Below are 57,671 nucleotides of genomic sequence, written 5' to 3' on the forward strand. Positions count from 1 at the left end.
GCACTGATGCGCCCCTGCTCACCTGTCCGTTTGTCCCGGAGACGGTCTGTGCGGCCGGCCCGAAGCGGGTGCGGGGACGGGGGCAGTCGGGGCAGGACCGTAGGCTCGATGCATACGGGCCCGATGTGGCCCGCCCGACGCCGAGCAGGCGTTGATCCGTTCCCGATCTGCCCAGGACGTCCGTGACCTCCCCCTTCCGCTTGGTGCGCAGCCCCCTTGAACAGCCCGCCCCGCCAGTGCTGGACGAGTACCAGCGGGCGGTGGCCGAGCACGCGGGCGGCCCGCTGCTGGTGCTCGCGGGGCCGGGAACGGGCAAGACCACCACCCTGGTCGAGTCGGTGGTCCGGCGGATCGAACAGGGCACCGATCCCGACAGGATCCTGGTGCTCACCTTCAGCCGCAAGGCCGCGATGGAACTGCGCGACCGGATGACCGCTCGGCTCGGCGCCGGCGGAGCCGTGCCGCAGGCGCCCGGGGTGCCGACGGCGCAGGCGTCTGCGTTCCGGTCGCCGCAGGCGCCTGTGTTCCGGTCGCCGCAGGCGACCACTTTCCACTCCTTCTGCTACGCCCTGCTCCGCGCCCACCAGGACCCGGAGGCGTACGCCGAACCGCTGCGGCTGCTCTCGGGCCCCGAGCAGGACGTGATGGTCCGCGAACTGCTCGCCGGTCACGCCGAGGACGCCAGGCTCGGCGTCGGCGGGATCAGCTGGCCGCTCGACCTGCGTGCCTGCCTCACCACCCGCGGCTTTGCCGACGAGGTCCGCGCCGTGCTCGCCCGAAGTCGTGAACTCGGCCTCGGTGAGGAAGAGTTGGCCCGTTTTGCGGAGGGTGTCCAACGCCCCGACTGGGCCGCGGCCGCACACTTCCTCGCCGACTACCTCGATGTCCTCGACCTGCGCGGAGTCCTCGACTACGCCGAGCTGGTGCACCGCGCCGTCCTGCTCGCCGAGCGTGAGGAGGTGCAGGCCGCGCTGCGCGAGCAGTACGAGGTCGTCTTCGTGGACGAGTACCAGGACACCGACCCCTCCCAGGTCCGGCTGCTGAAGCAACTGGCGGGCGACGGACGCGACCTGATCGCGGTCGGCGACCCGGACCAGTCGATCTACGCCTTCCGCGGCGCCGACATCAACGGGATCCTCGACTTCCCGCAGTCCTTCAGGCAGGCCGACGGCCGGCCCGCCGAGGTCAAGGTCCTGCGGGTCTCCCGGCGCTCAAGCGCGGTACTGCTCGCCGCCGGCCGGGAGCTGGCCCGGCGGATGCCCATGGGCCGCCTGCCCGCCGACAAACTCGCCCAGCACCGGTCACTGCTTCCCTCTCGCGAGGGCGGCCGGGTAGAGGTGTACACCTACCCGACCCCCGGCACCGAGCTCGACAGCATCGCCGACCTGCTCCGCCGCGCCCACCTGGAGGACGGCGTCCCGTGGGGCGAGATGGCTGTCCTCGTCCGTGCCGGGGCGCGCTCGATCCCCGGCGTACGGCGGGCGCTCGCCGCCGCCGGGGTGCCGCTGGAGATCGACGGGGACGACCTGCCGCTGCGGGACGAGCCCGCGGTGGCGCCGCTGCTGCTCGCGCTGCGCGTCTGCGCCGGTCCGGCGGAGGAGTGCACCGCCGAGACCGCCCGCACCCTGCTCACCGGACCGCTCGGCGGACTCGACGGCTCCGATCTGCGCCGCCTCGGGCGCGCCCTGCGTGAGGAGGAGCGCCAGGTCCTGCGGGCGGCCGCCGGGCCGGTGGAGAACGGGACGGGGAACGGACGCGACGCAGACGTAGACGGGGACGCAGACGGGGAAGGGGACGGGGAAGGGGACGGGGACGGAGATGCGGCCGGGGAGGCTGTGGCGAGGGACGGCGCCCCTGCGGTCGCCGGGCCGGGTGCCGGCCTCGGGCGGGCGGCCGTACGGTCCGCCGAGGAGCTGATCAGGGAGGCGCTGGCCGAGCCGGAGCGGCTGGTCGCGATGGAGCCCGCCTATGCGCGGCGCGCCCGCGACCTGGGGATGCTGCTGCGCAAGGTGCGCGAGCTGCTGGCCGGGGGCGGCGGCGCCGAGGAGGCGCTGTGGGAGCTGTGGGACGGCAGCCGCCGCTGGCGCGAGCGGCTGGAGCGGGCAGCGCTGCGCGGCGGCGCGGCCGGCCGCAACGCCGACCGGGACCTGGACGCGCTCTGCGCGCTGTTCGAGACCGCCGCCCGGGCCGAGGAGCAGATCACCGGCCACCGGGGGGCGCTGGACTTCCTGGCCGAGCTGGAGGCCCAGGACATCGCCGCCGACACCCTCACCGTCCGGACCGTCCGCCCGGATGCCGTCCGGCTGATGACCGCGCACCGCTCCAAGGGCCTGGAGTGGCGCCTGGTTGTGGTCGCCGGGGTCCAGGACGGCCTCTGGCCCGACCTGCGCCGCCGAGGCTCACTGCTGGAGGCCGACCGGATCGGTCGGGACGGCCTCGCCGAACCGCTCTCCCCGGCCGCCCTGCTCGGTGAGGAACGCCGGCTCTTCTACGTCGCCGTGACCCGGGCGAAGGAACGGCTGATCGTCACCGCCGTCAAGGCACCCACCGAGGACGGCGACGAACCCTCCCGCTTCCTGCGCGAGCTGTACCGGGAGGAGACCGACCCCAGGACCGGGCGGGTGCGCAGCCGTACCCCGCAGGTCACCGTCGAGGACGTCACCCAGCGGCCGCGCCGACCGCTGTCGGTGCCCGCGCTGGTCGCCGAGCTGCGCGCGGTCACCGTCGACCCCGGGCAGGCCCCAGAGCTGCGCCGGGCCGCCGCCGAACGGCTGGCCGTGCTGGCCGCGGCCGCCGACGAGGAGGGGGCGCCACTGGTCCCCGCCGCCCACCCGGACCGCTGGTGGGGGCTGCTGGACCGGACCGAGTCCGCCGAGCCGCTGCGCGCCCCGGCGGAGCCCGTCCGGCTCTCCGGCAGCGGGCTCGAACAGCTGGAGAGCTGTGCGCTGCAGTGGTTCCTGGACAAGGACGTCAAGGCCGCCGGGACCACCACCGCCGCCCAGGGCTTCGGCAATGTGGTGCACGCACTGGCCGACGAGGTCGGCTCCGGCCGCACCCAGGCCGACCTGGCGGTACTGATGGAGCGTCTGGACACGGTCTGGGACGCGCTGGCCTTCGACGCGCCGTGGAAGTCCCAGCAGGAGAAGGAGCAGGCCAGGGCTGCACTGGAGCGCTTCCTGCACTGGCACGTGCTGGAACGCGACCGGGTCACCGTGGCCACCGAGCACGGCTTCGACCTCACCCTGCCGGTCGGCGGGATCAGCGTCCGGATCCGGGGCTCGATGGACCGGGTCGAGCGGGACGAGGTCGGCCGCGCATACGTGGTCGACTTCAAGACCGGCAAGCAGATCCCCACCGACAAGTCGCTGCCCGAGCACAAGCAGCTGGCCGTCTACCAGCTCGCCGTGCTGGGCGGCGCGCTCGACGGCCTGCCCGGCTTCGAGGACGGCGCCACCTCGGGCGGGGCCGAGCTGGTCCACCTGCGCGAGCCCGCCAAGGGCGATCCGCAGGCCCCGAAGGTCCAGCAGCAGGGCCCGCCGGACGGCGAGCCGTGGATCGAGAACCTGCTCGCCGACGCCGCCGGACGCGTCCTCGCCGAGCGCTTCGTCCCCACCACCGGCGACAACTGCGCCCGCTGCTCGTTCCGCAGCAGCTGCTCGGCCCAGCGGGACGGCCGCCAACTGATCGACTAGCCCTCCGGGGCAAGGACCAACCAGACAGAGCCCCGCGCCCCTGAAGACTTGCCCTTGCTCGTGAGGGGTTTGTCGGCGGTACCGGTTAGGTTGGTCGGCGTGCGTGCCGTGCTCAGTGACCCCGAACAGCTCAAGGAGCTGCTCGGCATCCCCTTCAACCGGGAGCAGATGCAGGCGATCGGCGCGCCGCTGGAGCCTGCCGTGATCGTGGCCGGGGCCGGGTCGGGCAAGACCACGGTGATGGCCGCCCGGGTGGTGTGGCTGGTCGGTTCCGGGGCGGTCCGCCCGGAGGAGGTGCTCGGGCTCACCTTCACCAACAAGGCGGCCGGAGAACTGGCCGAGCGGGTGCGCTCCGCACTGCTGCGAGCCCAGGTCCTGGACGCCGACGAGGACGCACTCGGCGAGCCGGAGATCTCCACCTACCACGCCTTCGCCGGTGGGCTGCTCAAGGAGCACGGCCTGCGGATCGGCATCGAACCGGACGTCCGCCTGCTCGCCGACGCCACCCGCTTTCAGCTGGCCGCCAAGGTGCTGCGCTCCGAGCGCGGGCCCTTTCCCGCCCTGACCGGTGCCTTCTCCGGCCTGGTCGCGGACTTGATCGCCCTCGACGGCGAACTGGCCGAGCACCTGGTCGAGCCCGCCGAACTGCGCGCCTTCGACCAGGGCCTGCTGGACTCGCTGGCCACCGTCAGGCTCAGCAACGACGATCTTCGGGCCGTCCCCGTGACGGCCCGTGCCCGGCTCGAACTGCTCCGGCTGGTCGAGGAGTACCGGCGCCGCAAGCGGGCCGCCGGGCTGATGGACTTCGGCGACCAGATAGCCGCCTCCGCCCGGCTCGCCCAGCAGCGACCGGAGGTCGGCGAGCTGCTGCGCTCCCAGTTCAAGGTGGTGCTGCTCGACGAGTACCAGGACACCTCGGTCGCCCAGCGCCTGATGCTGGCCGGCCTCTTCGGCCAGGCCGAGGGCAGAGTCGGTGCGGGCGGGCATCCCGTCACCGCGGTCGGCGACCCGTGCCAGGCGATCTACGGCTGGCGCGGGGCTTCCGTCGCGAACCTGGACGACTTTCCGATGCACTTCCCTCGTCGCGACGGCACCCCGGCCACCCGCTACGCGCTCAGCGAGAACCGCCGCAGTGGCGGTCGGCTGCTCGCCTTCGCCAACCACCTGGCCGCCCCGCTGCGGGCCATGCACCGGGGCGTCGAGGCGCTGCGCCCGGCGCCGGGCGAGGAGCAGTCGGGCTTCGTGCGCTGCGCCCTGCTCCCCACCCACGCCGAGGAGATCGACTGGCTGGCCGGGTCGATCGCCCACCTGGTCGCCACGGGCACCGCGCCCGGGCGGATCGCCGTGCTGTGCCGGGGCGGCGCGGCCTTCGCGGACATCCATGCCGCGCTGGTGGCCCGGGAGGTTCCGGTCGAGGTGGTGGGCCTCGGCGGGCTGCTCCAGCTGCCAGAGGTGGCCGATCTGGTCGCGGTCTGCGAGGTGCTTCAGGATCCGACGGCCAATGCGTCGCTGGTGCGGCTGCTGATCGGCCCGCGCTGGCGGATCGGCCCACGTGACCTCGCCCTGCTCGGCCGCCGGGCCGCCGAGCTCGTCCGCACCGCCCGCCCCGAGGGCCAGGACGCGCTGAGTGCCGCCGTGGCCGAGACCGACCCGACCGAGGTGGTCTCGCTCGCCGACGCGCTGGAGACCTTCCTGGAGAGCGAGCAGCCCGACCAGCTGCCGTTCTCCGCCGAGGCCCGGGTGCGCTTCGCCCGGCTCGCCCAGGAGATCCGCGAGCTGCGCCGGACGCTCGCCGAACCGCTGATGGACGTCCTGCACCGGGTGCTGGCGGTGACCGGCCTGGAGGTCGAACTGGCTGCCTCCCCGCATGCCCTGGCGGCCCGCCGCCGGGAGACGCTGCACGGCTTCCTGGACGTGGCCGCGGGCTTCGCCGACCTGGACGGCGACCCGGGGCTCTCCGCCTTCCTGGCCTTCCTGCGTGCCGCCCAGGAGTACGAGCGCGGCCTGGACAGCAGCCTGCCCGGCGGCGAGGACACCGTGAAGGTGCTCACGGCGCACAAGTCCAAGGGTCTTGAGTGGGACGTGGTGGCCGTCCCCGGGCTGGTGAAGGACGCCTTCCCGAGCAACAAGGGGCGCGAGCGCTGGACGAGTACGAAGAAGGTGCTCCCGCACGCCCTGCGCGGCGACGCCGCCATCCTGCCCGAGGTCGGGAAATGGGCGCCCAAGGAGATCGGGATCTTCAAGAAGGCGATGGCCGAGCACTCCGCCACCGAGGAACTGCGCCTCGGCTACGTCGCGTTCACCCGCCCGCGCTCGCTGCTGCTGGCCTCGGGCCACTGGTGGGGGCCCAGCCAGAAGCGGCGGCGCGGCCCGTCCGCCTTCCTGAAGGAGCTGCGCGCGCACTGCGAGCAGCCGGGCTGCGGCGAGGTCGAGCAGTGGGCCGAGCCGCCGCTGCCGGATGCCGGGAACCCGGCGCTGTCCGCCTCCGTGGAGACCCCGTGGCCGCTGCCGCTGGACCCGGCCGCACAGGCTGCCCGCCGCCGGGTCGCCGAGGTGGTCCAGCGCCGTCTGGCAGGTGAACCGGCCCCGCAGGACGAGGAGTTGGGTGCGGAGGCGGAGCGCCAGGTGGCCTCCTGGGACCGTGACCTGACCGCGCTGCTGGGGGAGTTGGAGCGGTCCAGGCGTTCGGTGCGCGAGGTCCCGCTGCCGGCCTCGATGTCCGCGTCCCAGCTGATGCGGCTGGCCGCCGACCCGGACGGCTTCGCCCGTGAACTGGCCCGCCCGATGCCCCGTCCGCCGCAGCCTGCCGCTCGCCGGGGTACCCGCTTCCATGCCTGGGTGCAGTCCAGGATCGAGCCGCTGATGCTGATCGAGCCCGGAGACCTGCCCGGGGCGGACGAGGACGGGATCGAGGACGAGCGCGACCTGGAGCGGCTCAAGCAGGCGTTCCTGCGCAGCCCGTACGCGGCCCGGACGCCGTACCGGGTCGAGGCACCCTTCCAACTGGTGCTCGCGGGGCGGGTGGTGCGCGGCCGGATCGACGCGGTGTACCGGGAGCGTGACGGTGGCTCAGGGTCACCGGGCGTGCCACGTTACGAGGTCGTGGACTGGAAGACCCATCGGGACGAGACGGCCGACCCGCTGCAACTCGCCATCTACCGGGTGGCCTGGGCGGAACAGGCGGGTGTCGATCTGGAGCAGGTCACGGCTTCGTTCCTGTACGTCCGCAGCGGCCGGGTCGTAAAACCGTCAGGACTTCCTGACCGAAAAGAGTTGACCAGGCTCCTGATCGGGAATAGTGAAGAATGAGTCACGCAGGGCATCCAAGTCGTCACAGGACCGTGCGAAACCTGTGCGCTGTGCACTTTTCGCGCCTATTGTGGGGTCGGTAACCGGTCACCCCCTGTTCTCCGGCCGCCGACGAGGACGAAGTTCCTGACCCTCTGTCATCACCGCAGGTGTCCCCCGGCACCGGCCACCTTCTGCTGGAGAGACCGAAGTTGAGCGCGACCGGATGGATCAGAGAGCGGCTTGCGGGGCCGGTCCCGGGAGCCGTTCCAGGTACCGTCACCGGCACCTGGCCGAAGACCGCCCTGGCGCTGCCGTTCATCGGCATGCTGCTGGTGGTCTCCCTCGACTACTTCAGCAACAGCACGGTGACGGTCGAACCGGCCCTCACCGCCGTGCCCGCGCTGGCCGCCGTGGTCAGCAGGCGCACCTGGTACCCGCTGCTGATCGGCCTCTTCACCGAGGTCGCGGCCTTCCTGATGGCGATCTACAACGACGTGCTCGGCGAGTCCGTGCACAGCGCCACCGTCTTCGCCATCGCCCTGGTCGCCTGTATCGGCTCGGTCAGTGCGACGCTGCGGCTGCGGCAGGAGAAAGCCCTCGCCGACGCCCAGTTGGTGGCCGAGATCGCCAGACGTGTGCTGCTGCGCTCCGTCCCCGACCGGGTCGGCAGCGTCCGGGCCGCCGTCCACTACGCGGCCGCCGCCGCGCACGCCAGGATCGGCGGGGACCTGTACGAGGTGGTCAACACCCGGCACGGGGTGCGGGCCGTGGTCGGTGACGTCCGGGGGAAGGGGCTCAACGCGGTGGAGACGGCGGCTGCCGTCCTCGGCGCGTTCCGTGAGGCCGCCCACCAGGAGCCCGAGCTGGCCAAGGTCGCGGGCTGGCTGGCCGTCAGCCTGGACCGGGCCCTGCACGAGAACGACCACCCCGGGGTGGAGGAGGAGTTCGTCACCCTCGTCCTGATCGGGGTCGGGCCGGACGGCATCGCGGAGATCGTCAACTGCGGGCACCCGGCGCCGCTGCTGCTGCGGGCCGGCGAGCCGGTGCGGCCGCTGGAGCTGAAGGAGACCGTGCCGCCGCTCGGCGTGCTCGATCCGGCGGATGTCCGGCCGCCGGTGCACCGGGTGCGGGTGCATCCGGGCGACCGGGTGCTGCTCTTCACCGACGGTGTGATCGAGGCCCGCGACCACTGGGGCGTCTTCTACCCCCTCGCCGAACGCCTCCCGCAGGTCGCCGTCGGCAGCCCGGTCGAAGTCCTGGACCGGATCCACGAGGACGTCGTCCGCCACGTCGGCCGCAAGCTCGGCGACGACGCGGCCATGCTCCTCCTCCAGTACGAGCCCACCGGCCACCACCTCCCGCACCAGCCCGGTCAGCAGACTGTCACCCCGGTCTGACACTTCGGGGCAAGCGGGTGGCTCCTCAGGGGGCGGGGCTCCACTTGATCAACTACGTGCGCGAACAACCCCCTGTGGCGGGAGCCTTGGCACCCGATCGGCCATGCACCACCCGGAGCCCCGCGCCCCTGACGGCTCACCCTTGCTCTAAAGGCTCACCTCGACGATCAGGGGGCGGTGGTCGGAGACCGTGGCGCGTGGGGCCGAGGCCGGGCCGACGGCGGTGCGGGGGACGCCGATCGCCAGCACGTGGTCGAACTGGACGGCCGGGTTGTGCGAGGGGTAGGTCGGGGTCCTCGCCAGGTCGTACCAGCCCTGGAGGCGCGGGCGCGGCTCCCGTACCCGCCGTCGCCGCAGTCCGGGCTGGGCCGCGCGAATGCGCCGGGCCGCCTGGAGGTCCCGCCGCCGCAGTCGCTCGGACCGGCGCTCGCGTGCGCTCTCGCGGTCGAGCGCGGTGGCGCTGCCGAGCACGGTGCGGGGCATCGCGCCGATCAGGTTGAAGTCGCCGAGGACCAGGTACGGCTTCGGCAGGTCGGCGATCCAGCGGCGGATCGCGGCGAGTTGGGCCATGTTCCAGCCGGGCACGAAGGACAGGTGGGTGGCCACCACGGTGAACGGCCCGCGCTCGCCCTCCAGGACCGCGGCCAGCGCGGCCCGCGGCTCGTCCGGAACGGGCGTCAGCCCGCGCCGCCCGGCCACCCGCAGCGGCAGCCCGAACGGCGCGGGCGCGAACCTGCGCGCGCGCCAGTGCTGCACCGGTAGCCGGGTGAGCAGGGCGGTGCCGTACGAGGGCAGGTCGGTGGCCGTTTCGAGCGCGGTGGGCCCGTAGACCTGGAGGCCCGGGACGGCGGGGTTGGGCAGCCAGCCTGCCACCGGGGCGGGCCGGCCGTGCAGCGCGGCGGCGAAGCGCCAGTCGGCCGCGCCCATCGCCTTGGCGGCCGCGGCGGTCTGGTCCACCAGGCCGGAGCGCTCCTGGTAGCGGTCGACCTCCTGGAGCGCGAGCACGTCCGCGCCCAGTCCGGCGATCGCCTCGCCCAGGGGATCGGCGGCCTCGGGCGGGTAGGGCAGCGGGCTGCCGTCGGCGGCCAGGGGCTGACCGTGCAACAGATTGAAGGTGGCGATGCGCAGCTGGCTCACACCGTACGACGGTACCGGCTGTGCTTGAGTGGGAGGGGCATACCGGGTATACATACCGAGTATGTCCATCCGTCACGGCCTGCTCGCCCTGCTCGACCAGGGCCCGCGCTACGGCTACCAGCTCCGCATCGAGTTCGAGGCCCGTACGGGCGCCACCTGGCCGCTGAATGTCGGTCAGGTCTACACCACCCTGGGCCGTCTGGAACGGGACGGCCTGGTGGCGCCGCACGGCGAGGACGAGGAGGGGCACCTGTTCTATGCCGTCACTGATGCCGGACGCGCGGAACTGCGCAGTTGGTTCGAGACGCCGGTGCCCAGGAACAGTCCGCCGCGCGACGAACTGGCGATCAAGCTGGCGATGGCGGTGACCGTCCCCGGGGTGGATGTCGCCGCAGTGGTCCAGTCCCAGCGCCGCCACAGCATGAAGGCGCTCCAGGACTACACCCGGCTCAAGGGCCAGGCGCTCAATGGCGACACGGGCCGCCAGGACGACCTGGCCTGGCTGCTGGTCCTGGAGCAGCTGATCTTCCAGACCGAGGCCGAGATCCGCTGGCTGGACCACTGCGAGACCCGCCTGGCCACGTACCGCCCGGGATCGCCGAGCTCCGAGCCGGCGCCGAGCGCCGAGCGCAGATCGGCCGGGCCGAAGCGGCGCAGCCAGCTCTAAGGCCGACCGGCAACAAGGAGCGCCGCGACGCCGCGGGCCCTATTGCCGGTCGGTCTAAATCAACAGAACAAGCCATTGCAGGGGGAAAGTTGAGTACAACTCAGTCGGCCGGCGTGCAGCCGGACGCCGGAGAGCGGACGCCGGTGCTGCACCTGGCGGACATCACTCGAGTGCATGGCCAGGGCGCTGCCGAGGTGCAGGCCCTTCGGGGGATCGACCTGCGGGTGTACCCGGGCGAACTGGTCGCCGTGATGGGCCCGTCGGGCTCGGGGAAGTCCACCCTGCTGACTCTGGCCGGGGGTCTTGACACCCCGAGCAGCGGCGAGGTGCTGGTCGAGGGCGTCGTCCTGGGCGGGCTCTCCCGCAAGCGCCTTGCCCAGGTCCGGCGCCGCTCGATCGGCTATGTCTTCCAGGACTACAACCTGATACCGGCGTTGACCGCGGCCGAGAACATCGCGCTGCCGCGTGAACTGGACGGTGTCTCCAGCCGTTCGGCTCGCCGGGAGGCGCTGGTGGCGCTGGAGGAGCTGGGCATCGCCGAACTGGCGGACCGATTTCCCGACGACATGTCGGGCGGGCAGCAGCAGCGCGTCGCCATCGCCCGTGCCCTGATCGGCGACCGCCGCCTGGTCCTCGCCGACGAGCCGACCGGAGCGCTGGACTCCACCACCGGGGAGGCGGTCCTCGCCGTACTGCGGGCCCGCTGCGATGCGGGTGCGGCCGGGGTGATGGTCACCCACGAGGCCAGGCACGCCGCCTGGGCGGATCGCGTGATCTTCCTGCGCGACGGCCGGATGGTCGACGAGACCGTCAGCCAGGACGCCGCCAGCCTGCTCGTCACCTCCGCCACCAACAGTGCGAAGGGGACGGAGTGAAGCTCAGCGCCTGGCGGGTGGCCCTGCGCATCGCCCGCCGCGACGCCCTGCGTGCCAAGGGTCGTAGTGCTCTGGTCATCGCCATGATCGCGCTGCCGGTCCTCGGTGTGACCGGTGCCGACGTGATCTACCGCAGTTCCGAACTGACCCCGCAGGAGAAGGCCGTCCGGCTGATGGGCTCCTCGGACGCCCTGGTCTCGGTGTACGGGCGGGGGGTGACCGTGCTCCAGCCGCCGTCGGCCGACGGCGGCGCCTACGTCGACTCGCCGCGCCAGGGCACCAAGCCCACACCCGAGCAGCGCCGGAGCCTGGAGACCGACCCGGAAGCGCTGATCGGGGAACTGCTTCCCAAGGGTTCCGTGCTGACTCCGGTGCTCCGGGGCACCGGCGCGCTGGCGACCAGCCGGGACGGCCAACTGCGCGCCGATACCGCCGAAGCCGATCTCACCGACCCGATCTGGCGCGGCAAGCTCGACGTGGTCGGGGGCCGCGCCCCGAGCGCACCCCAGGAGGTGGCCGCCACCAAGGCGTTCCTCGACCAGTCCGGCCTCAAGCTGGGCGACACCACCGCCGTGCGCGGCCTGGAAGCCAAGCCCTACACCATCACCGCCGTCGCCGAGTACCCGGGAGAACTGGGCATCATCCAGTTGATCGGCCGCCCCGGCGCGCTGATCGAGCCGATGGACAAGGCCCTCGGCCAGCCCTCGCCCGCGGAGCGCGGCGGCCCGTTGGGCGGCGGGAGTTGGCTGGTCAGGCTGCCGGCCGGGGCCGTGCTCGACTGGCCGGCGGTGCTGGGGATGAACAAGTACGGCTTCATGGCCGCCTCGCGCAGCGTGGCGCTCTCTCCGCCACCGCGCTCCGAGGTGCCGTACTACGCCAGGCAGGATCAGTACGGCAGCGACAGGGCCCTGAGCAAGACCACCCTCATCGTCGCCGGAACGGCGGCCGGGATGGCACTGCTGGAGATCGTGCTGCTCGCGGGCCCGGCCTTCGCCGTGGGGGCCAGGCGCTCCCGGCGGCAGCTCGGGCTGCTCGCGGCGGGGGGTGGCGACCGTTCGCACGTACGGGCCGTCGTCCTCGGCGGTGGCGTCGTACTCGGCCTGGCCGGTGCGGTCGTCGGAGTGGTGCTCGCCGTCCTGGTGACCGCTGCCACCCGCCCATGGGTGGAGGAAGCGGCCTCCAGTCGCTTCGGCCACTTCGCGCTACAGCCGCTCGACCTGCTCGGGGTCGCCGCGCTCGGCCTGGTCACTGGCCTGCTGGCGGCCGTTGTCCCGGCCGTCCAGGCGTCCCGGCAGGACGTGGTGGAGGCGCTGACCGGCCGTGGCTCGATCCGGCGCGCCAGCCGCAGGCTTGCCCTGGTCGGTCTGCTGATGGTGGCCGGCGGCGGGGCGCTCGCCCTGTTCGGAGCGGCCGGCGGTCAGGGCGTACTGGCGGTGCTCGGCGGCTCGATGATCGCCGAACTCGGGGTGGTGGTCTGCACCCCGATGCTGGTCGGCATGTTCGGGCGGCTCGGCCGCCGGCTGCCGCTCAGCCCCCGGCTCGCGCTGCGCGACGCCGTACGCCACCGGGGCCGTACCGCACCCGCGGTGGCCGCAGTGATGGCGGCGGTGGCCGGTTCGGTCGCCGTCGGGATCTACCAGGCCAGCCACGATCAGCAGCAGCGGAACAACTACGAGGCCGCCCTGCCGAGCGGGGCGGTGGTGCTCAGCCTCGACGAGCAGACGGCCGCGGGGGCCACGGTGGCGCAGTCCGCCGTCGAGAAGTCGGTCTCCGGACTCGGCAGCCGGGGAGACGTCTACCGGACCGGGTACGGCGCGGCGTGCGCAACGAACGGCGGCGCCTGCGGCTACGCCATGGTGATCCTCCCCAAGGAGCGCCAGTGCCCGGCCACCGACCCCGACAACACCCGGCTCAGCGAGGCCGAGTACAACCGGATCTACGAGTCGGACCCGCGCTGCCAGGAGCACCACTACCCGCGCTTCGGGCCGTTCGGTGCCCTGCCCGCCGGTGACGCCTCGGTGCTGCGCAACCTTCTCGGGGTCCAGGACCAGCAGGCCGCGCAGGCACTCACCCAGGGCAAGGCGGTGGTCTTCGACCCCGCCTACCTCAAGGACGGCCGGATCACCATCCTGCTGACCGAGCCGAGCACGGGCAAGGGCGCGTACCTGCCCCAGATCGGCGCGGACGGGACCATCGCCGCCCCGCCGAAGCCCGTCAGCCGGAAGATCACCGTGGAGGCCGTGGCGGCCACCTCACCGACGCCCAACGCCACCGCCCTGCTCACCCCGCAGACCGCCCAGCAGCTCGGGATGACCGTCGCACCGACCGGCTCGGTCTGGATTCCGGACGCCGCCCCGAGCAGTTCCGCCGAGCAGCGGGCGACCGCCGCCCTCGGCAAGGTCGCGAAATCCGCCCACCTCCAGGTGGAGCGCGGCTACCAGTCCAGGCTGGGTGCGATCGGCCTCGCGCTGACCGGTTTCGCCGCGCTGGTCGCGCTCGGCGCGGCCGGGATCGCCACCGGACTGGCCGCCGCCGACTCCCAGCGCGACCTGGCGACCCTGGCGGCGGTCGGCGCCAACGGCGGTATCCGCCGACGGCTCTCCGGCTTCCAGTGCGGGGTGATCGCGGCGATGGGTGCCGCGATGGGCGCGGTCGCCGGAGCCGTGCCGGCGATCGCGCTCCGCCTGGTCGCCGGGCGGAGCAGCACGGACGGGACGGTGATCGCCATCCCCTGGCTCAACATCGGGCTCACGCTGCTCGTCCTGCCCGCCCTGGCGACCCTGCTGGCGATGCTCTTCAGCCGCTCCCGGCTGGGCGTGCTCCGCCGGACCGCCTGATCACGGCCTCCGCTCCCTCCCGCCTCTCGCGGTGTCCCCGACGGGGACCGGCGAAGCGCGGGGAGGGAGCGGAGGTCACGGCGTTCTCGCGCCGATCAGTGTCGGCTGCCCGGTGGCGGGCAGCCCAGGAGGTGACGGAGGTTACTGACTTGGTGCTCGGACGTCGTGGGCACGCACCCGCATGGGCGAACTAAAGTCGTCCGTATGACGAAAACCCCGGACAGCGTCGTCCGCTCCTACATCGACCAGCACCAGGCCGCGTTCCTCCAGGATCTCGCCGACTGGCTGAGCATCCCGTCCGTCTCCGCCGACCCGGACCGTGCCTCGGACGTCCGCCGCTCGGCCGAGTGGCTGGCCGCGAAGCTGACCGAGACCGGGTTCCCGGTGGCGGAGGTCTGGGAGACCGACGGCCTGCCCGCCGTCTTCGCCGAGTGGCCCTCCGGGGATTCGTCAGCCCCCACCGTGCTGGTGTACGGGCACCACGATGTGCAGCCCGCCGCCAAGGAGGACGGCTGGGCGACCGAGCCCTTCGAGCCGACCGTGGTCGGCAAGCAGCTGTTCGCCCGGGGCGCGGCGGACGACAAGGGGCAGGTCTTCTTCCACACCCTGGGCGTACGGGCGCACCTGGCGGCCACCGGCCGTACCGCGCCCGCCGTCAACCTCAAGCTGCTGATCGAGGGCGAGGAGGAGTCCGGCTCGCCGAACTTCGCCGAGCTGGTCCGCCGCGAGGCAGCACGGCTCGCCGCCGACGTGGTGATCATCTCCGACACCGGTATGTGGGCCGAGGACACCCCGACCGTCTGCACCGGTATGCGCGGTCTGGCCGACGCCCAGATCGACCTGTACGGCCCGGACACCGACATCCACTCCGGCTCCTTCGGCGGCGCCGTCCCCAACCCGGCCGACGTCGCGGCGTCGCTCGCCGCGGCCCTGCACGACGCCGACCGCAAGGTGGCCGTCCCCGGTTTCTACGACGGCATCGTCGAGCTGACCGAGCGGGAGCGCGAGCTCTTCGCCGAGCTGCCCTTCAACGAGGCGCAGTGGCTGAAGGTCGCCAAGTCGTACGGCACCCAGGGCGAGGCCGGGTACAGCACCCTGGAGCGGACCTGGGCCCGGCCGACCGCCGAGGTCAACGGCATCTGGGGCGGTTACACGGGCCCCGGCGGCAAGACCATCGTCCCGGCTCAGGCGCACCTCAAGCTCTCCTTCCGGCTGGTGGCCGGTCAGGAGATCGAGAAGGTCCAGGAGGCCGTCCGCGAGTGGGTGGCCGCACAGGTGCCCGCGGGCATCCGCTACGAGCTGGTCTTCCCCGGCGCCACCCGGCCGTGCCTGACGCCGCTGGACCACCCGGCGCTGCAGTCCACCGTCCGGGCGATGGGGCGGGCGTTCGAGAAGAAGATCCTCTTCACCCGTGAGGGTGGTTCGGGGCCGGCCGCCGACCTCCAGGACGTGCTGGGCGCACCGGTGCTCTTCCTGGGCATCTCGGTGCCCTCGGACGGCTGGCACTCGGTCAACGAGAAGGTCGAGCTGGACCTGCTGGCCAAGGGTGTGGAGACCGCCGCGTACCTCTGGGGCGACCTGGCCGAGAACTGGCTCCAGGCGTGAGCCTGGGGCCCGCCGAGGCCACCCGCCCGCCAATGACAACCAGAACGGGGATGGACCGAGTTGAGCACCGTGCCTGATACCAAGCCTCTCGCCCTGGCTCGCGCCGGGGTGGACCGCGCCGCCCAGCACCGCTTCGACGAGCCGTGGCTGGCGGCGGCCTGGAGCCACCCGAGCACCAAGGTGCTGCCGATCTCGGGCGGCGAGGCCTTCGTGGTCGACACCGAGCTGGGCACCGAGCTGGTGCTGCTGCCCTCCTTCGAGGCGCCGCAGACCGGCGACCGGTACTTCCTCGGTACCGACGAGGACGGGACTTCGTACTTCGCCCTGGCCGGTGAGAGCCTGCCGGGGCGGCTGGACGGCGACGCCCGCCCGGCCGGACTGCGCGAGGTCGGCGGGCTCCTCTCGGACCGCGACTCCGGGCTGCTGGTGCACGCGGTCGCGCTGGAGCACTGGCACCGGCTGCACAGCTTCTGCTCGCGCTGCGGCCATGCGACCGAGAAGGCCGGGGCCGGACACGTGCGGCGCTGCACCTCCTGCGCCGCGGAGCACTACCCGCGGACCGACCCGGCGGTGATCATGCTGATCACCGACGAGCAGGACCGCTGTCTGCTGGGCCGTCAGGCGATCTGGCCGGAGGGCCGCTGGTCCACGCTGGCCGGCTTCGTCGAGCCGGGCGAGTCGCTGGAGCAGGCGGTGGCGCGGGAGGTCCTCGAGGAGGCAGGGGTCCGGGTCGCCGAGGTCGAGTACGTGGCCAGCCAGCCGTGGCCCTTCCCGGCCAGCCTGATGCTGGGCTTCATGGGGAAGGCCGCGCCGGGGGGCACCGCGATCACCGTGGACGGCGAGGAACTGGCCGAGGCGCGCTGGTTCTCCCGCGATGAACTGCGGGCCGGAATGGCTGCGGGGGAGATCCTGCAGCCGTCCGGAATTTCGATTGCCCGCCACCTGGTCGAACTCTGGTACGGGGAGCCGCTGCCGGCGGCGTCCCGCTGGTAGTTCGTCCGGCAGCACATCCGGTGGTTCGCCGGGCGGATCGCCTCGCGGCCCATTGATCGGGTGCGAATAGGGGGCGTGCGGCTATCCGCTGCACGCCCCTTTGGCTTTTATTGTCGGATTAATTTGATCCGGTCCCTGATCGAATGCCTGATCGGGTCCGATGGATTCCGACCGGGCGGGTCAGGGCAGCCCGAGCCAGCAGCTGATGGTCTTCCCGCTCAGCCGGGTAGTGACCGTCCACTGCTCGCAGAGCGTGGTGACGATGGTCAGGCCCCGGCCGGTGGAGTCCTCCTCCCCGGCCTCGCGGACCTGGGGCAGCTCGCGGCCGAAGTCCGCCACGGAGATCTGCAGGGCGGTGTCGGTGAGCGCCAGGGTGATCGAGATCGCGCCCCTGCCGTACCGCACCGCGTTGGTGACCAGCTCGGAGACCACCAGCTGAGCGGTGTCGGCGAGCGCGCCGGCACCCCAGGCGGCCAGCGCGGTGCCGGTCAGCAGACGGGCCCGGCCGACATTGCGCGGCTGGGGCGGGAAGGTGGCCGTGACCGACCATGCGCCGCGATCGGCGGCTTCGAGCGCGCGCCCCGGCCGCTGCTGCGCACCGTCCGGGCCGGTGCGTTGCCGTTCGGCCTCACGTGCGTTGTACAGGTGCGCGGAACTGGTTACGGGCATGGATCCGCCCCCGGTGTGCTGGTTGGAATACGGCGCCGGATTTGGCGACGATGTCGCCGAACGACCGCAATCGTTCTGGTTGGGATCAGTCTCGGAATCCCCAATCCCGGCCAATATTGGCCGGTTTCGCTGAAATGGCGCAAGCCCTATCGCTACATTCACTCGGGTGACAATCCCACGGGGCAGTGCCCAATCACCCAAGTACCAGCGCCTGGCCGCCGATCTGCGCCGCCGCATTGCGGCCGGGGAGTGGCAGAGCGATGTCCCGCTCCCGGTCGAGGGAGAGCTTGAGCAGCAGTACGGCGTGGCCCGCAACACCGTCCGTCTGGCGGTCGACGTGCTGGTCAACGAGGGCAGGCTGGTGCGCCTCCAGGGCAAGGGGACCTTCCTCAAGGACCACCCGGTGCTGGACCACCGGGTCTACGGCCCCGCGCTCGCCCCCGGCCTGCCGGACTGCCTGACCGCACCTTCCGAGGTCTACCCGGAAGAGGCACAGTCGGCGGGGCGCCGGTTGACGGTGGACTTCGAGATGCTGATCGTCCGGGCCAGGGTGGACATCGCCGAGCGGCTCGGGATGCGGCCCGGCGAGGCGGTGGTGGTCCGCCGTCAGCTGCGGCTGATGGACCGTGAGCCGTACTCGATCGAGGAGAGCCACTACCGGGCCGGGCTGGCCGCCGGTACGCCGCTGATGGAGCCCGACCCGGTGCCGGGCGGGGACGAGTCGGTGCTGGCCGCGCTCGGTCGCACCGAGGTCGGTGCGGTGGACCACCTGGTCTCGCGGATGCCGGGGCCCGAGGAGTCGGCCTGGTTCCAGGGCGGGCCCGGTGTGCCGCTGCTGGTGCAGAGCAGGGTGACGTACGACCGGCGAGGGCCGGTCCGGGTCGTCGAGACCCGCTACTCGGCGGACCGCTGCCGCCTGGTGTACGCGCTCGGCGAGCTGGAGGCCCGCCCGGTGCCCGAGCCGCACGAGGACGGCCCCGGACCCGAAGGGGCCGGGGCCGTCGCCGAGATGATCCCGGGTCAGCCCGCCAGGGCGGCCTGCACCTGACGCAGGCTCGGGTTGGTCATCACGACCTGCTCGCCGCCGCCGACCGGCTGGACCAGCACGGTCGGCACGGTCTGGTTGCCGTTGTTCACCGACTCGACGAAGGACGCCGAGGACGGGTCCTCCTCGATGTTGATCTCGGTGTAGCCGATGCCCTCGCGGTCCAGCTGGCTCTTCAGACGGTTGCAGTATCCGCACCAGGTCGTGCTGTACATCGTGACGCTGCCGGACATGGGCGATGGGCTCCTTCGGAGAGGGGGCGTGCGGTCTGTGACGAGAACGTACGGAGTGCTTCCGTCATTCCTCGTGCGCCCGGCGTGCGATTCAGCACGCGCGCCGGTTTGGCGGGGCGATGCCCCGCCTCCGGGGTGATTATCTGCTCAGCCCACTGAGCCTGTGGACAACCCGGACCTGATCACCGGCCGACCCTGCGAGGATGGACGGCATGCAGCAAGAGCTCCTGGGCACCTCTGGCCCGTACGACACCCTCGCCCTCGCCGGTGGGGCGGCGCCCGGCGCCGACGCCGTGCTGGCCGGTCTCGACCCCGAGCAGCGAGCGGTGGCGACGGCCCTGCAAGGCCCCGTCTGCGTCCTCGCGGGTGCGGGCACGGGCAAGACGAGGGCCATCACCCACCGGATCGCCTACGGCGTGCGCAGCGGCGTCTACCAGCCGCAGCAGGTGCTCGCCGTCACCTTCACCGCCCGGGCGGCGGGCGAGATGCGCGGACGGCTGCGCCAGCTCGGCGCCGAGGGCGTGCAGGCCCGCACCTTCCACTCCGCCGCACTGCGCCAGCTCCAGTACTTCTGGCCGCGCGCGATCGGCGGCGAGGTGCCCAGGCTGCTGGAGCGCAAGGTCCAGCTGGTCGCCGAGGCGGCCGGCCGCAGCGGCCTGCGGGTCCAGCGCACCGAGCTGCGCGACCTCACCAGCGAGATCGAGTGGGCCAAGGTCACCCAGATCGTGCCGGACGACTACCCGGCCGCCGTGGTCAAGACCGGCCGGGAGGCCCCGCGCGACCCGGCCGAGATCGCCAAGGTCTACGCCACCTACGAGCAGACCAAGCGCGACCGCGGCGTGATCGACTTCGAGGACGTGCTGCTGCTCACCGCCGCGATCCTGGAGGACCGCCCGGAGATCGCCGAGCGGGTCCGCGCCCAGTACCGCCACCTCACCGTGGACGAGTACCAGGACGTCTCCCCGCTCCAGCAGCGCCTGCTCGACCAGTGGACGGCCGGCGGCGCCAGCCTCTGCGTCGTCGGCGACGCCAGCCAGACGATCTACTCCTTCACCGGCGCCACCCCCGACCACCTGCTGAACTTCCGCAACCGGCACCCCGAGGCCACGGTGGTCAAGCTGGTCCGCGACTACCGCTCCACCCCCCAGGTGGTGCACCTGGCCAACGGCCTGCTCGGCCAGGCCAGGGGCCACGCCGCCCAGCACCGCCTGGAGCTGGTCTCCCAGCGCGAGGCCGGTCCCGACCCGCTCTACGTCGAGTACCCGGACGAGCCGACCGAGGCCGAGTCCACCGCCCACGCGATCGAGAAGCTGCTGGCCCAGGGCGTGCGGGCGAGCGAGATCGCCGTGCTGTTCCGCACCAACGGCCAGTCCGAGGTCTACGAGCAGGCGCTGGCCGACCTCGGCATCTCGTACCAGCTCAAGGGCGCCGAGCGGTTCTTCGAGCGGCCCGAGGTGCGGGACTCGGTGATGCTGCTGCGCGGCGCCGCCCGCGCCGCCTCGGACCCGCTCACCGCCGAGGCCCCCGACCTCGCCGGGCAGGTCCGTGCCGTACTGGCCACCCGGGGCTTCACCCCGGTGCCCCCGGCGGGCTCCGGCACCGTCCGGGAGCGCTGGGAGTCGCTGGCCGCCCTCGTCCGCCTCGCCGAGGAGTTCGAGACGGCCCGCCGGTCCACGGGCGAGGCCGCCGACCTCGCGGCCTACGTCGCCGAGCTGGACGCCCGCGCCGCCGCCCAGCACGCCCCCGCGGTCGAGGGCGTCACGCTGGCCTCGCTGCACGCCGCCAAGGGTCTGGAGTGGGACGCCGTCTTCCTGGTCGGCCTCTCCGAGGGCACGCTCCCGATCATCTACGCCAAGACCGACGAGCAGATCGAGGAGGAGCGCCGCCTGCTCTACGTCGGGGTCACCCGGGCCAGGGTGCACCTGACGCTGTCCTGGGCACTCTCCCGCTCCCCGGGCGGCCGCGCCAGCCGTAAGCCCACCCGCTTCCTGGACGGCCTGCGCCCGGGCTCCAGCACCTCGGGCGCGCGTTCGCGCGGGGGGAGGGGCGGGGTCGAGTTCGGCGCCGAGCGCTCGGCCGCCCGCAAGGTGCGCGGCCCGGTCAAGTGCCGGGTCTGCGACCGCACACTGACCGAGGCGGTGGAGCGCAAGCTGCGCCGCTGCGAGGACTGCCCCTCCTCGATGGACGAGGCGCTGTACGAGCGGCTGCGCGAGTGGCGGGCCGGCCAGGCCAGGAAGCAGGGCGCTCCGGCCTATGTCGTCTTCACCGACGCCACCCTGATGGCGATCGCCGAGGACGTCCCCGCCGGCACCCGTGAGCTGGCCCTGATCTCGGGAGTCGGTGCCATGAAACTGGACAAGTACGGTGCCGCCGTGCTGTCGTTGTGTGCTGGGGAGGTACCCGAGGACGAGTCCGAGGGCGACCAGCAGGGGGATGACTCGGGGGAGTCGGAGGAGTCGGCCTGAGCCGCTCGGAAGACCACTTCGGAACTCGCCGGAAAAATAGTTTGCGCGCCGTGCTGGGAGCGCAATAGCCTGCCGGAGCGGTCAAGGGGACGAGACCGCGAGCTGGACGGGGTCACTCCTGGAACAGCTTTCCCCTGCGCACCATCAGCTGTACCTGAGCTTGACCTGACAGACATCCGAACATCGGGGCCCGGGGGACTGGGCACCGCGAGACGCCGAGAGGAGGCGAATGACATGGGAACCACGATGATCACCAAACTGACTGGCCAGACCGTCATCGCCATGCCCTGGGGCGCCCCCTCGCAGTTCGGCGCCGCCGGCACCTCGATCTCTGCCGCACAGCTGTGCGACGTGGTCGTGCTTGCCGAGGGTGGTCTGGGTCTCGACGCCACCGGTGTCTCCGTCGTTGCCGATGCCATCACTGTCAATGGCTCCACTGTCAGTGGTCGTGGCAACACTGATGCCACCTCCGTCGAGTCGGGTCTGTCCCGCAGCGGGGCGAAGTTCGAGGGCCGCAGCGAGCTGCGCATCGAGCGACCGCTCCAGGCACCGAAGGCAGTCGTAGCCGCCGTCAAGCATGGCGACTATGCGGGGTCCATCGGTGCCGGAGCAGCCCAGAAGCAGAACGAGCAGCTGATCAGCCAGGCCGAGGCCGCCTTTACCGGCGCCACGGCCACCCGGATGCGGGCCTTCCGCGGGCCTGGACCCTGGAGAGAACGAACCTGAGGCACCCTCAGGTCGGCACTCCAGGGCCGCGGAAACCCGTACACCGGGATCCGCGGCCCTTCTGTTTGTCCGGTACGTCAGACCACCCTGGCCCCTCGGGGCCTCCGATCCGGCCCCACCAGTAGGCCGGGATCGGAACCACAGAGAGAAGACGAGGAACACCCACAGTGTCCACGGTCATCACACCGCCATTCCCGTCCGTACCGACAGACAACACCAAGGCCGACCAGGCCGACCCTCCGGAGGTTTCCCTCATGCAGCTCACCGCGCTCGACGACGCCGAGGCGCTCGGACAGCCCATCCCCTGCCGTGCCTTCGACCCCGAGGTCTTCTTCGCGGAGACGCCGGCGGACGTCGAGTACGCCAAGTCGCTCTGCGGCACCTGCCCGGTGAAGGAGGCGTGCCTGGCCGGTGCGCTGGAGCGGCGTGAGCCGTGGGGCGTCTGGGGCGGCGAGCTCTTCGTCCAGGGTGTGGTGGTCGCCCGCAAGCGGCCCCGTGGCCGTCCGCGCAAGAACGAGGTCGTGGCATGAACCCCGCGAAGTCCGCGGCAGCCGTTCGCCGGGGAGAGCAGCCCCCGCTGGACAGCGCTCTGCGGCACTCCATCCGCGTCGCCGCCGCCAAGGCGGATGCAGCCCTCTCCCGTCCCTTCCCGAACACGTACCACGAGCAGGACCACCACATGACCCCCGCCGCCATCGATCCGACCGTCCGCGCCGAGCAGACCACCGAACTTCAGATCCAGAACAGGACACTCGAAATGCATCTTCTCCAGGAATCCCTGGCCCGGGCCCATATGCAAGAGCGCTTGCAAGAGGCCGAACACCAACGTCTGGTCCTCCGCGTCGCGCGGGCGGCGAAGCTGAAGCGCCGTGCCGAGCGCGCTTCGCTGCGTGCCCGTAAGGCGCTCGCGGTTGCCGTGATGTAAGTACCTTCCACGGCACGCGGATTCAGGCCGGTACCCCCGTGACGGCGATGGCCGCTCCCCTGCGACAGGGGAGCGGCCATCGCCGCGTTGCGGGTCTTGATGCCGGGTCAGCTCTCTTGCGGAGCCTTCTCCATGGCCTCGCCCGGGGCCTCCTCGGGGGCTTCCACCTCGGCGAAGCCCGGGAGCCACTCCAGCATTTCGGCCCGGAACGGCGCCTTCGCCCCGAGCTGGCAGAGCACTCCGATGGTGCTGAGGGTGACCCGGTGGATCAGCAGGTACGCCGGCGGCAGGTTGAGCTGCTTGCCGAGGTTGTAGGCGGGGGAGCGCGGATCGGCGATCCTGGCCGCCTGGGAACGCATCCAGCTGCGGGTGAAGTGGAAGGTGTCCACGGTGGCCGGCTCGATGATCGGCCTCAGGTAGTCCAGGACGGCGTCCGGATCCAGCTCGATCGAGGGCTTGACGAAGCCCTCCTCGCGGAGCATGTCCAGGACTCCGGCGGCATCCCCGGCGAGGGCCATCCGCAGTGAGTCCCCGATCGGGTAGGGCAGGCCCTCGGGCAGGCGGTCCACGGTGCCGAAGTCGAGCACGCCCAGGCGCCAGCCGGACGCCGCATGGCCGTCCTTGATCAGACGGAAGTTCCCCGGGTGAGGGTCGGCGTGCAGCAGTCCGGTACGGGACGGGCCGGCGAACAGGAAGCGGGCCAGCAGCTGGCCGGCCCGGTCGCGCTCGCGCTGGGTGCCGTTCGCGATCACCTCGGCCAGCGGGATGCCGTCCAGCCACTCGGTGATCAGCACCTGGTCGGCCTGGGACACCACCCGGGGCACCGTGATGTCCGGGTCGTCGGCGAACTCCTCGGCGTGCCGATCCTGGGCCTGTGCCTCCAACTCGTAGTCGAGTTCCTCGGAGACCCGTTCTCTCAGTTCGGAGATCAGCGGCTTGATGTCGAGACCGGGGATCAGCGGGCCGAGCAGCCAGGCGACCCGGCTGAGTTGGGCGAGGTCGGAGAGCAGCGCGTCGCCCGCCCCCGGGTACTGGACCTTGACCGCGACCTCGCGCCCGTCGTGCCAGACCGCCTTGTGCACCTGGCCGATGGAGGCGGCGGCCGCCGGGCGGTCGTCGAAGCTCAGGAACTTCGAGCGCCAGTCCTTGCCGAGCCGCTCCGCCAGGGCGGCGTGGACGGAGGCGGCGGGCATCGGAGGCGCGGCGTCCTGAAGCTTCGTCAGGGCGGCGCGGTAGGGCCCGGCGACCTCTTCGGGCAGTGCGGCCTCGAAGACGGACAGCACCTGCCCGAACTTCATGGCTCCGCCCTTCAGCTCCCCCAGGACCTTGAAGAGCTGGTCGGCGGTGGCCTGTTGGAGTTCGGCCGTGACCACCTCCGCCGAACGTCCGCCGATCCTTCTTCCCAGGCCCAGCGTGGCGCGTCCGGCTATGCCCAGAGGAAGGGCGGCGAGCCGAGCCGTACGGGTCACTGCCTTGCGCGGAAGATCGCTCACCCAGGGCCTCCCAGTCAGTTGTCCCCGTCGGCCCCAACAGACCGGAGGATGGTGGTCACTACGCCATTGTGCCCGCTCGCCAGGGCCGCTCGGCCGGACGGTCCGGCCTGATCGCATCCCTTGGACGAAACTGCTGATCACGTGCTGATCGCGCGACTCGTCCTCGCCGGGCGGTGGCGGTGGGCGGCGGTGGGTGTCGTCCCTGGGGCGTGCGCCGACCACCTGGGGGCGCGCGTCATGCCATGCGCATCGACTCCCGGACGGCGGGCCTGGGTTGGGGCACCGACTGCCAGAGGCAGCCGCAGTCGGGGTGGTTGGGCAGCCGCAGGCGCCGGGCCATGCCGTCGGCGGCCGAGATCTCGCACCAGCCGTCCACGCTGGGCGGATGGCCTCCGTCCAGGTACAGCTGGACGTGCAGGGCGGCCAGCCCGGCCACGGCGGTGGCGAGCGCGCTGTCGCAGGCGGGCGCGCGGGGGCGGCCCGGGCCCTCGTCGGCGAGTTGGGCGAGCAGCCTCGGCCAGGCCTCGTCCTCGTCCCGCCGGGTCAGCGTGGCACAGCTGCCGCAGGCCGAGGCGCCCGGGACGACCAGCGGCCCGACGATGCCCAGGTGCTCCAGCACGCCGACGTACAGGTGCGGGATGCCGGCGCGCATCAGCCGGTGGGACTCGGCGGCCGCGCCGGTGAAGGCGCCGCTGCCGTCCCGTGGGGCCAGGACGACCAGCATGGGCGGAGCCTCGCTGGCCGGCGCTCGTGAGGCGCGGCGGTGCCGCTCGGCGACGGCGGCGCCGGCTGCCCGGTGCACCACGTCCCGGGCGGCGGTGGTGCGCAGTCGGCCGACCTCGGTGGGCGGGTAGCCGGCCGGTGAGCAGTCCCGTGCCGTCACCCGGCCCTTGTCCAGGACGGTGACGGACCCGACACCGCCCGCGGCGAGCGCAGCGGCGACGGCGGCACCCACCCGGCCCGCGCCGCGCACCTCGACCCGGGCGCGGGACCGGCCCCGGAGTACGGCAGGGGCCTCGCCGGGCGCGGGGTGCACCAGGGAGAGCGAAGCGAGGTCGGGGCCGAGCAAGTCCTGCCGGGGGCGCGGATACCCGGCCAGGGCCTGGGTGGTGGCCTCGGCGTCGTCCAGCAGGCCGCTCTGCTCCAGGGAGGCGAGCAGCTGCTCGGCCAGCGCGGTGCCGAGGCCGAGCCGCTCTCCGGCGTCGAGCAGGGCGGTGTGCTCGCGGCTGCCGTCGATCAGCTCCAGAAAGGCGCTGACGGCCTGGTCGACCTCCTCGACCAGACGGGCATGCCGACGGACGGTGCCGAACTGCAGGGTCTCCTTGTCCCGCCAGGCGCGGGAGAGCGCGGGCTTGAGCAGGGGCCTGGACTCGGGGCGCATGGTGGTCCTCCGGAGCGGTGCGAGGGCGTTCGTCCGACGGCAGGATGCCCGATCGGGCCGCATCCGTGAGTCCGGTTGTCCACAGGCTCGGGCGGATGATCGGACCATCCGTTCGCACACCCTGTGGACAACTCCCGCAGCCGAGTTCCACCGCCTTTCGGTACCGATCGTTCCGAGAGAGATTTCGGCCACGGCAGCGGACTTCTGTCGGTGACACCGGGTAACGTCGGGTGCCATGGCAGCCGAAAGGGACTCCCATCCTTCGGTGTCGCCTCGGCGTGCCCGTGCAGCCTCCGGGCCGGGAGTGGCGACGCCGAGCAGCCCCGCGCGCTCCGCGCCCGGCGCTTCTCCGTTCTCCGACACCCCGTCCGGTCTCGACACGACCTCGGTCCGCGAGGCCCCTTCCGTCCACGAGCTCCCGTCGGCCCTCGACAGCCCCTCGGGTCCGGACCGTGCCAAGGTCGAGGTCCGGCGCAGCGCCCGCCGCAGTCGCACGGTCTCGGCCTATCGCGAGGGTGACCGGACGATCGTGCTGATCCCGGCCCGGATGTCGCATGCCGAGGAGCAGCGCTGGGTGGCGCAGATGCTCGACAAGCTGGCAGCGCAGGAGAGCCGCCGTACGCTCGGTGACGATGCCCTCCAGGCCAGGGCGCGGGAGCTGTCGGCCGCCTATCTGGGCGGCAGGGCCGAGCCCGAGCAGGTCCGCTGGGTGACCAACCAGAACTCGCGCTGGGGGTCCTGCACCCCCAGCGAGCGCACCATCAGGCTCTCCCACCGCTTGCAGGGCATGCCTGGCTACGTCGTGGACTATGTGCTGCTGCACGAGCTGGCACACCTGCTGGTACCCGATCACGGGCCGGGCTTCTGGGCGCTGCTGGAGGCGTACCCGCGCACCGAGCGGGCGCGCGGGTACCTGGAGGGCGTCGCCTCGGCCGCCCGTCTGCCGCACATCCCCGGTGCGCGCGGCGGCCGTGCCCCGGCGCCGGCCGAGGACGAGGCCCCGGAGTCCTGCGACTAGTCCTGTCCGGCGGTCTCGGGCACGACGTCGGCCCCGCGCCCCCAAGGGGTGCAGCCGGTGCTCAGGCGGTCAGTTGCCGCGCCAGTGCGACCAGCTCCCGGACGGAGACGTCCGTCAGCTCAGGCAGGCGGTCGTAGTCGAACCAGCGCAGGTCGAGCGACTCCTCGCTGATCAGCGCCTCGGCGCCGGCCGGGGCCAGCGCGACGTACTGGACGTCGAGATGGGTGTTCTCCGGTTGGTCCTTGCCCGTGCAGCGCACCAGGTGCCGGTCCAGCTTGACCGGCGTCGGCACGCCGTCCACGCAGAGCAGTCGGAGGCCCTGGATACCGGACTCCTCGGTGGCCTCGCGCAGCGCCGCGTCGGCCAGCGTGGCGTCGCTCGGCTCGCAGTGGCCGCCCATCTGCAGCCAGATGCCGACCTTGGGATGCAGGGTCAGCAGCACCCGCCCGGCGGCCGGGTCGACCACCACGGCGCTGGCGGTGATGTGCGCGGGCAGGCAGCTGCGGTAGAGGCCGTCCGGCTGCTCGGCCAGGTGGCCGAGGTAGTCCCGCCGGAGCTGCTCCTGGTCGGCGTCGGTGACGGACCAACCCGCCAGGGCACGGACGGCGTCGGAGTGCAGGCCGGTGCCGGCCGTGTCGATCAGTGTCATGCCTTGGTCTCGCCCTCGCCCTTGCCGTCCTTGCCGGAGTCCTCACCCGAGTCCTTGCCCGGGTTCTTGCCGGACTCCTGCGCGCCCGGCTGCCCGGTGCCGTGACCGCCCGCCGCGGCCTCGCCGAGCAGCTTGTCGAGTGCGTCGAAGTCGAAGCCGCCCTCGACGGTGCCGTGGGCGCTCTGGTGGACGAAACCGTCGGGGTCGTCCAGGTCGGCGGCGGTGGGCAGCATGTCGGGGTGCTCCCAGAGCGCGTCCCGGCCCTCGATCCCGCGCGCGTCGGCCAGCGAGGCCCACAGCCGGGAGGCGTCCCGCAGGCGGCGCGGGCGCAGTTCCAGGCCGACCAGGGTGGCGAAGGTCTGCTCGGCGGGCCCACCGGCGGCGCGGCGGCGGCGTACCGTCTCGCGCAGTGCACCGGCCTGCGGCAGGTGCGGCTCGGCGGCGGCGTGCACCACCGCGTCCACCCAGCCCTCGACCAGGGCGAGGGCGGTCTCCAGGCGGGCCAGTGCGGCCTTCTGCTCGGGGGTGTCCTCGGGCTGGAGCAGGCCGCCCGCGAGGGCCTCCTGAAGCGCCTCGGGGTTGCTCGGGTCGAGCTGGCCTGCCAGCTCCTCCATCCGCGTGGTGTCCACCTTGATGCCGCGCGCGTACGCCTCGACCGCGCCGAACAGGTGTGCCCGCAGCCACGGGACATGGGCGAAGAGCCGCTGGTGGGCGGCCTCGCGCAGGGCGAGGTAGAGCCGGACCTCCTCGGCCGGGACGCTCAGGCCCTCGCCGAACTCGGCGACGTTCTGCGGCAGCAGCGCGGCCTTCCCGGCCGGGGCGAGCGGCAGGCCGACGTCGGTGGAGCCGACCACCTCGGCGGCCAGCGCGCCGAGCGCCTGCCCGATCTGGGTGCCGAACATCGCGCCGCCCATCGAGCGCATCATGCCCATCAGCGGCCCGGCCATGGCCTGCATCTCCTCGGGCAGCACGCCGCCCATGGCGCCCGCGACCCGCTCGGCGACCGGGTCGACCAGGTCCTTCCAGACCGGCAGGGTGGCCTCGATCCACTCGGCGCGGCTCCAGGCCACGGCCGTGCTCGCACCGGAGGGGAACTCGGTGGCGGAGTCCAGCCAGAGGTCGGCGAGGCGGATCGACTCCTCGACGGCAGAGCGCTCGGCGCTGCCGACCGAGCGGTCCTTGCTCTTGCCCTCGGCGGGCTCGGCGACGACGGTCTGCCGGGCGATGTCCTTGGCCAGGTCCCAGTTCACCGGGCCGCCGTCGAAGGAGAGCATCTGGCCGAGCTGCTGGAAGGCGGCGCCCAGGTCGTTGGGGTTGAGCCCACCGAGCATCGCACCGAACGGGTTGTCCGCACCGCCCTGGCCACCGGGGCCGCCGGGCAGGCCCATCCCGCCCATGCCGAACAGGGCGCCCAGCGGGTTGGCCCCGCCGAAGCCGAAGGGCGGCGGCGTCGCGCCGGAACCGGATTCCGGGCTCTTGGCCGCGTCGTCCTGCTTGCCCTGCTCCGGCCTGTCCTGACCGCGCTCATCCTTGTCGGGCTGGCCCTTGCCGTCCTCGGGCTCCTCGGGCGGAACGGCGAATCCGAAGGGGAGGTCGCTCACGGGGTCCTCGATCTGGTCGGCCGTCACGCGGGTGGTGTGGCGGGGAGGTGCGGGCCCGAGCACGGGGTGCGAAGCAGCGGCTCGGCGACCCGGGCCGTGCCGGGTGCACCGCCGGGCCCGTGCCTCGGGCAGGATGGTCGGTACGTGACACTCGTACGTACGCACATAAGCTAACCGTGGAGGATGGCCGGTGAGTTCCCCGTCTTCGGACGTTCGCTCTGGGCTGACCGGAGGTGAGGACGCCCCAGCTGCCGCGGGTTCGCCGTCTCCAGCCTACGGCGGACGACCACTGACCGTGGCCGTCACGGGTGCCGCCGGGGTGCTCGGCGAGCGTGTCGCCGCGCGCTTGGTGGCCTCGCCGCACGTACGCAAGGTGCTGGCGCTGGACGACCGGCGCGGTGAGGTGCCCGGGGTGCACTGGCGGGTGCTGGACGTCCGTGACCCTGCGGTGGCCGAGCGGCTGGCAGGGGTGGACGTGGTGGTGCACCTGGCCATGGACCTCGGGATGGAGTCCGACCCCCGGGCGCGCAGCGCGTACAACGTGCGGGGCGCGCAGACGGTAGTGACCGCCGCGGCGGCGGCCGGGGTCGGCCGGGTGGTGCTCTGCACCTCGGCGATGGTCTACGGCGCGCTGCCGGACAACGAGGTGCCGCTGGCCGAGGACTCCGAGTTGCGGGCCACGGAAGAGGCGTCGCTGGTCGGCGACCTGCTGGAGATCGAGCGTCTGGCCCGGCGGGCGCCGCGTGCCCACCCGGGCCTTCAGGTGACGGTGATGCGGCCGGCGGTTGTCGTGGGACCCGGCGTGGACACCGTGCTGACCAGGCACTTCGAGGCTCCCCGGCTGCTGGTGGTGGCGGGTTCGCGGCCGTGCTGGCAGTTCTGCCACGTGGACGACCTGGCCTCGGCGCTGGAGTACGCGGCACTCGGCCTGGTCGAGGGCGAGGTGACGGTCGGCTGTGACGGCTGGCTGGAGCAGGAGGACGTCGAGGAGCTGTCGGGCATTCGCCGGATGGAGCTCCCGGCCTCGCTGGCGCTCGGTACGGCGGCCCGGTTGCACCGGCTGGGCCTGACCCCGGCCCCGGCGGGCGATCTTGCGTACACGATGTACCCGTGGGTGGTCTCCGGCAGCCGTCTGCACGAGGCGGGCTGGCGCCCGCTCTTCGGCAACGAGGAGGTGCTGGCCGAACTGCTGGAGCAGGTCTCGGGCAAGCACGCGGTGGCGGGCCGTCGGCTCGGCGGCAAGGAGGCGGCGACCAGCCTGGGTGCGGCCGGTGCGACGGTGGCCCTGGTCGGTACGGCAGCCCTGGTCCGCCGGGCCCGCAAGCGCCGCCGGATCTGAGGCGCGGCCTCCGCCGCGGCGCAATCGGGAAGTTCTTCGGGGGTGCGCGGCGCTGGTTGATCGACCGCGTGCGCGACCGGCCGCGCACCTCGGAGTGTCGTGGTTGCCCGATCAGCCATGCTGCGCCCTTGGTGGCCGGTGGCCGGTCGGGTTGCCCGTGGGGGCGAACCGCGCCACAGGCGATACCGCATTGCGAAATTTCCCAATCGTGATGCGGAAGACCCTTGCTGAATCCCGCCCCGGATGAGGAATCATGGGGACTATGACCGAGAACCGCGACCCCATCCGTCTGCTCGCCATCCGTGAGACCCCGCTCTCGCTGGACGAGGTCTACGAGGCCGTCGGTGACGACGCGGCCGGCGGCACCACGGTCTTCGTGGGGACGGTGCGCGACCACGACGGCGGCAAGTCGGTCGCCGCGCTGGAGTACAGCGCCCACCCGACCGCCGAGCGGGAGATGCGCCGGATCGCCGAGAAGATCGTCGCCGACTTCCCGGTGCGGGCGCTGGCGGCGGTGCACCGGATCGGCCGGCTGGAGATCACCGACAAGGCGGTGATCGTCGCCGTCTCCTGCCCGCACCGCGGCGAGGCCTTCGCGGCGGCCCGGCGGCTGATCGACGACCTCAAGCACGAGGTGCCGATCTGGAAGCACCAGGTCTTCAGCGACGGCGAGGAGGAGTGGGTGGGCGCGGGCTCCTGCTGAGCGTTCACCCGTTAGGACGCCTGCTGCTCCCGGGCGTCCCCCCGAGTGATGACAGGAAACCGATCCCCGTAACCCGGACGGCGCCGCCGACGTTGTCCGCCGGGATGGTTAATCTGCTCATAGACACGACGAGCTGGGAGTACGGATATGGCTGCGCTCGCCTGGTTGATCATCCCCGTTGTCGCCGCAGTCGTCGCCATGATCTGGGCGAGCTGGGCGGCCCGTGCGCCCAGGGCGACCGGTGACCCGGCCTCGCTGGCAGAGCATCAGCGTTTTCGCGCGGCGATGGAGCGCAGTACGGCTGCGTCCGAGAGCAACGGGCAGTAGCCCTGGGGGGCGCGCCGTCACCCTCGTCCCGTACTGTCGTGCCATGCCACGCCGCTCTGCGACGATGCTCGCCGCGACCCTGATGCTCATAGCACTGATGTGCGCCTCCGTGCTGATGAAGGTGCCGTACACCGAGATGAGCCCGGGGCCGACGTACAACACGCTGGGGACGCAGGACGACACAGGGCAGCCGGTGATCAGCATCACCGGGCACCAGACCTACCCGACCAGCGGGCATCTCAATATGACCACCGTCCAGGTGACCGGGGCGAAGTACCAGCCCAGCCTGGTCTCGATGGTGGCCGGCTGGCTGCGCGACGACGTGCTGGTGGTGCCGCACGAGAACGTCTACCCCGAGGGGCAGACCGACCAGCAGGCGCGGGACCAGAACGCCGAGGAGTTCGCCTCCTCCGAGGACAGTGCCAAGACCGCCGCGCTCGCCCAGCTGGGCATCCCGGTCACCACCGAGGTGGTGGTCTCCACGGTGGTGGCGGGCAGCCCCTCCGACGGCAAGCTGCACGCCGGCGACCAGATCGTGGCGGTGGACGGCACGCAGATCACCTCGCAGGCGCAGGTCGCCCAGCAGGTGACCAAGCACAAGCCCGGTGACGCGGTCGAGTTCACCGTGGTCACGCACGGCAAGGACGGTGCCACGCCGAATCCGGCGGACGAGCGCAAGGTCGCCATCACCACCGCCAAGGCGACGGACGGCACCGACCGGGCGATCGTCGGGATCGGCCCCGGGGTGACCCACACCTACCCGTTCAAGATCGACATCGGCTTGCAGGACGTCGGCGGACCGAGTGCCGGTCTGATGTTCTCGCTCGGCATCATCGACAAGCTCACCCCCGCCGACCTGACCGGCGGCAAGTTCATCGCCGGGACGGGCACGATCAGCGACGACGGCAAGGTCGGCCCGATCGGCGGCATCTCGATGAAGCTGATCGCCGCCCGCGACAAGGGCGCCGAGTACTTCTTCACGCCGTCCGACAACTGCGCCGAGGCCGCCGGGAACACGCCCAGCGGCCTGCGGCTGATCAAGGTGGACACGCTGGCCGACGCGCTGAAGGCCCTGGGCGAGATCAAGGCCGGTCAGACCGCGGCGCTGCCGTCCTGCAGCAAGTGACCCTCGGGGCCGGTTGCACCGCCCCGAGGTGAATCACGCGCCCGGGTCGGCCGGGCGGGCCCCGACCGTCGGTCAGGAGAAGGTCGCCAGCAGTGCCTCGGTGAGCCCCGGCACCAGGTCGGGGCCGGTCAGCACCTCGCGGGCGACGTCCTTGGACCGCAGGCGCAGGGCGATCTCCTTCTTGCCGTCCCGCAGGACGGCGGCGGTGATCCGCACCTCCTGACGGTCCGGGTGGTTGGCCACCCAGTCGGCCAGCTGGGCCTCGGTGGCGTTCTTGGGGCGGGACTGCTCGGCATTCGGCGGCAGCATCAGCCGCTCGACCACCAGCGCGCAGCCGGCCACCATGTCCGGCCAGGCGATGGTGCCGAGGAACTTGTCCAGCTCCATTCCGGCGGGCAGCTCGTCCTGCTCGACCGGGGTCAGACCCGGCTCCTCCTGGTCGGCCAGGCCGAGCTGCTTGGCCAGCCCCGGGTCGGTCCTGCGCAGCTGGGCACTGTCGACCAGCGCGAACAGCCGGGCCGGGAGGTCCCAGCCGAGCGTTGCCGCGTACTCGTCGATCTCCAGGGCGGCGCGGGTGAGCGGGGTGGCGGCCGGCGGACGGCCGTCGCCGGACAGGGTGTGGCTTACATCGGACATGTCCCAATCCTCACATGCGCGAGTCGTCCACCCCGCGCACGACCGGGTAGCGGACCGTGGGAACTCAGGTAAACACCGATTAAGTTGCATGAAGGACTGCCCCGCTCACCCACGACACAGCAGAGGTGCCACCTTGGTGTTCCAGATGCCGGACCGACCAGGACCGGGTTTCCGAGCCAGAGTCGGCCCACCCTCGCGCCGGGTGCGTGTCCTGCTGCTGACGGCCGCGGTGCTCGCGGCGCTGCTCCTGCTGTTCGTCATGTTCGCCGGTCTGTGGACGGACTGGCTCTGGTTCAAGTCGGTCAGCTACGCCTCGGTCTTCAGTACCCAACTGTGGGCGAAGATCGGCCTGTTCGCGGTCTTCGGCCTGCTGATGGCCGTTGTCGTGGGCGTCAACCTCTGGCTGGCGTACCGGCTGCGGCCGCCGCTCTCGGCGATGTCGGTCGAGCAGCAGAGCCTGGACCGCTACCGGATGGGGGTGGCACCGTACAAGCGCTGGCTGCTGCTGGCCGTCTCGCTGGTGATCGGCCTGATCGCGGGTGCGGCGGCGGCGGGGCAGTGGCGCACCTGGCTGCTGTGGACCAACCAGACGCCGTTCGGCGAGAAGGACAGCCAGTTCCACCTGGACGTCGCCTTCTACGCCTTCTCGCTGCCCTGGTACGAGTTCCTGCTCGGCTTCGCCTTCAGCGCCGTGATCGTCTCGCTGCTGGCCTCGGTGCTGGTCCACTACCTGTACGGCGGCCTGCGCCTGCAGGGTCCCGGACGGCGGGCGAGCGCGGGTGCGCAGGGCCATCTGGCTGTGCTGCTCGGTGTGTTCGTGCTGCTCAAGGCGGTCGCGTACTGGCTCGACCGGTATGCGCTCGCGGTGAAGTCGGGCGCCTACAAGGGCGTGGACGGCTGGACCGGCCTGCGCTACGTGGACGCCAACGCCTATCTGCCGGCGAAGACCATCCTGTTCTTCGTCGCGATCATCTGCGCGGTGCTCTTCTTCCTGACGCCGATCCGCCGCACCTGGGCCCCGGCCCTGATCGGCTTCGGTCTGATGGCGCTCTCGGCGGTGCTGATCGGCGGGCTCTACCCGGCGATCGTGCAGCAGTTCCAGGTCAAGCCGAACGAGCAGGCCAAGGAGACGCCGTACATCCAGAAGAACATCGACGCCACCAGGCAGGCGTACGGCATCGCGAACAGCGAGAGCCAGCAGTACACACCCAAGGACTCGACCACCCAGGACGCGCTCAAGCCGGACGCGCAGACCATCGCGGACATCCGGCTGCTGGACCCGAACGTCGTCTCGCCGGCGTTCCAGCAGATCGAGCAGCAGCGCTCGTACTACGCCTTCCCGAAGTCGCTGAGCGTCGACCGCTACGGCACGGGCACCGGGGCCCAGGACACCGTGATCGGCGTGCGTGAGCTGGATCTGAGCGGTGTCCAGCAGCGGAACTGGATCAACGACCACTTCAAGTACACCCATGGCTACGGTGTCGTCGCGGCCAAGGGGAACCAGGTCAACGGCCAGGGCCAGCCGGTCTTCACCGAGTCGGGCCTGCCGACCTCCGGCGCGCTCGGGGACTACCAGCAGCGGGTCTACTACGGCGAGAAGAGCCCCCAGTACTCGATCGTCGGCGGCTCCAACCAGGAGATCGACTACAGCACCGACGCCGGTGGCGACAAGGCGTACCAGTACACCGGCGGCAGCGGCGTCTCGCTGAACAACCCGGTCACCCGGGCCGCCTACGCCGTGAAGTTCTCCGAGCCGCAGATCCTCTACTCGGGCGCCATCACCGACGGCGCCAAGGTGATCTACGACCGGACCCCCAAGGAGCGGGTCGAGAAGGTCGCCCCCTGGCTCTCCATCGACGCCGACCCGTACCCGGTGGTGCAGGACGGCAGGTTGGTGTGGGTGCTGGACGGCTACACCACCTCCGACGGGTACCCGTTCTCCTCCAAGACCACCCTGGGCGACGTCACCAAGGACTCGCTGACCGGGCAGCGCGGCCGCACGCTCACCGCCGCCAACACGGTCAACTACATCCGCAACTCGGTGAAGGCCACGGTGGACGCGTACACCGGCGAGGTGACGCTCTACCAGTGGGACGACAGCGACCCGGTGCTGAAGACCTGGATGAAGGCCTTCCCCGGCACGGTCGAGCCAAGGAGTGCGATCCCCAGCACCCTGATGCCGCACCTGCGTTACCCGCAGGACCTGTTCAAGGTGCAGCGCGACCTGCTCGGCATGTACCACATGACGGATGCCAACTCCTTCTTCAACGGCACCGACATCTGGCAGGTCCCGGCCGACCCGACCACCAACACCGGTGACGTCCAGCCGCCGTACTACCTGACGGTCCGGATGCCGGACGCGGCCTCGGCCAGCTTCTCGCTGACCACGTCCTTCGTGCCGAGCAAGCGCGACAACCTGGCGGCCTTCATGGCGGTGAGTGCCGACCCGGGCCCCGAGTACGGCAGGATCCGCATCCTCAAGGTGCCCGGAGACACCGGCACCCTCGGCCCGAACCTGGCGCAGTCCAAGTTCAACTCGGACCCCGAAGTCGCCCGCCAGCTCAACATCTTGAAGAACGGCGGCGACTCCGACGTCGAGTACGGCAACCTGCTGACCCTGCCGGTCGGTGGCGGCCTGCTCAACGTCGAGCCGGTGTACGTCCGCGGACGAGCCGCCAAGTATCCGGTGCTGCAGAAGGTGCTCGCGGTGTACGGCAAGGACAACGTGGCGTTCGAGAACACCTTGGACGACGCGCTGAAGAAGGTCTTCGGCGCTGCGATCAGCGGTGTTCCCACCACTCCGACCGCCCCCGCCACTCCGACCGCCCCCACCACCCCGACCGCGCCGGGCACCACACCGGGCACCACGACGCCCGGTACGACGGCCCCGACCACCCCGCCCAGCCCCGGTGCCACTGGAACCGGTACCGGCAACCCGGCGCTGGACAAGGCCATCCAGGACGCGCAGCAGGCGTTCACGGACAGCCAGAACGCGATGAAGAGCGGCGACTGGGCCAGGTACGGCGACGCCCAGAAGGCTCTCCAGGACGCGCTGAACCGGATGGCCGCCGCCGAGCCGAAGACCGGCGGTGCCACCCCGGCGCCCTCACCCTCGGCCTCGGCCAGCCCCTGACCTGCGGTCCTGCCGAGTAGCCGATTTCTGTTCCATCCCGCCACCGTGCTACGGTTGAGACACAACGACGCGGGGTGGAGCAGCTCGGTAGCTCGCTGGGCTCATAACCCAGAGGTCGCAGGTTCAAATCCTGTCCCCGCTACTCGATAGCCAGAAGGCCCGGCAGATTAATCTGCCGGGCCTTCTGCATGTCCGCACGGCGTGTCGGCCTGCTCCGGTACTATGCGTGGTTGGGGTTTGTGGGGCTCAAGTGTCGGGAAATCGACAAAGCGCTGAAGCAATCTCGCCGGGCTTCGGCCCGCTCCGCCAAAAACGGCCGGAGCAGGTGTACGCGGGTTGCGGGTGATGCGACGATGGACCACACGGGGGACGCAGGGCGGCGGTTGACGGACCGTCCGATCCGGCGTGCCCCCGGCGGATGCCGCAGCACTCTGGGGGAGCGGGAGTCGGCATGAAGCTGATCGGCAGGAACGATCCGGGAGCGAGGCCCACCCCGGCCAAGGGCACCAGCACCAAGGGCATCAGTACCGAAGGCATCAGTACCAACGACATCGGCCTCGACGGCGCAGGCGAGCCGCCCAGGGATGCCGACACCGAGGCATGGGCTATCGGTCCCGAGGACACCCAGCGGGCGCTGCCCACCCAGCGCACCAACAGCCTGACAGGACCGGCCGGCCTCGAACCGGGGTACGGGCCGGAGCGGCTGGTGCATGTCTCCGCCCGGCAACTGCTCGACGCCATCGGCCCGTACGGTGGCGGGAGCGCCTCCGTGGCCGGACCGGACCGGGACGACGAGGCGAGCTTCGAGTCCGCGCTGGCCGCCCGCGAGCAGGCCGCACTGGAGTCCAGGCACCGCCAGGCCGCCGACGCGGGCGACGCCAACGCCGCCAGCCAGCTCGGTGCGCTGCTGCTACGCCGGGGCGACCTGGAGGACGCCGAGCCCTACCTGCGCAGCGCGGCGGCCGCCGGGCTGCGCGCCGCCGCCAACAACCTCGGGGTGCTGCTGCACCAGCGCGGCCACCGCGCCGAGGCCGCCCAGTGGTGGCGGCAGGCCGCCGTCGCGGGCAGCGCACCGGCCGCGCACGCGCTCGGCCTCCAGCTGCGCGACCAGGGCGAGGAGGAGGCGGCCGAGTACTGGCTGCACTTCGCCGCGGAGAACGGACACCCGCTCGGGGCCTACGCGCTGGGCGATCTGATGGAGCATCGGCGCGACGTCCGGGCCGAGCGCTGGTTCAGGGCCGCGGCCGACGCGGGCCACCGCGAGGCCGCCTACCGGCTGGCCCGGATGCGGGAGGCGGCGGGCGACAAGGAGACCGCCGAGACCTGGTACCGCACTGCCGCCGCCCGCAGCCACGCCCGTGCCGCGCTGCGGCTCGGCGTGCTGCTGGAGGAGCGGGCCGGCGAGGATCCGGCCTGTGCGGACGAGGCAGCCCGCTGGTACCGGCAGGGTGCGCAGAACGGCGAGCCCAGGGCGGCCTGTGCGCTGGGCTTCCTGCTGCGGGACGCAGGCGATCTCACCGCCGCCGCCGAGTGGTGGCAGGAGGCCGCCGAGGCCGGGGACGGCATGGCCGCCAACGCGCTCGGCGCGCTGCACGCGAGCCGGGGCGAGGCGGCCGAGGCCGAGCGCTGGTACCGCGCCGCGATGGATGCGGGCGACCACAACGGCGCCTTCAACCTGGGCCTGCTCTGCGCCGGCGCGGGCCGCGAGGCGCAGGCCGAGCAGTGGTACCGGCGCGCCGCGTACGCCGGGCACCGGGAGGCGTGCAACGCGCTGGCCGTGGTGCTGCTCCAGCGGGGCGACGAGTCGGGGGCCGAGCCCTGGTTCTCCAAGGCAGCCGAGGCGGGCAGCGTGGACGGCGCCTTCAACCTGGGCGTCCTGCACGCCGGGCGTGGAGAGCAGCAGCAGGCGCACGAGTGGTACGCGCGCGCCGCTGCCGAGGGCCACGGCGAGGCTGCCCTCCAGCTGGCGGTTGCGCAGGAGCAGCGCGGCAACCTGACGGGTGCTCTGGAGCGCTACCGGCAGGCGGCCTCGGGCGGTTCGGCCGAGGGTGCGTTCCGGCTGGCCTCGCTGCTGGACAGGCGTGGCGACGCGGACGCGGAGGCCGAGCACTGGTACGCGGTGGCCGCCGATGCGGGCCACCGGCGGGCGCAGGTGCGGATGGGCGTCCGGGCGGCCGAGCGGGGTGCGCTGCAGATCGCGGAGAGCTGGTACCGGCGGGCGGCCGAGGCGGGCAGCCGCAGCGCGGCCTTCAACCTGGGGCTGCTGCTGGCCCGTCAGGACAGCGAGGCCGAGGCGATGCTCTGGTACACCCGGGCCGCCGACGCGGGCCACGGACGCGCGGCACTGCGCCTCGCCCTCCTGGCCCTTCGCCGTGGCGAGCCCCTGCAGGCCGAAACCTACTGCCGACGCGCCACGGAGTACGGCCCCGCCGAGGTCGCCGAGCGTGCGGCGCGCCTGCTGGGCGCACTGCATTCGGAACTCAGCGCCTGAGCTCTGAGCCTCCAGTGCCAAGGCTGAGCTCTTCAGCAGAGTCCCGCGCCCCTGAAGGTTCACCCTTGCTCCTGCTGAAGGGCTCACCCTTTGCCCCGAGGGGCTACCCGCTCAGGGCCTTGCGCAGTCGGGGCAGAGGCCGCGGTAGGTGACCTCGGCGCCCGAGATGACAAAGCCGAAGCGTTCGGTGGCGGGGAGGGCCGCGATTGGATCACCCTGGGGGTGGACGTCGCGGATGGCGCCGCAGCCGGAGCAGATCAGGTGCTGATGGGCGTGGTGTGCATTGGGGTCGTACCGCTTGGCGCGGCCGTCGGTGCTGACCTCCAGCACCTCGCCGAGTGTCACCAGTTCGCCGAGGGTGTTGTAGACGGTGGCGCGGCTGATCTCGGGAAGCCGCTGCACCGCCCGCGCGTGCACCTCGTCGGCGGTCAGGTGCACATGGTCGCCGTTGAGGACCTCGGCCACGACCCGGCGCTGCGAGGTCAGGCGCCACCCACGTCCGCGAAGTCGTTCCAGCAGGTCACTCATGGAAACAGGGTAGGGCACATTCCGAAGTTGGTTCCAGTATTGACTTAGACAAAGTCCAGGCTAGGATCGAGTCTGTCACGACCGGATAACGCGGAGGCACTTCCATGACGACCCAGGACGAGCTGCGGCCCACTCTGACCACGGAGGCCGGTGCCCCCGTCGCGGACAACCAGAACACCGAGACCGCCGGCATAGGCGGCCCGGCCCTGATCCAGGACCAGCTGCTCTTCGAGAAGCTCGCCCACTTCAACCGCGAGCGCATCCCGGAGCGCGTGGTGCACGCCCGTGGCGCCGCCGCGTACGGCACCTTCACCGTGACCGCCGACGTCACGGCCTACACCCGGGCCAAGTTCCTCTCGGAGATCGGCAAGCAGACCGAGACCTTCCTGCGCTTCTCCACCGTGGCCGGCAACCTCGGCTCGGCCGACGCCGTCCGCGACCCGCGCGGCTTCGCGCTGAAGTTCTACACCGAGGACGGCAACTACGACCTCGTCGGCAACAACACCCCGGTGTTCTTCATCAAGGACGCCATCAAGTTCCCCGACTTCATCCACACCCAGAAGCGCGACCCGTACACCGGCTCGCAGGAGGCGGACAACGTCTGGGACTTCTGGGGTCTGTCGCCCGAGTCCACCCACCAGGTGACCTGGCTCTTCGGTGACCGCGGCATCCCGGCCTCCTACCGTCACCTCAACGGCTACGGCTCGCACACGTACCAGTGGCAGAACGAGGCCGGCGAGTACTTCTGGGTCAAGTACCACTTCAAGACCGACCAGGGCATCAAGAACCTCACCCAGGACGAGGCCAACACGCTTGCCGGTGAGGACCCGGACAGCCACCAGCGCGACCTGCGCGAGGCGATCGAGCGCGGCGAGTTCCCGAGCTGGACCGTCCAGGTGCAGATCATGCCGGCCGCCGACGCCGCGCAGTACCGCTTCAACCCGTTCGACCTGACCAAGGTCTGGCCGCACGAGGACTACCCGCCGATCGAGATCGGCAAGCTGGAGCTCAACCGCAACCCGGAGAACGTCTTCGCCGAGGTCGAGCAGTCGATCTTCTCCCCGGCGCACTTCGTCCCCGGCATCGGCCCGTCGCCCGACAAGATGCTCCAGGGCCGCCTGTTCGCCTACGCGGACGCCCACCGCTACCGCGTCGGCATCAACGCCGACCACCTGCCGGTGAACCGCCCGCACGCCACCGAGGCGCGCACCAACAGCCGTGACGGCTACCTCTACGACGGCCGCCACGGCCGCCAGAAGAACTACGAGCCCAACAGCTTCGGCGGCCCCGTCGAGACCGGCCGCCCGCTCTGGTCCGCCGTCCCGGTCACCGGCGGCACCGGCACCCACGTCGCCCCCTCGCACGCCGAGGACAGCGACTTCGTGCAGGCGGGCAACCTCTACCGCCTCTTCTCCGAGGACGAGAAGCAGCGCCTGATCGCCAACCTGGCCGGCTTCATCGCCAAGGTCTCGGCCGACCGCGACGACATCGTCGAGCGGGCGGTCGACAACTTCCGCAAGGCCGACGCCGACTACGGCCGGCGCCTGGAGAACGCGGTGCGCGAGCTCCGCAAGCAGAAGTAGCCCGACCCCTAGGCCGCGGGCCCTGGGACCAGCTTCGTACTGGTCCCAGGGCCCGCACCCACACAGCGGACGGTCAGACGCTCAGCCGGCGCAGTGCCTCGTCGTGCAGCAGGCCGTTGGAGGCCACCGCGTCCGCACCGCTCACGCCGTCGATGCCGTCCAGGCCGGTGAAACGGCCGCCCGCCTCCTGGACGATGACGCACGGGGCCGCCATGTCCCACAGGCTCAGCTCCGGCTCGGCCGCGATGTCCACCGCGCCCTCGGCGACCATCATGTACGACCAGAAGTCGCCGAACGCCCGGGTGCGCCAGCAGGAGCGGGTGAGGTCCAGGAAGGCGTCGAGCCGTCCGCGCTCCTCCCAGCCGCTGAGCGAGGAGTACGACAGCGAGGAGTCCTCGATCCGGGGGACCTTGGACACCTCGATCCGGCTCGCCTTGGCCAGACTGCGTCCGGCGAACGCGCCCAGACCCTTGGCCGCCCACCAGCGGCGGTTCAGTGCAGGGGCGGAGACGATGCCGACCACCGGCTCCTGCTCGCCGTCCGGGCCCTCCTCAAGGAGCGCGATCAGGGTGGCCCAGACCGGCACGCCCCGGACGTAGTTCTTGGTCCCGTCGATCGGGTCGATCACCCAGCGGCGCGGGCCCGAGCCCAGCAGGCCGAACTCCTCGCCCAGCACGGCGTCCCGCGGCCTGGCCCGCTGCAGCACGCTGCGCACCAGCTCCTCGGCGGCCTTGTCGGCATCGCTCACGGGCGTCAGGTCGGGCTTGGTCTCGATCTGGAGGTCCAGCGCCTTGAAGCGCTCCATGGTGATGGAGTCGGCCGAGTCGGCGAGGACATGGGCGAGGCGGAGGTCATCGTGGTAGTCGGCCATGCTCGAACACTATCGAGCCGTCATGGGGTGCGTCCGTGCGGCTCGCACAGCGGGACGCGCCTCGGCGGAGGCCGCTCAGTGGCCGCTGCCGCTCAGCTGGAGGCCGACCACGCCCGCGATCACCAGGGTGATCGAGACCAGTTTGAGTACCGAGGTCGACTCGTTCAGCCAGATCATGCCGTAGATCGCCGTTCCGGCCGCGCCGATGCCGGTCCAGACCGCGTAGGCGCTGCCCACCGGCAGTGACTTGAGGGAGAGGGTGAGCAGACCGAAGCTGCCGAGCGCGAAGCAGGCGAAGCCGATGGTGGGCCAGAGCTTGGTGAAGCCGTCGCTCAGCTTGAGGTTGATGGCGAAGCCGGTCTCCAGCAGACCGGCGATGATCACCAAGGCCCATGCCATCGAGCTGACTCCCTGCCGCGTCGAGGACTGACCTTCCTATGATCACCACGCGCGGGCCGTCCGACACGTTCTCGGGGCAGTCGGGGCGCCCCCGAGGGCACTGCCGATCGCCCCGTCAAGAGTGTCAGTCGCCCTCGCGGGTCTCGCGGGTGGCGAGCAGACGGCGCAGCGAGTAGAGGCGGGCGGGCTCGGCGTGGCCGTCGGTGACCCAGGTGTCCAGCGCGCAGTCGGGTTCGTCGTGGCTGCAGGCGCGCGGGCAGTCGGTGGTGCCCGGCTCCAGGTCGGGGAAGGCGTGGATCACCCGGGACGGGTCGATGTGCGAGAGGCCGAAGGAGCGGAAGCCCGGGGTGTCGATCACCCAGCCCGGGTTGAGCGCCTTCTTCGAGCCCGGCTTGGCGCCCGGCGGCGGGGGCAGCCGCAGGGCCAGCGCCGAGACGGTGGTGTGCCGCCCGCGTCCGGTCACCGCGTTCACATGACCGGTCGTCCGCTGGTGCTGCGGTACCAGTGCGTTGACCAGGGTGGTCTTGCCGACGCCCGAGTGCCCGATGAAGACGGTGGCGCGCCCGCGCAGGTGCTCACGGACGGCCTCGGCCCCGGCGTCGGCCAGCTCGTCCCGCCGGGTGACCACGTAGCGGATGCCCAGCGGCGCGTAGGACTCCAGCAGTGGCTCGGCCGAGGCCAGGTCGGCCTTGGTGAGCACCAGCAGCGGCTCCATGCCCGCGTCGTAGGCGGCGACCAGGCAGCGGTCGATCAGCCGGGGCCTGGGCTCCGGGTCGGCCAGCGCGGTGACGATGGCCAGCTGCTCGGCGTTGGCGACGACGATCCGCTCGTACGGGTCGTCGTCGTCCGCGGTGCGGCGCAGCACCGAGGTGCGCTCCTCGACCCGGACGATCCGGGCCAGGGTGTCGGGTTCGCCGGAGAGGTCGCCGACCACGTTGACGACATCGCCGACGACGACGCCCTTGCGGCCCAGTTCACGGGCCTTCATGGCGACGACCTCGCGCTCCTGCTTGGTCCCGGCGTCCACCAGGCAGGTGAGCCGACCCCGGTCCACCGTGAGGATCATCGCCTCGGCGGCGTCCTCGTGCTTGGGCCGGATCCGCGTCCGTGGCCGGGAGCCCTTGCGGCCCGGGCGGTTGCGGATGTCGTCCTCGTCGGCGTCCTTACCGTAACGGCGCATGGTGCAGTACTCCCCTTAGCCCTGACCCAGTAGGTCGGCCCACATCTGCGGGAAGTCGGGCAGGGTCTTGGCCGTGGTCGCCACGTTCTCCACCCGGACTCCCTCGACGGCGAGGCCGAGCACCGCGGCGGCGGTGGCCAGGCGATGGTCCTCGTAGGTGTGGAAGACGCCGCCGTGCAGCGGGCGCGGACGGATCCGCAGGCCGTCCTCGGTCTCGGTGACATCGCCGCCGAGGTCGTTGATCTCCTTGGCCAGCGCGGCCAGGCGGTCGGTCTCGTGCATCCGCAGGTGGGCGATGCCGTACAGGTGGGACTCGGAGTCGGCCAGCGCGGCGACGGCCGCGATCACCGGGGTCAGCTCGCCGACGTCGTGCAGGTCCACCTCGATGCCGTGGATCCGGCCGGTGCCGGAGAACTCCAGGCCGTCGTCGGTGAAACGGCAGCTGCCGCCCATCAGGGAGTAGATCTCGCGCAGCTGGTCGCCCGGCTGGTAGGTGTGCTTGGGCCAGTCGCGGACGGTCACCCGGCCGCCGGTGACCAGCGCGGCGGCGAAGAACGGCGCGGCGTTCGACAGATCCGGCTCGACGACGAGGTCGCGGCCGATCAGCGCGCCCGGGGTGACCCGCCAGACGTCCTTCTCGCCGCCGTCCTCCGGCGCGTCCACCTGGGCACCGGCCTTGCGGACCATGTCCACGGTCATCCGGATGTGCGGGAGAGAGGGGACACTGCCGCCGATGTTCCGGATCTCCACGCCGTTGTTGTAGCGGGCACCGGAGAGAAGCAGGGCGGAGATGAACTGGGAGGAGGAGGACGCGTCCAGCTCGACCGAGCCGCCGTCCAGCGCGCCGGAGCCGTGCACGGTGAGGGGGAAGCCGCCGCGCCCGCCGTCGTCGATCCGGGCGCCGAGCGCGCGCAGGGCGTTGATCACGCCGTGCTGCGGCCGCTCGTACGAGCGCGGGTCGCCGTCGAAGTGCACCAGGCCGTCGGCCAGCACCGCGAGCGGGGGGAGGAAGCGCATGACCGTACCGGCGTTGCCGACGTCCACCTGGGCAGGGCCGAGCAGCCGACCGGCCGGGATGACCCGCCAGGCCTCGCCGCCGCCGGTGCCGCCGCTGGCGGTGTTGACCGTCTCCTCGATGCCCACGCCGAGCGCCCGCAGGCCGTCCGCCATCAGCTGGGAGTCGCGGCTGCGCAGCGGGCGGCGCACCCAGCCGGGGCCGTCGGCCAGGGCCGCCAGCACCAGGGCGCGGTTGGTCGCCGACTTGGAGCCGGGGATGGTGACGGTCGCGTCGACGGCGGTGGTCGCAACGGGGGCGGGCCACAGGGCTTCGGTCATGTGCCAAGTCTAGGGGCCCGGGTAATCAGGGCTTCGTTCCTATTCGAATGGCGGACGTGCGTTCTGCGAAGACATGCTCAAGGCGTGGTGGCCGCGCGCCGCCCCAGGGGGCGAGCGGCAACCCTCCGGGGCAAGGGGCAGTTCTTCAGAGCCCCGCGCCGCCAACGGTTCACCACCTGCGCTGAGGGGTTCAGCGGGACATCAGCCAGGTGCCGCCGGCGAGAAGGCAGGAGAGGGCGATGACCAGGAAGAGGGTCACCCAGAGGACTCCGGCCACCCCGGTCAGCCTGGCCAGCTGGTCCGCGTCGGAGTCGGGGGCCTCGCCGCGCCGCCGCTTGACCTGGAGCTCGACCACCGGCCGCACCCCGGCGAACAGCAGGAACCACACGCCCAGATACGCGAAGACCGCCTGCAACTGCCCGCCGCCGTACCAGGAGATCAGCACGAAGGCCGCGCCGGTGAGCACCACCGAGAGCAGTCCGAAGGCGTTTCGCACCATGATCAGGAGGGCGGCCAGCAGGACGATCCCGATCCACAGCAGCTGCGCGATGTGCTGCCCGGAGAGCAGGGCGGCGCCGCCGAGGCCGAGCAGCGGCGGGGCGGTGTATCCGGAGGCGGCGGTGAGGATCATGCCGGGGCCGGTCGGCGGACCGGAGGAGATGGTCAGGCCCGAGGTGTCCGAGTGCAGCCGGATCCCGGCCAGCCTGCGCCGGGTGAGGACGGCGGCCAGGCCGTGACCGCCCTCGTGCGCGATGGTCACCACGTTGCGGCTGAACCGCCAGATCGGGCGCAGCAGTACCGCGAGCAGGGCCACCGCCGCCGTGGCCGGGGCGACCCAGCTCGGCGGCCCCGGCTGGGAGCCGACCACCAGGTGCCATACGTATGTGCTGTCCATGCCCTGCCTTCCGTGGTCGTCGCGAGCCCTGCCGCTCCGGAACCGAGTGGGCAGCCTCCCATGGCAGGACGGCCCTGCGGTACTCCGCGGTTCTGGTGGGTGAGATGGGGCACAGCCGGGCGGGGGCGCATGGCAAGCTGGCGGCATGTGCGGACGTTTCGCCTCCACCACCAAGCCCGAGGACCTGGTCGAGATCTTCGGTGTCCAGCAGTGGGATCCGGCCGAGACCATCGCGCCGAGCTGGAACGTGGCGCCCACCGACTCGGCGTACGCGGTGCTGGACCGCGCCCCCAAGGGAGAGCGTGAGCCGGTGCGCCAGTTGCGCGTACTGCGCTGGGGCCTGGTGCCGTCCTGGTCCAGGTCGGCCGAGACTGCGGTGAAGATGATCAACGCGCGGGCCGACACGGTGCACGAGAAGCCCGCCTACCGCCAGGCCTTCGCCTCCCGCCGCTGCCTGCTCCCGGTCGACGGCTACTACGAGTGGCAGACCATATCCGGCGAGAAGGGCAAGCCGCGCAAGCAGCCCTTCCTCGTGAGCCGGGTCGACGGCCGACTGCTCGCCCTGGCCGGGCTGTACGAGTTCTGGCGGGACCGCACCCGCCCGGCCGACGACCCCCTGGGGTGGCTGGTCACCTGCACCATCGTCACCACCGAGGCCGAACCCGCCCTGGCCCCGATCCACGAGCGGATGCCGCTCTTCCTCGACCCCTCCGACTTCGACGCCTGGCTGGACCCGGCCATCGGCGAACCCGAGGAGTTGCGGCCGCTGCTTGTCGCGCCCCCGCCGGGCGCGTTGCAGGCCGTCCCGGTCTCGGCGGCGGTCGGCAATATCCGCAACAACGGACCGGAGTTGCTCAAGCCGCTCTCGGAGACCGGAAACGACGGGACGATGCTGTTCTGATCCCGGGTGGTTCCCGGGGGGTTCCCGAGTGGATGTGACAGAGTCGAAGTCGATCTTCCGAGTTCCTGGAGCCGCCGTGCAGACCCTCGTCCCCACCCCTGCCGGGGAGGCCCGGATCACCCGGTACCCGGCCGCCGGCCGTCCGAAGGCGCTGCTCGCGCTCGGCCACGGCGCCGGTGGCGGCATCGAGGCGATCGACCTGCAGGCTCTCGCCGGCAGCCTTCCGGCGCGCGGGATCGCGGTCGCGCTGGTCGAGCAGCCCTGGCGGGTGGCGGGCAGGAAGGTCGCGCCCGCACCGAAGACCCTGGACGTCGGCTGGCTCCCGGTGATGGCCGAACTCGCCGGTGACGGACCGCCGTTGGTGGTCGGCGGGCGCAGCGCCGGAGCTCGGGTGGCCTGCCGGACGGCGGTGGCGGTGGGCGCGGTCGCCGCGCTGGCGCTGGCCTTCCCCCTGCATCCGCCGGGCAAGCCGGAGAAGAGCCGTGCCGAGGAGCTGCTCGCCTCCGGCCGGCCGACCCTGGTGATCCAGGGTGAGAAGGACACCTTCGGCACCCCCGAGGAGTTCCCCGCCCTCCCGTCCGGCCACGGACTGGTCGCCGTGCCGTACGGGAACCACGGCTTCGCCGTCCCCAAGCGGGCCCCGTACGGCCAGGAGGAGGCGCTGGAGCTGATCACCACGACGGTGGGTGACTGGGTCCTGTCACTCTTCTGAGACTGCTGGGAATGCCGGGCGGAGTGCTCTGGTTAACACCTCCGTCAGCAGATGAGTCCCGTGGAAAGGCAGCGCACATGGGTTCGATCGCATGCCCCGAGCGGCCGGACGAGCGGGCGGCGATGGATGCCGCGCTGCCGGTCTGGTCGGACTGGCTTGTCACGAGCGAGAAGCCCGTGAGCCCGATATCCTCGCTGTCGGGTGGGCCCGCCGTGGGTCGTGCCCGCAAAGCCGAGGAGGTGGGTCCGGTCGTCGGGACCGAGGACGAGGCCGAGCCGGGCGAGGTGCTGCCGGTGAGCGAGGTTCTCACGGGTGACGAACTGGCCGAGGCGATCGGCGAGGACACCTTCCGGGTGTCGGAGAACGAGACCGAGGGGGCCCGGCGGGAGCGCTTCGAGCGCGACGCCCTGGGCTACCTCGATCCGATGTACTCCGCCGCGCTGCGGATGACCCGTAACCCTGCCGACGCCGAGGATCTGCTCCAGGAGGCGTTCGCCAAGGCGTACGCGTCCTTCCACCAGTTCCGCGAGGGCACCAACCTCAAGGCGTGGCTGTACCGGATCCTCACCAACACCTTCATCAACTCCTACCGCAAGAAGCAGCGCGAGCCCCAGCGCACCGCCGCCGAGGAGATCGAGGACTGGCAGCTGGCCCGGGCTGAGTCGCACATGTCGACCGGTCTGCGTTCGGCCGAGGCACAGGCGCTCGACCACCTCCCGGACAGCGATGTGAAGGACGCCCTCCAGGCCATCCCGGAGGAGTTCCGGATCGCGGTCTATCTCGCGGATGTGGAGGGGTTTGCGTACAAGGAGATCGCGGACATCATGGGTACACCCATCGGTACGGTGATGTCCCGACTGCACCGGGGCCGCCGCCAGTTGCGCGGCATGCTGGAGGACTACGCCCGTGAGCGCGGGCTCGTTCCGGCGGGTAGCGGAGCAGGGCAGGAAGCGAAGGGCGCGGGCTCATGAGCTGCGGCGATCCGCACGACACCGAGTGTGGCGAGGTCCTCGACCACCTCTACGAATTCCTCGACAACGAGATGGCCGAGGGCGACTGCGCCAAGTTGCGGGTGCACTTCGAGGAGTGCTCGCCCTGCTTGGAGAAGTACGGGCTCGAACAGGCCATCAAGGCACTGATCAAGCGCTCCTGCGGCTGCGACGACACCCCCGCCGACCTGCGCGGCAAGGTGCTCGCCCGGATCGACAGCATCCGCTCCGGGCAGCGCTCCGGCGAGTCGCGCCCGGTCGCCGAGGTCACGGCGGAGGACACCGCGGGCCACGGCGCGGCGAGCACGCTCGCAGCGTCCGATTAGCCGTCAGCCGCCGGAGCTGTCGCGGTCGGGTACGGAGCGTCGATTCACCACCTCACTCGTTCGAGTGAGCTGACGCTGCGTTGACCGGGGCATTGCGTTTTCCCGCCTCCGAGCTTCGGGGCAGGGCCCTATTCTCCTCTGGCGGACCCTCAAACCCGGGTGGTCCCAGCGGAACTGTGGCCATGGCGGGGAGGCGGAGATCGCCGGTGAGTGCCGAGGCGCCGTCCTGCCAGGCAGGGCGGCGCCCCGCTTTCAGGAGAACCGGTGCGCCGGGTGGCGCACCGTCTGCTACATCGTGGCGGTGCTGGCCGTCGCCGCGGCCGGCCTGCTGACCCTTGCGCTGCCGCCAGCCGGCCCGGCCGGCTGGCTGGGCGGACCGGTGGACTGGCCGGGGGTCGCCCTGCTGGCCTTTCTGCACACCTGCTGGGACGGCCTGGCGCAGGGCCTGCCGACCCCCTGCTTCCGCTTCTGGCGGACCTTGCTCCGCAGGCCGACCCAGCCGGTCAAGCCGGTGCACCCGGCCGGGCTGGCCTTCTTCCCGGTGCTGTTCGCCGGGGTCCTGATGCTGCCTCCGGCCGCCGCCGCCCTGGTCGCCCTCCCGGCGGCGCTCTCCGGATACGCCGAACGCCCCCGGGCGCTGCGCCGACTGTGGAACGCCGCCCAGCTGGCCGTCTCGGCGTACACGGCCGGGGTGGTCTTCCACCTGCTGGGCGGTCCGCGGCTGCTGCTCGGCTTGCAGTGCCCGGCGGCACTGCTTCCTGCGCTGGCCGCCATAACGGCGTTCTGCCTGGTCAACAGCGCCCTGGTGGCCGGGATGCGGAGGCTTGCCGAGCCTCGTCCGACGGGTCGGCCCCGGCCGGGCGCCGCGCTGCGCGGGCCGGTCGGCACCGTACTGGCCGCACTTGTGCCCGGAGCCGGCGGGCTGATGGTCGCGGTGCTGTGGCGTGGGCCGTACGGCGCCTTCGCGGCGGTGCTGGCGCTGCTGCCGTTCACCATCTCCGCCTGGGTCTTCGCCCAGGGACACCGGGAGCGGACAGCGCACCAGACCGCCGTCCGGGCGTTGGTGCAGGCCGTGGAGATCAAGGACGCGTACACCAGGGGCCACAGTGAACGGGTCGGCCAGGCGGCGCTGCTGATCGCCCGGCAGCTCGGGATGGCCGAGGAACGGCTGCGCACCCTGCACTTCGCCGGAACCCTGCACGACGTGGGCAAGCTGGGGGTGGCGACGGAGCTGTTGCGCAGAAACGGTCCACTGAGCGAGGAGGAACGGGGGGCCGTGGAGGTGCACCCGGTCTTCGGTCACGAGCTGGTCCGGGACATCGCCTTCCTCGGCGAGGAGGGCAGGGCCGGGATCCTGCACCACCACGAGCGGCTGGACGGGCGCGGCTACCCAAGCGGTCTGTCCGGGGACCGGATTCCCGAGTTCGCCCGGATCATCTCGGTCGCGGACGCCTTCGACTCGATGACCTCCACCCGTTCCTACCGGCGCGGGCGACCGGTCTCGGAGGCCGTCGCCGAGCTGGAGCGCTGCGCGGGCAGCCAGTTCGATCCGGTGATGGTCCGAGCGCTGATCGCCGCGGTCGCGGAGTACGGCTGGGAGCCCGTCCTGCCGCCGCCCGGCGGGTGGGCGGGGGAGGTGCCGGACATTCCGCTCGGCGTTCCCGAGCCTGCCAGACCGGTCGCGGCGAAGGGGCGCGCGGCGCGGACGGCGCGTACGGGCGGCCCCCGGTGAGCGGGGCAGAGGCGGCAAGGACAGAGGCCCCGGGGGGCCGGGCCGGGCAGCAGGGGTGGGGCAGTGGCGGGGTCGTCGGGGCCGCCGCGGTGTGGGTGCGGACGGTCCAACTGGCGGCCGCCGTACTGCTGTTGGCCGGGTTCGGCGAGCTGCTGCGCGACGGGCCGGCCGAACCCGGGGCCGCACTCGCCTTCGCGGGGGTGATCGCGGTCGGCGAGCGGGTCAGGGTCACCCTTCCGGGTGACCGTGAGCAGGCTCCGATCGGCACCGCCGTGGCCCTCGCGTACGCCCTGCTCGGCCCGTTGCGGGGAATGCCGACCACGCACGGTGTACTCCAGGTGGTCGCGGTGGCCGGGCTCGGGTTCCTTGCCGGCGTCGTACCACCGTTCCGGGCACCGGGACCGGCCCGGGTGGACGCGGTCGCCCGCCGACTGCTCACCGTCGCCTTCGCGGCCACCCTCTTCCAGCCGCTCTACGACAGCGGTGCGCTCGACCGGGCCGACTGCACCGGACCCGCGTACGGGCTGTTCGTGAGCGGCGTGGCCGCCCTCGCCGCGCTCTGTGACGCGACCCTGGCCGCCGGGCTGCACCGGGCCAGGGCGGGCCTGCGGTTCGCCGCCGCGCTCGAGGACGAGCTGCGATCACTGCTCGGCATCGGCTCGGCGATCGTCGCGACCGGCATGCTGATCAGCCTGCTGGCGGCCGAGATGGGGCTCTGGGTGCTACCGCTGTTCTGCGTCCCGCTGCTGCTCGCGCAGGCTTCCTTCCGCCGTGCGGCCGCCGTCCGGGCCACCACCAACCAGACCATCGAGACGCTGGCCCGCGCCACGGAGGTGGCCGGTTACACCCCGGCGGGGCACGCCCGCCGGGTCGCCGACACCGCCTGTGCCCTGGGCCGCGCGCTCGGCTTCGGCACCCGTCATCTCGTCCTGCTGGAGTACGCCGCGCTGATGCACGACATCGGTCAGCTCTCGCTGGTCGAGCCGGTGCCGTGCGGCGCGACCGCCCGGCTCCCGCAGCCGGAACAGCAGCGGATCGCCAGGCTGGGCAGCGAGGTGATCCGGCAGACCGGCGTCCCGCGGCAGGTCGCCCAGCAGGTCGCCAGGCTGGCCGATCCGTACCGCCTCCCGGACGGCTCGTACGACCGGGAGCTGCCGCTGGCCGCACGGATCATCCGGGTCGCCAACGCCCACGACGAGCTGCTCACCCACGCCCGCAACCGGGGCCTGCCGGAGGCGGCCGGGTGGCTGGAGGCGCTCGAACTGCTGCGGCTGGAACGCGGCCACAGCTACGACCCGAAGGTGGTCGAGACCCTGGCCGGCCTCGCCCGCCGAGGCGAGCAATGGCAGCCGGGCAACCCCCTCGGGGGTGCGGGAAACTGCACGAGAGGCCATGCGCCGTCGTAGGGCACCGAGTGGGCCGTCAGCCATGCACGCCCCGCGCCCGCGGACAGTGCATGGCTGGCGCGCGGTGGTCGGCACAGGAAGAGTGCACCGCAGGCGCGCGGTGGCCTGGTTGGGCGGTGCAGGGTTGACGTGCCAGGGCCGTGGAATTGACTGAATGGACGTGCGGGGAGCGCAGTCCAAGGCTGCCGTGGTTGGATGCGGTCGTAGCGTGGAACACCGGAACCGGGGCCGTCCGGCCTTCGGGGGCGTTCCCACTGCGGCATCCGGCCCGGCGCACCGGCCCGGTGGCAGGTACCGGACTTGGCGCCGGCCCCGCCCCGGGGTGACCCGGCCTCCGGGCAGGTACTGGCGGACGACAACGGCAGGGACGGAACGTGAGGATCTTCCACCGCGCAAGGCACCGGCCGTCGGCCACCTGGCGGCAGACGACCGACCGGGCCTTCACCCTGATCGGTGACGGCCGATACGAGGACGCGGGGGCGCTGCTGGTGATGGCGGCCGACCTGGAGCCGTGGCTCTCCGACTCCTGGTTCAACCTCGCACTGCTGCACAAGTTCCGCCGCGACTGGGACCAGGCGCGCAGCGCCGGTCTGCGCGCCGTCGCCCTGCTCGACCGCGAGCACGGCGCCCCCGACTGGTGGAACCTCGGCATCACCGCGACCGCCCTGCAGGACTGGCCGCTGGCCCGGCGCTCCTGGCAGGCGTACGGCCTCCGGCTTCCCGCCGGGGCCGCACAGGACAGCCCGGTGACGCTGGACCTCGGCACCACACCGGTGCGGCTCTCCCCGGAGGGCGAGTCCGAGGTGGTCTGGGGCAGACGCCTCGACCCGGCGAGAATCGAGGTGCTCTCCATCCCGCTGCCCTCCTCGGGCCGCCGTTGGGGCGAGGTGGTGCTGCACGACGGCGCCCCGCACGGCGAGCGGGTCACCGACGGTGTGGCGTACCCCGTCTTCGACGAGATCGAACTCTGGGCGCCCTCACCGGTGCCGACCTATGTCGTCCTGCTCCAGGCCGCCACCGCCGGGGACCGCGACGCCCTGGAGCGGCTGGTCGCCGATGCCGGGTACGCGGCCGAGGACTGGACGTCCTCGGTACGGCTGCTCTGCCGGGCCTGTTCGGAGAGCCGGATGGCCGCCGACGACGGGCACACCCACCACCACGATCCGCACGACGACGGAGACGCCGCCCACCCCGGCCACCTCAGCCACCTCAGCGGCAGCGGCGGAATGTCCTGGCTCGCCGAGCGGGAGTGCGGGATCGCGGCCCCGGCCGGCCTGGTCCGCCGGCTGCTCGACCGCTGGGTCGCGGCCTCGCCCGGGACCAGGGCCTACCGCGACCTCGAAGAGGTCTGTTAGGGGAAGTCTCGAAGAGGTCTGTCGAGAGGAAGCCCGGAAGGGTCCGCCGGGCCGGGAAAGTAAGGAGCCGGGCGCAGTACGGCACCGTACTCTTGAGCGGTAAACCCCAAGTGATCCACGGAAGCGGAAGCGACGATGGCGGACCAGCACAACCACGAGCACGACCATGAGCACGAGGAGCCCCAGGTCACCGAGGTGATCGGCGAGGTTCCGGACCTCTCCAAGGCCGAGGCCCGCCCGATCACCGTGGTCGGCAACCCCGTCCTGCACCGTGAGTGCAAGGACGTCACCGCCTTCGACGCCGAACTCTCCGCGCTGATCGACGACATGTTCGCCTCGATGTACGCCGCCGAGGGCGTCGGCCTGGCGGCCAATCAGATCGGCGTCGACCTCAAGGTATTCGTCTACGACTGCCCGGACGACGAGGGCGTGCGCCATATCGGACACGTCGTCAACCCGGTGCTGGAGGAGTGGCCGGCCGACCGCAAGCGCGTCCTGGACGACGGCCAGGAGGGCTGCCTCTCCGTCCCCACCGCCTACGCCGAGCTGCCGCGCCCCGGCTACGCCGCCGTGCGTGGCCAGGACAAGGACGGCAACCCCGTCCGGGTCGACGGCACCGGCTTCTTCGCGCGCTGCCTCCAGCACGAGACCGACCACCTGTACGGCTTCCTGTACATCGACAAGCTCTCCAAGCGCGACCGCAAGGACGCTCTGAAGCAGATGGCCGAGGGCACCCCCAGGTACGCGACCGTCCCGAACAGCTGACGGTACGGCAGAGGCCGGTACGGGAACCTCCCGTACCGGCCTCTGCGCATTAGGTGCTGAGTGTGCGTCCGGCCTAGAAGTCGTCGTCGAAGGAGACCGAGCCCTCGACGGCGACCTGGTAGGCGGAGACCCGGCGCTCGAAGAAGTTGGTCAGCTCCTGGACGTTCTGCAGCTCCATGAAACCGAAGGGATTGGTGGAGCCGTAGCGGATCGGCAGGCCGAGGCGGGCCAGGCGCTGGTCGGCGACGGCCTGGAGGTACTCGCGCATCGACGCGGTGTTCATGCCGGGCAGGCCCTCGCCGCACAGGTCCTGGGCGAACTGGAGCTCGGCCTCGACGGCCTCCTCCAGCATCTCGGTGACCTGCTTGGCCATCTGGTCGTCGAAGAGGTCCGGCTCCTCCTCGCGGACGGTGTCCACGACGGAGAAGGCGAAGTCCATGTGCATGGACTCGTCACGGAACACCCAGTTGGTGCCGGTGGCCAGGCCGTGCAGCAGGCCGCGGGAGCGGAACCAGTACACGTAGGCGAAGGCACCGTAGAAGAACAGGCCCTCGACACAGGCCGCGAAGCAGATCAGGTTCAGGAGGAACGCGCGGCGGTCCTCCTTGCTCTGCAGCGAGTCGATGTGGTCGACGGCGTTCATGTACTTGAAGCAGAACTGCGCCTTCTGGTGGATGGAGGGGATGTTCTCCACCGCGTCGAAGGCCGCCGCACGGTCGTCCGGGTCGGGCAGGTAGGTGTCGAGCAGCGTCAGATAGAACTGGACGTGCACGGCCTCCTCGAACAGCTGCCGGGACAGGTAGAGCCGGGCCTCGGGGGAGTTGATGTGCTTGTAGAGGCTCAGCACCACGTTGTTGGCGACGATCGAGTCACCGGTCGCGAAGAAGGCGACCAGGCGGCCGATCATGTGCCGCTCGCCCTCGCTCAGCTTGGCGAGGTCGGCGACGTCGGAGTGCAGGTCCACCTCCTCGACGGTCCAGGTGTTCTTGATGGCGTCCCGGTACCGGTCGTAGAACGACGGGTAGCGCATCGGGCGCAGCGTCAGCTCGAAACCGGGGTCGAGCAGCATCTTCTGGCGATCAGTGGCACTCACTGGCAAGCCTCGCAGGACTCGGGGTTCTCCAGGGAGCAGGCGATGGCGGCGGCCTGCTCCTCAGCGGTCATGGTGGGCACAGGCACACTCACGGCGGTGGCGCGGGTCGCGGCCTGGGCGATCCGGGTGGCCGGGCGCGAACGCAGGTAGTAGGTGGTCTTCAGACCGACCTTCCAGGCGTAGGCGTACATCGAGCTGAGCTTGCCGATGGTGGGCGCCGCCATGAAGAGGTTCAGCGACTGGCTCTGGTCGATGTACGGCATCCGCGCGGCGGCCAGGTCGATCAGCGCGCGCTGCGGCAGCTCCCAGGCGGTGCGGTAGAGCGAACGGACCTCGGCGGGCAGCCAGTTCAGGTCCTGGACCGAGCCGTTGGAGTCGCGCAGCGAGTCCCGGGTCTGCTGGTCCCAGACGCCCAGCTCCTTCAACTCCCGCACCAGGTACGGGTTGACCTGGAGGAACTCGCCGGAGAGGGTCTCACGCTTGAACAGGTTGGAGACCTGCGGCTCGATGCACTCGTACACACCGGCGATCGAGGCGATGGTCGCGGTGGGCGCGATGGCCAGCAGCAGCGAGTTGCGCAGGCCGGTACGGGCGATGGTGGCGCGCAGGGCGTCCCAGCGCTCGGTCCACTGCGGGGTGGTGGCGCTGTGCTTGTCTGTGAAGAAGTGGTCGATGTGCAGCTCGCCACGGGCGGCGCGGGTCTCCTCGTACGCCTCGTGGCGGCCGAACTGCTCGGCCAGTTCGCTGGAGCGCTCGTACGCGGTGAGCATGATGCGCTCGGAGATCAGCGTGGAGAGCTGCTTGGCCTCGGCGGAGTCGAAGTCGAGCCGGAGCTTGAAGAAGACGTCCTGGAGGCCCATCACACCCAGACCCACCGGGCGCCAGCGGGAGTTGGAGGCGCCGGCCTCGGGGGTCGGGTAGAAGTTGATGTCGATGACCCGGTCCAGGAAGGTCACGGCGGTGCGCACGGTGGCGTCCAGCCGCTCCCAGTCCATGGCGCCCAGCAGGTCGGCCGCGGTGGCACCGGCGGCGACGTGGGCGCCGAGGTTGACCGAGCCGAGGTTGCAGACGGCCGTCTCGGAGTCGTCGGTGACCTCCAGGATCTCGGTGCAGAGGTTGGAGGAGTGCACCGTGCGGCCGGGCAGCGCGGTCTGGTTGGCGGCGCGGTTGGAAGCGTCCTTGAAGGTCATCCAGCCGTTGCCGGTCTGCGCCAGGGTGCGCATCATCCGGGCGTACAGGGTCTGCGCCGGGATGGTGCGGACGGCCTTGCCCTCGGCCTCGGCCTTGCGGTAGGCGGCGTCGAACTCGGCGCCCCACAGGTCCACCAGCTCGGGGACGTCGGCGGGGGAGAACAGCGACCAGTCCTCGTTGGCGTTGACCCGGCGCATGAACTCGTCCGGGATCCAGTGCGCCAGGTTGAGGTTGTGGGTACGCCGCGCCTCCTCGCCGGTGTTGTCGCGAAGCTCCAGGAACTCCTCGATGTCGGCGTGCCAGGTCTCCAGGTAGACGCAGGCCGCGCCCTTGCGGCGGCCGCCCTGGTTGACGGCGGCGACCGAGGAGTCCAGGGTGCGCAGGAACGGCACGATGCCGTTGGACTTGCCGTTGGTGCCCCGGATCAGCGAGCCGCGCGAGCGGATCCGCGAGTAGGACAGGCCGATGCCGCCCGCGTGCTTGGAGAGCCGGGCGATCTGGGCGTAGCGCGAGTAGATCGAGTCCAGGTTGTCCAGCGGCGAGTCCAGCAGGTAGCAGCTGGACATCTGCGGGTGCTTGGTGCCGGAGTTGAAGAGCGTCGGCGAGGAGGTCAGGTACTCCAGGCGGCTCATCAGCCGGTAGAGCTCGGCGACCTCGGCGACCGACTGCTCGCTGTCGCCGACCGCCAGGCCGGCCGCGACGCGGAGCAGGAAGTGCTGCGGGGTCTCGATGACCTTGCGGGTGATCGGGTGGCGCAGCAGGTAGCGGGACTGCACGGTGCGCAGGCCGAAGTACTCGAAGCGGTCGTCGCCCTGCTGGTCGATCAGGGCGTCGAAGGCGTCGGCGTGCTTGGCGACCAGGGCGGCGGTGACGTCGCCGATCAGGCCCTCGGCGTGGCCGACCGCGATCGAGGCGGAGAAGGAGATGGCGCCCTGGCCGATCGCCTCGTCGGCGATCTCCATGGCGAGCAGGCGGGCGGCCAGCTTCGAGTACTGGGGGTCCTCGGCGATCATCGACGCGGCGGCCTCCACGGCCAGCCCGCGCAGCTCGGCGAAGTCCGAACCGGCGTGGCGGCCGCGCAGCGCGGCGGCGGCGACGTGGCCGGGGTCCACCTGGGGGAGGTCCACGCTGCGGTCGGTGAGCAGCCGGAGCAGAGCCGCACCGGGGTCGGTCTGGGGGGTGGCGGCGGAACCCTGAGAGGGCAGGGCAACTGAGGCAGCGATGGTCAAGGCGCTTCTCTCCTGGCGGCGGCGGGCGACGAGGGTGGTCCGGACCGCCATGTGCGCAGGGGAGTACGGCACGCCGTGACATCGGCGCGCTTGTCGACCCCCCCGGCCCACCCGCGAGGCCCGGACGTGGTGCGGTGCTGCATGGCATCTGCGGGGAAGCCGTGTGGCACACCGTCGGCAGGTCATCGGACTTGCGGGCACTGGAGGAGCCGCCCGCTCACCGCTGCGGGGCAGTCCCGGATTCGCACCGGGTTCCCCTGCTTCGACAGCGAGAGCGAGCATACATGTTGTGGCGGTCTGTCGATGCGGCACCAGATGTAGTGGCGCGTGTTGCGCCCGAGCTACCCGCGTGGTTTCGCGGTGGGGGCCGTCAGAAGGTGATGGAGTACACCATGAGGTCGATTCCGGGGGCAGGTTCCCAGTCCCGTTCAGGGGTCCGGCGGAAGCCGACCCGCTCGTAGATGCGGTGGGCGGCCTCCATCGCCGGGCGGGTCGAGAAGGCCATTCCGGCCAGTCCGAGCTCGCGGCAGCGGGCCACTGTGGCGCGCACCAGAGCCTCGCCCGTGCCCCGCCCCCGGGCCGCCGAGCCGACCGCGAGCATCCGGATCTCGCCCTCGTGCGGTGCGGCGATGTCGGCCCACTCGGTGCCGCCGACGGCGAGGGTCACACAGCCGAGGACCGCCTGGCTGTGCGCGTCGACCGCGACGAGGAGTTCGGCCTCCTGGTT

The 57,671-nt window shown here is 71.9% G+C and carries 47 protein-coding genes, 1 tRNA gene and 1 riboswitch (2 of these 49 only partly in view); of the genes, 31 read left to right on the forward strand and 17 right to left on the reverse strand.

Annotation, left to right across the window (positions count from 1 at the left end; all coding sequences use genetic code 11):
* The 4 genes from P3T39_RS01000 to P3T39_RS01015 form a co-directional block, all read left to right on the forward strand.
* On the forward strand, nt 1-7 hold the 3' portion of the coding sequence (locus P3T39_RS01000; protein ID WP_280695283.1) for an MGMT family protein. Its footprint begins 356 nt before the window's first position; only the last 7 of its 363 coding nucleotides appear in the window; its start codon lies off the left edge, out of view; it ends in the stop codon at nt 5-7.
* Between the two features lie 175 nt (nt 8-182).
* Complete coding sequence (locus P3T39_RS01005) at nt 183-3,692, forward strand: ATP-dependent DNA helicase (RefSeq protein WP_280695284.1); 3,510 nt, start codon at nt 183-185, stop codon at nt 3,690-3,692.
* 99 nt (nt 3,693-3,791) lie between these two features.
* Nucleotides 3,792-7,001: an ATP-dependent DNA helicase gene (locus P3T39_RS01010; protein ID WP_280695285.1), complete on the forward strand. Its 3,210-nt coding sequence runs from the start codon at nt 3,792-3,794 to the stop codon at nt 6,999-7,001.
* A 191-nt stretch (nt 7,002-7,192) separates the two neighbouring features.
* Entirely contained in the window at nt 7,193-8,380 is a 1,188-nt protein-coding gene (locus tag P3T39_RS01015) for a PP2C family protein-serine/threonine phosphatase (protein ID WP_280695286.1), read from the forward strand.
* 147 nt (nt 8,381-8,527) lie between these two features.
* On the opposite strand, the gene P3T39_RS01020 is transcribed toward P3T39_RS01015, so the two are convergent.
* Nucleotides 8,528-9,517, reverse strand: a complete 990-nt coding sequence (locus tag P3T39_RS01020) for an endonuclease/exonuclease/phosphatase family protein (protein WP_280695287.1) — start codon at nt 9,515-9,517, stop codon at nt 8,528-8,530.
* Nucleotides 9,518-9,578: 61 nt separating this feature from the next.
* Between P3T39_RS01020 and P3T39_RS01025 the strand changes: the two genes are divergently transcribed.
* The 5 genes from P3T39_RS01025 to nudC all read left to right on the forward strand — a co-directional run bounded on the left by P3T39_RS01025 (nt 9,579) and on the right by nudC (nt 16,494).
* Nucleotides 9,579-10,184, forward strand: coding sequence for a PadR family transcriptional regulator (locus P3T39_RS01025; RefSeq protein WP_280695288.1), 606 nt, complete (start codon nt 9,579-9,581; stop codon nt 10,182-10,184).
* An 89-nt stretch (nt 10,185-10,273) separates the two neighbouring features.
* Nucleotides 10,274-11,059, forward strand: a complete 786-nt coding sequence (locus P3T39_RS01030) for an ABC transporter ATP-binding protein (RefSeq protein ID WP_280695289.1) — start codon at nt 10,274-10,276, stop codon at nt 11,057-11,059.
* Nucleotides 11,056-13,896 (forward strand): FtsX-like permease family protein, encoded by a 2,841-nt coding sequence (locus P3T39_RS01035; RefSeq protein WP_280695290.1) that lies wholly within the window; start codon nt 11,056-11,058, stop codon nt 13,894-13,896. Before P3T39_RS01030 ends, P3T39_RS01035 begins: the two co-directional genes overlap by 4 nt.
* A gap of 204 nt (nt 13,897-14,100) precedes the next feature.
* The gene (locus P3T39_RS01040; RefSeq protein WP_280695291.1) at nt 14,101-15,501 is read left to right on the forward strand and encodes a dipeptidase; all 1,401 of its coding nucleotides are present in this window, start codon (nt 14,101-14,103) and stop codon (nt 15,499-15,501) included.
* Nucleotides 15,502-15,570: 69 nt separating this feature from the next.
* Nucleotides 15,571-16,494, forward strand: coding sequence for an NAD(+) diphosphatase (gene nudC, locus P3T39_RS01045; RefSeq protein WP_280695292.1), 924 nt, complete (start codon nt 15,571-15,573; stop codon nt 16,492-16,494).
* 180 nt (nt 16,495-16,674) lie between these two features.
* Here nudC and P3T39_RS01050 read toward each other — a convergent pair whose 3' ends face one another.
* Nucleotides 16,675-17,163, reverse strand: coding sequence for an ATP-binding protein (locus tag P3T39_RS01050; RefSeq protein ID WP_280695293.1), 489 nt, complete (start codon nt 17,161-17,163; stop codon nt 16,675-16,677).
* Between the two features lie 166 nt (nt 17,164-17,329).
* On the opposite strand from P3T39_RS01050, the gene P3T39_RS01055 reads away from it, so the two are divergent.
* On the forward strand, nt 17,330-18,211 hold the full coding sequence (locus tag P3T39_RS01055) for a GntR family transcriptional regulator (RefSeq protein WP_280695294.1): 882 nt from the start codon (nt 17,330-17,332) through the stop codon (nt 18,209-18,211).
* On the opposite strand, the gene P3T39_RS01060 is transcribed toward P3T39_RS01055, so the two are convergent.
* Nucleotides 18,184-18,441 (reverse strand): mycoredoxin, encoded by a 258-nt coding sequence (locus P3T39_RS01060; RefSeq protein ID WP_280695296.1) that lies wholly within the window; start codon nt 18,439-18,441, stop codon nt 18,184-18,186. The two genes, P3T39_RS01055 and P3T39_RS01060, sit on opposite strands and share 28 nt — an antisense overlap.
* A gap of 293 nt (nt 18,442-18,734) precedes the next feature.
* Here P3T39_RS01060 and P3T39_RS01065 point away from each other — a divergent pair, with 293 nt between their 5' ends.
* From P3T39_RS01065 to P3T39_RS37495, 4 genes are all read left to right on the forward strand, one after another.
* On the forward strand, nt 18,735-20,906 hold the full coding sequence (locus P3T39_RS01065) for an ATP-dependent DNA helicase UvrD2 (protein WP_280695408.1): 2,172 nt from the start codon (nt 18,735-18,737) through the stop codon (nt 20,904-20,906).
* Nucleotides 20,907-21,140: 234 nt separating this feature from the next.
* Nucleotides 21,141-21,632: a hypothetical protein gene (locus P3T39_RS01070; RefSeq protein WP_280695297.1), complete on the forward strand. Its 492-nt coding sequence runs from the start codon at nt 21,141-21,143 to the stop codon at nt 21,630-21,632.
* Nucleotides 21,633-21,799: 167 nt separating this feature from the next.
* Nucleotides 21,800-22,162, forward strand: a complete 363-nt coding sequence (locus tag P3T39_RS01075; RefSeq protein WP_280695298.1) for a WhiB family transcriptional regulator — start codon at nt 21,800-21,802, stop codon at nt 22,160-22,162.
* A complete protein-coding gene (locus P3T39_RS37495; RefSeq protein WP_348534292.1) occupies nt 22,159-22,557 on the forward strand; it encodes a hypothetical protein in 399 nt (132 codons plus the stop codon). The genes P3T39_RS01075 and P3T39_RS37495 overlap by 4 nt, the downstream gene beginning before the upstream one ends.
* A gap of 107 nt (nt 22,558-22,664) precedes the next feature.
* Here the strand turns inward: P3T39_RS37495 and P3T39_RS01085 are convergent, their stop codons facing one another.
* Nucleotides 22,665-24,050: an AarF/ABC1/UbiB kinase family protein gene (locus P3T39_RS01085; protein ID WP_280695299.1), complete on the reverse strand. Its 1,386-nt coding sequence runs from the start codon at nt 24,048-24,050 to the stop codon at nt 22,665-22,667.
* A 235-nt stretch (nt 24,051-24,285) separates the two neighbouring features.
* Nucleotides 24,286-25,431: a ThiF family adenylyltransferase gene (locus tag P3T39_RS01090; protein ID WP_280695300.1), complete on the reverse strand. Its 1,146-nt coding sequence runs from the start codon at nt 25,429-25,431 to the stop codon at nt 24,286-24,288.
* A gap of 304 nt (nt 25,432-25,735) precedes the next feature.
* Here P3T39_RS01090 and P3T39_RS01095 point away from each other — a divergent pair, with 304 nt between their 5' ends.
* Complete coding sequence (locus P3T39_RS01095) at nt 25,736-26,449, forward strand: M48 family metallopeptidase (RefSeq protein WP_280695301.1); 714 nt, start codon at nt 25,736-25,738, stop codon at nt 26,447-26,449.
* Nucleotides 26,450-26,510: 61 nt separating this feature from the next.
* On the opposite strand, the gene P3T39_RS01100 is transcribed toward P3T39_RS01095, so the two are convergent.
* Both P3T39_RS01100 and P3T39_RS01105 read right to left on the reverse strand, forming a co-directional pair.
* Nucleotides 26,511-27,098, reverse strand: coding sequence for an NUDIX hydrolase (locus P3T39_RS01100; protein WP_280695302.1), 588 nt, complete (start codon nt 27,096-27,098; stop codon nt 26,511-26,513).
* Nucleotides 27,095-28,699, reverse strand: a complete 1,605-nt coding sequence (locus P3T39_RS01105) for a zinc-dependent metalloprotease (protein ID WP_280695409.1) — start codon at nt 28,697-28,699, stop codon at nt 27,095-27,097. Before P3T39_RS01105 ends, P3T39_RS01100 begins: the two co-directional genes overlap by 4 nt.
* Before the next feature lie 289 nt (nt 28,700-28,988).
* Between P3T39_RS01105 and P3T39_RS01110 the strand changes: the two genes are divergently transcribed.
* The 4 genes from P3T39_RS01110 to P3T39_RS01125 all read left to right on the forward strand — a co-directional run bounded on the left by P3T39_RS01110 (nt 28,989) and on the right by P3T39_RS01125 (nt 32,194).
* On the forward strand, nt 28,989-30,038 hold the full coding sequence (locus tag P3T39_RS01110; RefSeq protein ID WP_280695410.1) for an NAD-dependent epimerase/dehydratase family protein: 1,050 nt from the start codon (nt 28,989-28,991) through the stop codon (nt 30,036-30,038).
* A 262-nt stretch (nt 30,039-30,300) separates the two neighbouring features.
* Nucleotides 30,301-30,741, forward strand: coding sequence for a molybdenum cofactor biosynthesis protein MoaE (locus P3T39_RS01115; protein WP_280695304.1), 441 nt, complete (start codon nt 30,301-30,303; stop codon nt 30,739-30,741).
* A 147-nt stretch (nt 30,742-30,888) separates the two neighbouring features.
* On the forward strand, nt 30,889-31,068 hold the full coding sequence (locus P3T39_RS01120; protein ID WP_280695305.1) for a hypothetical protein: 180 nt from the start codon (nt 30,889-30,891) through the stop codon (nt 31,066-31,068).
* A 43-nt stretch (nt 31,069-31,111) separates the two neighbouring features.
* On the forward strand, nt 31,112-32,194 hold the full coding sequence (locus P3T39_RS01125; RefSeq protein ID WP_280695306.1) for a PDZ domain-containing protein: 1,083 nt from the start codon (nt 31,112-31,114) through the stop codon (nt 32,192-32,194).
* Between the two features lie 72 nt (nt 32,195-32,266).
* On the opposite strand, the gene P3T39_RS01130 is transcribed toward P3T39_RS01125, so the two are convergent.
* Nucleotides 32,267-32,830 (reverse strand): PPA1309 family protein, encoded by a 564-nt coding sequence (locus P3T39_RS01130; protein ID WP_280695307.1) that lies wholly within the window; start codon nt 32,828-32,830, stop codon nt 32,267-32,269.
* 145 nt (nt 32,831-32,975) lie between these two features.
* Here P3T39_RS01130 and P3T39_RS01135 point away from each other — a divergent pair, with 145 nt between their 5' ends.
* From P3T39_RS01135 to P3T39_RS01145, 3 genes are all read left to right on the forward strand, one after another.
* On the forward strand, nt 32,976-35,963 hold the full coding sequence (locus tag P3T39_RS01135; protein ID WP_280695411.1) for a UPF0182 family protein: 2,988 nt from the start codon (nt 32,976-32,978) through the stop codon (nt 35,961-35,963).
* A gap of 68 nt (nt 35,964-36,031) precedes the next feature.
* Nucleotides 36,032-36,105: transfer RNA gene (locus tag P3T39_RS01140), tRNA-Met, on the forward strand.
* 309 nt (nt 36,106-36,414) lie between these two features.
* The gene (locus P3T39_RS01145; protein ID WP_280695308.1) at nt 36,415-38,454 is read left to right on the forward strand and encodes a tetratricopeptide repeat protein; all 2,040 of its coding nucleotides are present in this window, start codon (nt 36,415-36,417) and stop codon (nt 38,452-38,454) included.
* A gap of 111 nt (nt 38,455-38,565) precedes the next feature.
* Here the strand turns inward: P3T39_RS01145 and P3T39_RS01150 are convergent, their stop codons facing one another.
* Entirely contained in the window at nt 38,566-38,982 is a 417-nt protein-coding gene (locus P3T39_RS01150) for a Fur family transcriptional regulator (protein WP_280695309.1), read from the reverse strand.
* A gap of 104 nt (nt 38,983-39,086) precedes the next feature.
* Here P3T39_RS01150 and P3T39_RS01155 point away from each other — a divergent pair, with 104 nt between their 5' ends.
* Entirely contained in the window at nt 39,087-40,565 is a 1,479-nt protein-coding gene (locus P3T39_RS01155; protein WP_280695310.1) for a catalase, read from the forward strand.
* A 73-nt stretch (nt 40,566-40,638) separates the two neighbouring features.
* Here the strand turns inward: P3T39_RS01155 and hisN are convergent, their stop codons facing one another.
* From hisN to P3T39_RS01180, 5 genes are all read right to left on the reverse strand, one after another.
* The gene (gene hisN / locus P3T39_RS01160; protein ID WP_280695311.1) at nt 40,639-41,436 is read right to left on the reverse strand and encodes a histidinol-phosphatase; all 798 of its coding nucleotides are present in this window, start codon (nt 41,434-41,436) and stop codon (nt 40,639-40,641) included.
* A 75-nt stretch (nt 41,437-41,511) separates the two neighbouring features.
* Nucleotides 41,512-41,835 (reverse strand): multidrug efflux SMR transporter, encoded by a 324-nt coding sequence (locus P3T39_RS01165; RefSeq protein ID WP_280695313.1) that lies wholly within the window; start codon nt 41,833-41,835, stop codon nt 41,512-41,514.
* A gap of 124 nt (nt 41,836-41,959) precedes the next feature.
* Complete coding sequence (gene rsgA, locus P3T39_RS01170; RefSeq protein ID WP_280695314.1) at nt 41,960-43,015, reverse strand: ribosome small subunit-dependent GTPase A; 1,056 nt, start codon at nt 43,013-43,015, stop codon at nt 41,960-41,962.
* Nucleotides 43,016-43,030: 15 nt separating this feature from the next.
* On the reverse strand, nt 43,031-44,350 hold the full coding sequence (aroA, locus tag P3T39_RS01175) for a 3-phosphoshikimate 1-carboxyvinyltransferase (RefSeq protein WP_280695315.1): 1,320 nt from the start codon (nt 44,348-44,350) through the stop codon (nt 43,031-43,033).
* Between the two features lie 190 nt (nt 44,351-44,540).
* Nucleotides 44,541-45,245, reverse strand: a complete 705-nt coding sequence (locus P3T39_RS01180) for a M50 family metallopeptidase (RefSeq protein WP_280695316.1) — start codon at nt 45,243-45,245, stop codon at nt 44,541-44,543.
* 145 nt (nt 45,246-45,390) lie between these two features.
* Here P3T39_RS01180 and P3T39_RS01185 point away from each other — a divergent pair, with 145 nt between their 5' ends.
* From P3T39_RS01185 to def, 8 genes are all read left to right on the forward strand, one after another.
* Complete coding sequence (locus tag P3T39_RS01185) at nt 45,391-46,146, forward strand: SOS response-associated peptidase (RefSeq protein WP_280695318.1); 756 nt, start codon at nt 45,391-45,393, stop codon at nt 46,144-46,146.
* A gap of 76 nt (nt 46,147-46,222) precedes the next feature.
* Nucleotides 46,223-46,858: an alpha/beta family hydrolase gene (locus P3T39_RS01190; RefSeq protein ID WP_280695320.1), complete on the forward strand. Its 636-nt coding sequence runs from the start codon at nt 46,223-46,225 to the stop codon at nt 46,856-46,858.
* A gap of 332 nt (nt 46,859-47,190) precedes the next feature.
* Nucleotides 47,191-47,829 carry a sigma-70 family RNA polymerase sigma factor gene (locus P3T39_RS01195; protein WP_280695412.1) on the forward strand — a complete coding sequence of 213 codons (639 nt, stop codon included), beginning with the start codon at nt 47,191-47,193 and terminating at the stop codon, nt 47,827-47,829.
* Entirely contained in the window at nt 47,826-48,173 is a 348-nt protein-coding gene (gene rsrA / locus P3T39_RS01200) for a mycothiol system anti-sigma-R factor (RefSeq protein WP_280695321.1), read from the forward strand. Before P3T39_RS01195 ends, rsrA begins: the two co-directional genes overlap by 4 nt.
* A gap of 295 nt (nt 48,174-48,468) precedes the next feature.
* Nucleotides 48,469-49,905, forward strand: coding sequence for an HD-GYP domain-containing protein (locus P3T39_RS01205; RefSeq protein ID WP_280695322.1), 1,437 nt, complete (start codon nt 48,469-48,471; stop codon nt 49,903-49,905).
* Nucleotides 49,902-51,311 carry an HD domain-containing phosphohydrolase gene (locus P3T39_RS01210; RefSeq protein WP_280695323.1) on the forward strand — a complete coding sequence of 470 codons (1,410 nt, stop codon included), beginning with the start codon at nt 49,902-49,904 and terminating at the stop codon, nt 51,309-51,311. Before P3T39_RS01205 ends, P3T39_RS01210 begins: the two co-directional genes overlap by 4 nt.
* Nucleotides 51,312-51,685: 374 nt before the next feature.
* Nucleotides 51,686-52,666, forward strand: a complete 981-nt coding sequence (locus tag P3T39_RS01215) for a hypothetical protein (RefSeq protein ID WP_280695324.1) — start codon at nt 51,686-51,688, stop codon at nt 52,664-52,666.
* 135 nt (nt 52,667-52,801) lie between these two features.
* Nucleotides 52,802-53,431, forward strand: coding sequence for a peptide deformylase (gene def, locus P3T39_RS01220; protein ID WP_280695325.1), 630 nt, complete (start codon nt 52,802-52,804; stop codon nt 53,429-53,431).
* Nucleotides 53,432-53,504: 73 nt separating this feature from the next.
* Here the strand turns inward: def and P3T39_RS01225 are convergent, their stop codons facing one another.
* The 3 genes from P3T39_RS01225 to P3T39_RS01235 all read right to left on the reverse strand — a co-directional run.
* Nucleotides 53,505-54,500: a ribonucleotide-diphosphate reductase subunit beta gene (locus P3T39_RS01225; protein WP_280695413.1), complete on the reverse strand. Its 996-nt coding sequence runs from the start codon at nt 54,498-54,500 to the stop codon at nt 53,505-53,507.
* 20 nt (nt 54,501-54,520) lie between these two features.
* Nucleotides 54,521-56,995, reverse strand: a complete 2,475-nt coding sequence (locus P3T39_RS01230; RefSeq protein WP_280695326.1) for a ribonucleoside-diphosphate reductase subunit alpha — start codon at nt 56,993-56,995, stop codon at nt 54,521-54,523.
* 107 nt (nt 56,996-57,102) lie between these two features.
* Nucleotides 57,103-57,243, reverse strand: a riboswitch (cobalamin riboswitch).
* A 71-nt stretch (nt 57,244-57,314) separates the two neighbouring features.
* Nucleotides 57,315-57,671, reverse strand: partial view of an N-acetyltransferase gene (locus P3T39_RS01235; protein WP_280695327.1) — the 3' portion only. The gene runs 138 nt beyond the window's last position; the window shows 357 of its 495 coding nt (coding positions 139-495); its start codon lies beyond the right edge, outside the window; its stop codon occupies nt 57,315-57,317.

Source organism: Kitasatospora sp. GP82, assembly GCF_029892105.1.
GTDB lineage: Bacteria > Actinomycetota > Actinomycetes > Streptomycetales > Streptomycetaceae > Kitasatospora.

Bases quoted from the DNA above. Each gene is read 5' to 3' on its own strand.
- P3T39_RS01025 (WP_280695288.1), top strand. From the start codon at position 9,579: ATGTCCATCCGTCACGGCCTGCTCGCCCTGCTCGACCAGGGCCCGCGC.
- P3T39_RS01040 (WP_280695291.1), top strand. From the start codon at position 14,101: ATGACGAAAACCCCGGACAGCGTCGTCCGCTCCTACATCGACCAGCAC.
- P3T39_RS01050 (WP_280695293.1), bottom strand. From the start codon at position 17,163: ATGCCCGTAACCAGTTCCGCGCACCTGTACAACGCACGTGAGGCCGAA.
- P3T39_RS01060 (WP_280695296.1), bottom strand. From the start codon at position 18,441: ATGTCCGGCAGCGTCACGATGTACAGCACGACCTGGTGCGGATACTGC.
- P3T39_RS01070 (WP_280695297.1), top strand. From the start codon at position 21,141: ATGGGAACCACGATGATCACCAAACTGACTGGCCAGACCGTCATCGCC.
- P3T39_RS37495 (WP_348534292.1), top strand. From the start codon at position 22,159: ATGAACCCCGCGAAGTCCGCGGCAGCCGTTCGCCGGGGAGAGCAGCCC.
- P3T39_RS01090 (WP_280695300.1), bottom strand. From the start codon at position 25,431: ATGCGCCCCGAGTCCAGGCCCCTGCTCAAGCCCGCGCTCTCCCGCGCC.
- P3T39_RS01100 (WP_280695302.1), bottom strand. From the start codon at position 27,098: ATGACACTGATCGACACGGCCGGCACCGGCCTGCACTCCGACGCCGTC.
- P3T39_RS01115 (WP_280695304.1), top strand. From the start codon at position 30,301: ATGACCGAGAACCGCGACCCCATCCGTCTGCTCGCCATCCGTGAGACC.
- P3T39_RS01120 (WP_280695305.1), top strand. From the start codon at position 30,889: ATGGCTGCGCTCGCCTGGTTGATCATCCCCGTTGTCGCCGCAGTCGTC.
- P3T39_RS01125 (WP_280695306.1), top strand. From the start codon at position 31,112: ATGCCACGCCGCTCTGCGACGATGCTCGCCGCGACCCTGATGCTCATA.
- P3T39_RS01130 (WP_280695307.1), bottom strand. From the start codon at position 32,830: ATGTCCGATGTAAGCCACACCCTGTCCGGCGACGGCCGTCCGCCGGCC.
- P3T39_RS01135 (WP_280695411.1), top strand. From the start codon at position 32,976: ATGCCGGACCGACCAGGACCGGGTTTCCGAGCCAGAGTCGGCCCACCC.
- P3T39_RS01145 (WP_280695308.1), top strand. From the start codon at position 36,415: ATGAAGCTGATCGGCAGGAACGATCCGGGAGCGAGGCCCACCCCGGCC.
- P3T39_RS01150 (WP_280695309.1), bottom strand. From the start codon at position 38,982: ATGAGTGACCTGCTGGAACGACTTCGCGGACGTGGGTGGCGCCTGACC.
- P3T39_RS01155 (WP_280695310.1), top strand. From the start codon at position 39,087: ATGACGACCCAGGACGAGCTGCGGCCCACTCTGACCACGGAGGCCGGT.
- hisN (WP_280695311.1), bottom strand. From the start codon at position 41,436: ATGGCCGACTACCACGATGACCTCCGCCTCGCCCATGTCCTCGCCGAC.
- P3T39_RS01165 (WP_280695313.1), bottom strand. From the start codon at position 41,835: ATGGCATGGGCCTTGGTGATCATCGCCGGTCTGCTGGAGACCGGCTTC.
- rsgA (WP_280695314.1), bottom strand. From the start codon at position 43,015: ATGCGCCGTTACGGTAAGGACGCCGACGAGGACGACATCCGCAACCGC.
- aroA (WP_280695315.1), bottom strand. From the start codon at position 44,350: ATGACCGAAGCCCTGTGGCCCGCCCCCGTTGCGACCACCGCCGTCGAC.
- P3T39_RS01180 (WP_280695316.1), bottom strand. From the start codon at position 45,245: ATGGACAGCACATACGTATGGCACCTGGTGGTCGGCTCCCAGCCGGGG.
- P3T39_RS01185 (WP_280695318.1), top strand. From the start codon at position 45,391: ATGTGCGGACGTTTCGCCTCCACCACCAAGCCCGAGGACCTGGTCGAG.
- rsrA (WP_280695321.1), top strand. From the start codon at position 47,826: ATGAGCTGCGGCGATCCGCACGACACCGAGTGTGGCGAGGTCCTCGAC.
- def (WP_280695325.1), top strand. From the start codon at position 52,802: ATGGCGGACCAGCACAACCACGAGCACGACCATGAGCACGAGGAGCCC.
- P3T39_RS01225 (WP_280695413.1), bottom strand. From the start codon at position 54,500: ATGCTGCTCGACCCCGGTTTCGAGCTGACGCTGCGCCCGATGCGCTAC.
- P3T39_RS01230 (WP_280695326.1), bottom strand. From the start codon at position 56,995: ATGGCGGTCCGGACCACCCTCGTCGCCCGCCGCCGCCAGGAGAGAAGC.